We start from the raw sequence: 53,166 nt of genomic DNA on the forward strand, positions 1-53,166 counted from the left end.
TATTTTGAGATGATTTTTGGGGTTGCGCAGGTAAAATTTAGCGTAGGCTGGACAGATAGTCCGCCGAGCTAAATTTTAGCAAGCTCCGCAAAAAGCACTCAAAAGACGAGCCGCCAAATTTGTAAATTTATCCCTTTAAAAATTCTATGATTTTTTCTTCACACTCCCCGACGCTGCCGCTAAATTTACTCTTAAACTGCGATCTATTAAACGTCCGCTGACGCTTGGCCAGCTGCGCCGTATGCGTACAGATGAGCTCCTCTAGCTCGGTCTGGGTTTTGATCTCGCCTCTCAAAAACTCGCCGCACTCTTTTAGACCGACCGAGTTTAGCGGCTTTGGTCGCTGCGGATACCGCGCAAAAAGCTCCAGCGCTTCGTCCAGTAACCCCTGCTCAAACATCGCCCTAGTGCGCTCTTTGATACGCCCCCTCAGCTCGTCCCTATCCCAGCTAAGCTCGAAAATCGCCAAATTTGACGCAACGGGAGCTAGGGTATTTTCGCGCAGATACGCGCTCGCGGCATCATCCCGCCCGCTAGAGCGCAAAAACGAGTAGATATCAAACCACTTTTGCAAGCGGTAGGTGTCGTTTGCGCTAAATTTGACGGCAAACTCTGGATCAAGGCTTGAAACAAGCTCGTAAATTTGAGCGTTTGATAAGCCGCTTTCTACGCGCTCAAATTTAGGCGTGAGACCCGACAGCAAGGCCTTTAGATAAAATCCGCTACCGCCGGTTATGAATAAATTTTTACAGTTTTTTTGCGCAAATTCGCGAGCCGTTTTATAAACCTCAAAAAACATCCCGACGTCAAAATGCTCGTCCGGCATCAGCAAATTTACCCCAAAATGCGGCACTGAGGCTAGCTCGGCTGCGCTGGGCTTGGCGCTTGCGATATCTATAAATTTATAAACGCAAAGCGAATCAAGACTCAGAATCACTCCGTTAAATTCGCTTGCAAGCTTTAGCGCGAGCGCTGTTTTTCCGCTAGCGGTGGTGCCGATGATGGCGAGTTCTTTCATAAAAATGCCTTAAAATTCGTGAATCTGCTCAAATTTTATCACAATTTACGCTTTTATAAGATAAAATAAAGCAAAAATTTCAGGAAGATTATGCAAAAATTTATAAATATTTTAAAAGATATTAACGAACTAATCGTCTTTAAGCACTCGATTTTCGCGCTGCCTTTTATATTTACCGCGATGATAACGGCGAGCGCGCAGGTAAACGGCACGGCTTGGTTTGGCTGGAAGTTGCTTATTTTGGGCGTTCTTTGCGCAGTTTCGGCGCGAAATTTCGCGATGACTTTTAACCGCTACAAGGACGAGGATATCGACAAACTAAACCCGCGCACGGCAAATCGCCCGAGCGTGGACGGGCGTATCGGCAGGACGAATTTGCAAATTTTTATCGCGGCAAACGCCGCCATCTTCGTGCTAGTTGCTTATCTCGTAAACGAGCTCGCGTTTTGGCTGAGCTTTCCGATCTTAGCCGTGCTTGGCGGATATTCGCTTTTTAAGCGTTTTAGCGAGCTAGCGCACCTAGTCCTTGGCCTCTCGCTAGGCCTTGCGCCCATCGCCGGAGCCGTCGCGGTCACGGGCGAGATACCGCTTTTTAGCGTGCTGCTCTGCCTTGGCGTGATGTTTTGGGTGGCGGGATTTGACCTGCTTTATTCGCTTCAGGATATCGAATTTGACCGCGAGCACGGGCTTTTTAGCATACCTAGCGTTTACGGCGAAAAGGCTACGATGTTTATCTCCGCGATCTTTCACGCCACGGCCGTGATCTTTTGGCTACTTTTTGCATGGGCGGGAGGGCTTGGCGCGGCGGCATATGCGGGCATTTTGCTTTGTGGAGGCATCTTAGTTGCCGAGCACCGCATCGTTAGGCGAGATTTTAGCAAGATCGATCGCGCGTTTTTTACGCTAAACGGCTATCTGGGCATACTTTTTTTCGTTTTCGTTTGGGCTAGCTTATGAGACTGGTTCCGGCAAATTTAGACATAGTTTTTGAGGAAGCGGGCGAGCGCGAGAGCGAGTTTTTGCGCGAATTCGACAAGCTAAGCGGCAACGAGGACGATCCGCTGGGAGCGTGGATAAAGCGCGCCAAAGCAAAGGGCGACACGAAGGAAAGCGATCAGGTGATACTGACGCTACTAGTCGAGCTTCACCGTAAATTTGACGAGCTAAACGCCTATATAAAAAACGAGAAATTCATAAAGCTCGAGCTTGCGCAATCTAGCGTACTGGACGGGATAAATTTTGAAAACTTTAGGATAAAAGAGGCTAAATTTAAAGAAGGCGTCGGCTACTACGGACGCATTTTTATGCCTATTTTTCCGAAGCGAGACGTGGCGATATTTTTTGAAGCGCTAGATGAAAAAACCGCCAAAATCACGCGCATAAACGAGAGCGACGAGAGCGACTACAACGGCTACGTGACGGCCAGAGAGCGCGCTATGATAAGAGAACTAAAGGAGATGAACGATGAATAACGACTTGATAATATTTGTCATTTTCGGGCTGATTTTGACGGTGCTTTTCGTGCTGGTTTTTATAAAAGATTTAGAGGCTTCGAGAAAATTTTCAAGATACGAAAAAGCGATCGAAGGCCTGATACAAGAGCTTCACGCGGTAAAAAAGCAGGTCGCGAGTTTAGACCGAAGCGAGCCGGCCGAATTTGACGTAGTGCAGCTAGAAAGCAATCTTGAGCAGCGTCTAAATGAAAAAATAAATCAAAAAATAACTCCGATAATAAACACCCTCCAAGGCATCGAAAGCTCGATAGATAGCTTCCAAAGCCAGCAACAAGATAGGCTTTTTACGCTTGAGGAGCGCACAAAAAGTATCAGCAAAATCTCCGCTCCAAACGGCGAGGACGACGAAAAACGCATCGTGCAGATGTATAGCGAAGGCAAAAGCGTCGAAAGCATCGCAAAAGAGCTGTGCGTGGGCGTCGGCAAGGTTGAGCTGACGCTAAAACTGCGAGAGCTGATATAGCGTTAAAACCTAGGCGCGAAATATAAAAAAATAACATTATTTTCATACGCGAATTTTAAAAAAATTTAAAGCTTAACTTCCTATAATGCCTTTTAACCAAATCAAAATTAAATGGTTTTGATAAAATTTAAGGGCGGAAAAATGTTAATAGACGGGCACGGACGGACGGTTGATTATCTGCGTATTTCAGTCACGCAAAGATGCAACTTTAGATGCAAATACTGCATGCCTAAAACTCCGTTTAGCTGGGAACCTAGAGAAAATTTACTGAGCTTTGAGGAGCTGTTTTTATTTGTCAAAGTCTGCCTGGACGAAGGCGTAAAAAAGATCCGCATAACCGGCGGCGAGCCGCTACTGCGCAAAGACTTGGACAAATTTATCGCGATGATAAACGAGCATAGTCCGGACGTCGATCTAGCCATCACGACAAACGGCTTTATGCTCAAACACTACGCAAAAGCCCTAAAAAACGCGGGCTTAAAGCGCATAAATATGTCGCTTGATAGCTTAAAAACCGAAAAAGCTAAATTTCTAGCACAAAAAAGCGTTCTGCACGAGGTTTTAGCGGGCCTTGACGCTGCTCTTGAAGCCGGGCTAAAAGTCAAGCTAAACACCGTCGCGCTAAGAGGCGTAAATGACGACGAGATCGTCTCTTTGCTGGAGTTTGCGCGCTCTATGGGCTGTCAAATTCGCTTTATCGAATACATGGAAAACATCCACGCGACGGGCGAGCTAAAAGGCATGAAATCGGCTGAAATTTTAGACGTTATCGCAAAAAAATATCGCTTCGAAGTAGCCGAAAAGATCCCGACGGGACCGGCTAGCATCTACAAGCTAGAGGACGGCTATACCTTCGGCGTCATCGACCCGCACAAACACGACTTTTGCGAGAGCTGCAACCGCATACGCCTCACGGCCGAGGGGCATCTCATCCCGTGCCTATACTTCGAGGATGCGATGAGCATAAAAGACGCCGTAAGAAAGGGCGATATCGCGGGAGCTAGCGAGATATTGCGCCAAGTACTGCAAAATAAGCCCAAAGAAAACAAATGGGCGATCGGCGCTCAAAACGAGACCTCAAGCCGCGCCTTTTACCAAACGGGTGGCTGAAATCAGGGCTAAATTTACGTCAAATTTGGCGTGGATTTGGCCTGCTTTTTATCAAATTTAACCGCGCTTGATTTATACATTTTTATCCGTAAATTTGCCGCCGTTTTCTAACAAAACCCGCTCAAATTTGACATAAAATCCGCCTAACTCCGTAAAACCACCCTTCAAATTTTGCTATAATCGACCAAAATTTAAAAGGCGAAATTTGAGTTTAAACCTAGTCGAGAGTTTTCTAAGCATCCAAGGCGAAGGCGCAAGCAGCGGCCGTTTGGCGATTTTCTTGCGGTTTGCTGGCTGCAATCTAAACTGCGCGGGCTTTGGAGTGCGCGCCGTCTCGCCCAAAACCGGCGAAACGCTAGTTGGCTGCGACACGATCCGCGCGGTTTTTACGGGACATTTTTCATATCAAAAAATCTCGCGCGCGGACGAACTCATAAAAATCACGCAAAATTTGAGCACAAATTTACGCCAAAAACCCATCATCGTCATCACCGGCGGCGAGCCGCTACTACATCACAAAAATCAAATTTTGTTAGATTTTTTAAATTTTGCGACCGGCGATGGCTACGAGCCGTATTTTGAAACAAACGGCACGATAGAGGTGGATTTTGCCAAATTTGAGATTTATAAAAGATGCCGTTTCGCCGTTAGCGTCAAGCTCGAAAACAGCGGCGAAAGCGAGGCTAGGCGCATAAATCAGGCCGCGCTAAAAGCCATAAAACAAAACTCCTCAGGTAGTTTTTATAAATTCGTCCTAGATAAAAAAAGCGTAGAAAATGGCTCGGCGATAGCGCAAATTTCGCGTATTTTAGGCCTTTGCGACGCGGAAGTCTTTTGTATGCCGCAAGGTTATGATAAAATAAGCCTCGAGCAAAACGCCTTATCCGCCGCGCAGTTTGCGATCAAGCACGGCTTTAACTACTCCGATCGCCTGCACATCAGGCTTTGGGGCGCAAAAGAAGGGGTTTAAAGCCTAAATTTAGGCGGCGTTACCCGCATCTTTACGGCGCGATACGGTAAAATTTAATAAACGGAGCTAAGATGATAATAAGAAAAATGTTTAAATTTGAAAACGCTCACATCGTTAGATTTTGTAGCTCAAAACGCTGCAAAACCAGCATTCACGGGCACTCTTACAGGGCTGAAATTTTACTTGAGTCGAATTTTCTCGATAACGCGGGGATGGTGTATGATTTTGGTCTGATGAAGCAGGGCATCGGCTGCATCATCGATAGCTTTGATCACTGCACGACGATATTTAGCGGCGACGGAGCCGAGTACAAAAACGACCTCAAAAAGCACTCCGCGCGCTGGATCGAGATCCCGCTAAACCCCTCCGCAGAGCAGTTTTGTAGGATATTTTTCGTGATGATCGATAGGCTTTTAAAAACCACGCAGATGCAAAACGGCGAGCGCGAAGTGAAGCTTCACAGCGTCATCGTCCACGAGACCGACACGGGCTATGCGCAGTGCTTCAGAGAGGATGCGTATAACGCCAAAATGGGCGAGGTAAATTTAAACGAGATCGTCTTTTCCGAGGGCGTGAGAGCCGAGTGGGAGGACGCGGAGCTGTTTGAGAAGATCAAGCTAGGCAAAAAAATAGTAAATCCAAAGGAGGTCTAGCGCAAATGAGGAAAATTTTTGCGATTTTGACGCTGGCGGCGCTGTTTTTTAGCGGTTGCGAGGAGAAAAAGGAGCCCGCGTCGCTGGATCTTGGCGGCACGGTGCCTAGCGACGTACCTATCGCGCAAAGCGACGCAAACGTAAGTATCGACGAAAATATGCCGCCAGAGCCGGTGCCTGAAAAATGAAATTTAACGAGCATCTATCAGAACTCTACGAGCTAGCGCGCTCCATCCACATCGGGCTTGCCTTTACGCTTTTGGCCTTAGTCACGGCGCACTTTTGCCTGATAAATTTCGGTATAAACTCGCCAGCCTACGCTAAACGCATCAGACTGTTTTTGCCTACCTACTACGCGTTTTTAGCTGCGATGATGCTTACGGGGCTACTTTTGATGAGCGTTTTTTACTTTTATCCGAGCCTCAAAGCTCTCGTTATGATCGCGGTTTGGGCGCTACTTATCGGACTTGGGGCGATGGAGTTTAAGCGGCTAAAAACTGCGATGAAAACTAAAAATTTCGCCGCTTTTAGAGCCAAAATGCGCCTAAAAATCGCGGCCGATTTTGTTTTGATACTAGTTGCAAGCGGGGTGAGATGAAATTTTTATATTCAAAAGAGGCCAAAAACGAGCAAATTAGGCTTGAGGGCGAGGCGTTTTTGCACCTAAAGGCACGGCGCGCTAAGGTAGGCGAGCGCATCGACGTGCGAAATTTGACCGACGGACAAAACCACATCTATGAAATCGTAAATTTAGACAAAAGAGGCGCGGAGCTAAATTTGATATTTTCGCACGACGTGGAAGCGCGAAATAGCGATCTAGCGCTAGCTTGGGCCGTCGTCGATCCAAAAACGATCGAAAAAACGCTGCCCGGCCTAAATGAAATGAGTGTAGCTAAAATCGTCTTTTTTTACGGCGAGTTTTCGCAAAAAAACTTTAAGCTCGATTTTTCGCGCCTAGAGCGCATTTTGATAAGCTCGTGCGAGCAGTGCGGACGAAACGATTTGATGAAATTTGAAATTTATAAAAGCCTGGACGAAATGGTTAAATTTTACCCAAACGTCGCTCTTATCGACTTTGAAGGCGAAAATCTAGACGGCTATGCGGGCAAGGAAATTTTAGCGGTCGGGCCCGAGGGTGGATTTAGCGGAAGCGAGCGAGAGGCGGTCGCGAAAAAATACGGACTGAGAGCAAAAAATATTTTGCGCTCGCAAACGGCGATTTTAGGCATAGCGGCTAAAATTTTGATTTAAATTTGATTTTTTACGAAGTTTTTTGTATAATCTCACCTTACTTTAAATGAAAATTAAAAAATCAGACGATAAAAGGATAAAAAATGAAAAAAGAAATTCATCCGGAATTTGTTGAGTGCAAAGTAACTTGCGCTTGCGGCAACACCTTCACTACGAAGTCAAACAAAAACGAGATCAGAGTGGACATCTGCTCAGAGTGCCATCCGTTTTTCACGGGCAGCGAAAAGATCGTAGATAGCGCAGGCCGCGTCGATAAATTTAAGAAAAAATATAACTTAAAATAATCCTTTGCTATATTTCGTTCCTACGCCGATAGGAAATTTAAGCGATATCTCGCTTCGCGCTTTGAGCGTTTTGCGCGAATGCGAGGTACTCTTTTGCGAAGATACCAGAGTCGCAAAATCCCTCATAAATCTGCTAAATACGCGTTTTGACGCAAATATAAATATCCAAAAATTTATCCCTCTACATACGCATAACGAAGATGAAATTTTATCCAAAATCGAGCTTGAAATTTTTGATAAAAACGTCGCATTTTTAAGCGATGCGGGCATGCCGGGCATCAGCGATCCTGGAGCCGCGCTCGTAAATTTCGCTATAAAAAACGACATCGCATACGAAGTGCTAAGCGGATCAAACGCCGCACTCTTAGCCGTCGTCGCAAGCGGTCTTTGCGAAAAAGAATTTTGTTTTCTAGGATTTTTGCCAAATAACGGCAAAGAGCGAGCCGCAGCTATACAAAATGCGCTAAATTCGCCGTTTCCCGCGGTAATCTACGAAAGCCCCAAACGCATACTTTCGCTTGTTTTAGACTTTGCCAAGCTTGAGCCGGATAGAGAAATTTTTGCCATAAAAGAAGCTACGAAGAAATTTGAAACCAAATTTAGAGCCACGGCAAGCGAGTTGGCAAAAAAACTGCAAAATACGAATTTAAGCGGCGAGTGGTGCGTCGTCGTACAAAAAAATCCAAATTTTACCTCAGAAAAAATCACTCAAAACGATATTTTAGAGCTTGAAATTTCGCCCAAAGCCAAGGCCAAACTCCTAGCCAAAATCACCGGCAGAAACGCCAAAGAAATTTACTCCGAACTCACTCGCTAAAACCCAAATGCGCGCTTAAACAAGCGACGAATTTATCCGAAATTTAGCTAAATTTTACCGATTTTTAGCTATTATCAGACGATGATAATATACGGAAAACAGCTATTTTTGCACATCATAAAAAACTATAAAAAAACCGTCAAAACGGTCTATCTCGCTAAGGAGTGCGACAAGGCGCTATTTTTGCAGATCGTAGGCGTCGGCGCGCCGATAAAACGCGTGGATAATCAAAAAGCTCAAGCTCTCGCGCACGGCGGCAATCACCAAGGTTTTTTAGCCGAGGTCGAAGAGTTTGAGTTTAAGAGTATCGACGAGATAAAAAAACAAAATTTTATAGCGATTTTATACGGACTTAGCGACGTCGGAAACATCGGCGCTATCGTTCGAACGGCGCATGCACTCGGCTGCGGAGGCATCGTAGTCGTTGCTAAAAATTTGGCGATGGAAGGCGTGTTGCGGGCTAGTAGCGGAGCAGCCTATGAGGCAAATATCGCTCTCATAGAGGACGGGCTTGGCTTGCTAAACGAGCTAAAACAAGTCGGATTTAAAATTTACGCCACGGCAAGCGGCGGCAAAAACGCTCACGAGGTCAAATTTAACCAAAAAGTCGCGCTCGTGATGGGCAGCGAAGGCGAAGGTTTGCACAAAAAAGTCCTTGCCAAAAGCGACGAAATAGTAGGAATAAAAATGAAAAACGACTGGGACAGCCTAAACGTCTCGGCTGCGTTTGCCATACTTTGCGATAGGATTATAAATGAATGATATAAGTTTGATAAAAGAGCTGGGACTAAACGAAGTCGCGAGAAGAACTCATATAGAGGCCGAACACCTAGGCTACATCGCTGATAAAAATTTTGAAAAATTGGTACGTTTAAACGTTAAAGGCTTCATTAAAATTTTAGAGCGCGAACTGGATATCGATTTTGCGCAGTGGATGAGCGAATATGAGGCGTTTATGTCCGAGCACAATCAAAACAATGAGCACAAAAGTATAACCGTATCGCCTAAGATCTCCGCATACACCGCGGACGGCGGGCACTCTAATACAGGCGTGAAACTTTTTATATTAGCGCTCATTATAGCCGTTGCCGGCGTAATTTATGTGCTTAACGAAGGTGATTACTTTAGCAATGTTTTAAATATTTTTGAAGACAAGAACAAAAGCGTCACCTATACCGGAGCCGTCGCCGTCCAACAAGCGGCCAAAAGCCTAAACGAAGCAAAACAAGAGAGTAAAAACGCTACAAACGACGAAAATCTATACGCTATAAAAAATCTCGAGCCGATTTTACCAACCGAAGAAAATGCATCCGTAGCCGTTATCGTACCTGAAGTAAATTTGAGCGCAAGTAGCGACAAAAACGAAACCACGCAAACAAATAAAGAAGAAAATATCACGCAAAATCAAGAGCAAAATACCTCAAGCGATGCCCCCAAAGAGATAAAACAAGCAAGCGACGATAAAATTTGGCATCTAACGGCAAGCACAAAAGAGATAAAAATCGTACCGCGCAAAAAAACGTGGCTGGGCGTTATAAATTTGGACGAAAATAAAAAGCGCTCTTTAGATACCGCAAATAGCTTCACTATCGAAATAGGTAAAAAGCAGCTCGCGGTAACCGGACACGGCGACATAAACCTTGAAATAGACGGACAAACGATCAAATTTGGCGACGATAGGCCAAAAAGATTTTTAATAGAAAAAGACAAGGTTTCACTGCTCACATACGACGAATTCGTGGCTCTAAATAAAGGCAAATCGTGGTAAAAAAGCTCGTAATTTTAGCCGTTAGCGCGGCCCTTTGCCTTGCAGGCAGCGTAGTAGATATAGCAGGCGGTCTGCTCGGTCAAAATAGCGCAAAAGCGACTCAGCTCTTTGGCGACGGTTCGGCATATCTAAACGCAAGCGGCAAACCCGATATCGCTAAAATTTCAAACGTTTTAAAGTCAAATTCGCTCCTGCGTCTATCCTACAAACAAAACGTCAAGGTAAATATCAAATTTATCTCGCGTCAAAACAACCCGCTACTTATCATGAAAATCACAAAAGACGCCCTAAACGGACTAGGCTACAACAATATCCTAACGAGCGAATTTTCTAACGCCGGAGGTGCTCTTTGGGGCGTGACGATCGACACTAAATTTATCCCAGATCCCGGCTCCCTCTACGCTGCGCTTAAAGAAAACGGCACCGAGATAACGGACATAAATAGACCCGGCGAGCTATCCTACGAGTACGTTATCGACGCGTCAAATTCCTCTATAAATCAAACTCCGGTGCAATTTTCGCAAGAAGTTCAGCTCTCAAAGCCACTCGAACCCTATCTCATCGACGTTAGCGGAGCAAAAAGCGCAGTCATAAGCGCTAGCGCAGAGGATCGTTGGTCTGCCGTCGTGAGAATTTTGGATAAAAATTTAAATTTGCTTGACGAAAAGCAAACTAGCAAGCCCGTAAATAGCCTAAAAGTCTCACTCCCTCAAAATGCAAAATACATAATGATCGACGACGCGGTCAGCCTAGAAAATATCAAACGGGGACTCAAAATCTACCTAGAATAAGGAGAAATTCATGTTTGACGAGATTAGATTTAATACGATAGAACGACTTCCAAACTACGTATTTGCCGAGGTAAACGCCATAAAAATGGCCGCGCGCCGAGCGGGCGAAGATATCATCGACTTTTCGATGGGAAACCCGGAAGGCCGCACGCCTCAGCACATCGTCGATAAACTCTGCGAAAGCGCGCAAAAAGACAAAACTCACGGCTACTCGGCGAGCGCTGGCATCTACAAACTACGCCTAGCCATCTGCAACTGGTACAAGCGCAAATACGGCGTAAATTTAGACCCCGACACCGAGGCCGTCGCCGTTATGGGTAGCAAAGAGGGCTTCGTGCACCTAGCTCAGGCCGTGATAAACCCGGGCGACGTCGCCGTAGTGCCCGATCCCGCATACCCGATCCACACGCAGGCGTTTTTATTCGCCGGCGGTAGCGTGGCAAAAATGCCGCTAAAGTACAACGATAAATTCGAGCTTGACGAAAATAAATTTTTCGAAGACCTGCTTCACACTATCCGCTCAAGCTCGCCGAAACCAAAATACGTCGTCGTAAATTTCCCGCACAATCCTACGACCGTAACCGTGCAAAAGAGCTTCTACGAGCGGCTAGTGGCTATGAGTAAACAAGAGCGTTTTTACGTGATCTCCGACATCGCCTACGCAGACCTTACTTTTGACGGCTACAAGACGCCGAGCATCTTTGAAGTAGAAGGCGCAAAAGACGTCGCCGTCGAGTGCTACACCCTATCAAAAAGCTACAATATGGCCGGCTGGCGCGTAGGATTTTTATGCGGAAATAAGCGCCTTTGCGCCGCTCTTAAAAAGATAAAATCATGGGTTGATTACGGCATGTTTACCCCGATCCAAGTCTCCGCAACCGTCGCGCTAGACGGCGATCAAAGCTGCGTCGAGGATATCCGTCAAATTTACGAAAAACGCCGCGACGTGATGCTAGAAGCCTTTGCAAGCGCAGGCTGGGAGATGCATAAGCCAAGCTCAAGTATGTTCATCTGGGCAAAAATCCCGCCGCAAGTCGGAAACATTGGCAGTCTCGAGTTTTCCAAACAGCTACTTACTAAAGCAAGCGTCGCGGTGAGTCCGGGTATCGGTTTTGGCGAGGGAGGCAACGACTACGTGCGCCTCGCTCTCATCGAGAACGAAAATCGCATCCGCCAAGCGGCGCGAAACGTCAAAAAATATCTGAAAGAATTTGCATGAATATAGCCATTTTAGGCGTCGGTACGGTCGGAGAAGCCGTAGCTAAAATTTTACTCCAAAACAAAAAACTGATCGCGGCAAGATGTGGCGAGGAGATAGTTCCGGTCATCGGCGTCGTTAGAAATTTAAGCAAAAAAAGAGACGTCGCCATCCCTCTCACAGACGATATAGATAGCGTTCTGGAGCGCGACGATATCGACGTTTTCGTCGAGCTCATGGGCGGCGTAGAGGAGCCTTTTAGAGTCGTTAGCAAAATTTTAGAGCGTAAAAAGGCCGTCGTAACCGCAAACAAAGCGCTACTAGCCTATCACCGCTACGCCTTGCAAAATTTGGCGCAAAACACACCGTTTGGCTTTGAGGCTAGCGTCGCGGGCGGCATACCTATCATCAGAGCTCTTCGCGAGGGTCTTAGCGCCAACCACATCCTAAGCATCAACGGGATCTTAAACGGCACGAGCAACTACATCTTAACCTCGATGATGAGCAAGGGTTCAAATTTCGCGGACGCGCTAAAAAAAGCGCAAGAGCTAGGATACGCCGAGGCCGATCCAACCTTTGACGTCGGAGGCTTTGACGCGGCGCATAAGCTACTGATCCTAGCTAGCATCGCATACGGCGTGCACGGCAACCCCGAAGACATCCTGATAGAAGGCATCGAAGGCATAACGCCCGAGGATATATTTTTCGCCAACGACTTCGAGTACGTTATCAAACTGCTCGCCATCGCCAAAAAAACCGGCGACAAGGTCGAGCTGCGCGTACATCCGGCGCTAGTGCCCAAAGATAAAATGATAGCTAAAACAGACGGCGTGACAAATGCCGTGAGCGTAGTGGGCGACGCGGTCGGCGAGACGATATTTTACGGTCCGGGCGCGGGCGGTCCGGCGACGGCAAGCTCAGTCATCAGCGATCTGATCGACATCGCCAGAGACGGCAAATCTCCGATGCTAGGCTACAAAGCGCCGTTTGAGCTAAACGCGCTTGAGCTTTTAGACCCGAGCGAAATTTGCACGAAGTATTATTTTAGGCTTAGAGTCGAGGACAAGGTCGGCGTACTGGCTAAAATCACAAATTTAATGAGCGAAAACAACCTCTCTATCGATAGCCTGCTACAAAAACCAAAGGACGAAAGTCCGTATGCGACGCTATTTTTCACGACGCACACGAGCGTGGAAAAGGACGTGAGGCGCACTATGGAAATTTTGCAAGAGCAAGAGTTCGTAAAAGAAAAACCTTTTATGATGAGGATAGAAGAGTAAAATTTGGGGCTTAGGGCGTATCTTTTCGGCAAAAGCTCGGAAGATCTGGCTTGCGAGTTTTTGCTAAAAAACGGCTACGAGATCCTCGCTAGAAATTTTAGCTCCAAATTCGGCGAAATCGACGTCGTCGCTAAAAAAGACGGCGTTTTACGCTTTATTGAAATCAAAGCTACGCAGGGCGACTATGAGGCCGAGTATCGCCTCACGCCCGCTAAATTTAATAAAATTTTAAAAACTATCGATTTTTATCTGCTGCAAAACGGCGCAAATGCCGATTTTCAGGTCGATTTGATCGCGATAAAAAAGAGCGAGATAAAGTGGATAGAAAATATTAGTTTGTAAAAATTCTTATTTAGCTAAAATTTAAATACTTTTGTGTATAATTACAACTATCTTTAAAAAGGAGAATAAAATGGGAAAATACGTAGAACTAACGACTGCGAATTTCGACGTCGCCAAAGAGGGCGTCGCGCTAGTAGATTTTTGGGCGCCATGGTGCGGACCTTGCCGTATGCTTGCTCCGGTCATCGACGAGCTAGCCGAGGAGTTTGAGGGCAAAGCTAAAATTTGCAAAGTAAACACCGACGAGGTACAAGACCTAGCCGTAGAATTCGGCATCCGCTCGATCCCTACGCTTCTATTTTTCAAAAACGGCGAAGTCGTAGAGCAAATGGTCGGCGCACAATCAAAACAAGCCATAGCCGATAAGATAAATTCGCTTCTTTAATGGTTTTTAGACGAGGAGGAAGCCTGCTTCCTCTTACCTCCGTTTTTGCGTCCTTTATCGGTGCAGCGCTGGTAGCAGGCGTATTTGCTTACAATAATTACAGATTTTCGCAGTATAAATTCGTAAATTTTAACGAGCTGGTTTTTTACGAGCAGGCTCAAATTTTCGCACCGCAAGACGATAAATTTTTACTCGTGGTTTTTAGCTCCAACCAATCAAACTGGAGAGAAATTTTAAAAACTTCGACTAAGGATTTAAAAATCGTAGCCGTGGACTTGCTCCAAAAACGCGCGCCAAGCGAGGGAAATATAAATTTCGTCGCTTCGGATATAAATACGATTTTAAAGCTGATGCACGTCCTAAATATCACGGCTTTGCCCGCAAGCGTGGAGCTAAAGGCGCAAAAGGGTGGCATTTATAAACAAGATTCGAAAATAAATAAAATTTAAAGGAAAAAATATGTTAGATTTAGCGATCATCGGAGGCGGTCCTGCCGGACTTAGCGCGGGACTTTACGCCACTCGCGGCGGATTAAAAAACGTCGTAATGTTTGAAAAAGGAATGCCCGGCGGTCAGATCACGGGCAGCTCCGAGATAGAAAACTATCCGGGTCAAAAAGCGCCCGGCGAGAGCGGCATCGACTTCATGAGCACGTGGGTCGCTCAGTGCACGCATTTTGGCCTAAAGCACGAGATGGCGGGCGTCGAGCGCGTAGTAAAAAACGCCAACGGCAGCTTTACCATTAGGCTTGAAGGCGGCAAAGAAGAGCTTGCCAAAGCAGTTATCGTAGCCACCGGCTCTACTCCGCGCCGCGCGGGCTTTGCGGGCGAGGACGAGTTTTTCGGCAGAGGCGTGAGCACCTGCGCGACCTGCGACGGATTTTTCTATAAAAACAAAGAAGTCGCGGTTCTAGGCGGCGGCGATACGGCGATCGAGGAGGCCTTATATCTAGCCAACATCTGCTCGCGCGTCTACATCATCCACCGCAGAGACGAGTTTCGCGCCGCTCCCGTCACGCTAGAAAAGGCTCGCGCTAACGCCAAGATCGAATTTATCACGAGCGCCACTATCAAGCAGGCTTATGGCGACAAAGCAGGCCTAGCAGGTCTAATCATAAACACGAAAGATGGCGAGCGCGACCTAAAAGTGCCGGGCGTTTTCGTATTCGTCGGGCTTAACGTAAACAACGACGTCCTCCGTCAAGAAAACGGCGAATTCGTATGCCAGACCGAGGATGGCGGCCAAGTGAGCGTCGATCTAAAGATGCAAACTAGCGTGCCGGGGTTATTTGCCGCGGGCGACATCAGAAAAGACGCGCCAAAACAAGTCATAGTAGCCGCAGGAGACGGCGCCGTGGCAGCCCTTAGCGCGCTTAGCTACATCGAGAGCTTGCACTAAGACTTATCAAATTTAGCCGAGCTTTTCGGCTAAATTTCTCTTTTTACTTCAAATTTTCTCAAATTTACCGAGTTTTGCTTTGTCCTTTTAAATTTAGTCAAATTTGCCTTTATTTAAATTTCCCCGCTTTTTCAGAGATTTTACCCCCAAATTTCACTCAAATTTAACCGCCCTTTGGCTAAGATTTCGCAAATTTGACTTAAGGGATAAATTTGAACAAACTCGCACTTAGCCTCGCCGCTCTTTGCCTCATCGTTTTCGTAAATTTTATTTACGAAAAACTATCCGGCCCCACTCGGTTCGTCGTTACCGCCGATACTAAGATAATCCCGGGTTCGGAGCTAAGCAAATACGTAACGCAAGAAGAAGTGGACGATTTTGCTTTTAGATACTGGGATATAGATAAGCAGATAAAGGACGACGCATTTGCTGAAAATTTCCGCAAGCTTTTAAAATCAAAGCAAACGGATCAAATTTTAAAATTTATGCAAGATAATAACATTAGCATAGACTCTCCACTAATAGACAGCGTTACTCCTTTGATGTACGCTAGCTTTTACGACGACGAAGTCACGGCAAAAAGGCTGATAGATATGGGCGCAAACGCTCATGCGCAAGATAACTACAAACTCTCGCCCCTGGCATAGAAAACAACTCTACAAAGACCGCTAAGCTCTTGCTTGATAGCGGGGTTAAATTTGATGAAGTAAAGACGGTGCAGTACTACATAGATCCTCCGTTTTATAACAATATCGAAAAGCTTATCATAGATGGAGACGACGTAAAGATAGTATATCGAGATAATTACCAAGTCAATAAAGAATCCAAAGACGTAAACGATCCGATAGGATATATAGTAACCCATAACTACGTAGAGATGACCGAACTTGCTCTTGCTAGCGGGTATAGACCAAAACTAGACGATCATCCTAATACGTTTTTTCACGGGCTAAGAGACGATTCCGAATTTATGCGATCTTTATATATCTTGCTAGATACTATCCCAAACTACGAACCCATGCTAGAGCTTCTTTTAAAATACGACGTCGTAGGGCAGCCCACTAAAGAGGAGCTAAAGAAGGCGTATGAGGAGTGCTATAAAAGCTATAGATGGCACATTGATAATTGGAAAGAGGAAATAGATAAAAATCAGACCATACCCATACTAATACGTATGTCCATAAAAAATGGAGAGAGGTATTGCCCAGATAAAGATGGGGCATTTAGTGATACCTATATGTTTATACGATGGGCAAACGAAAAAAAGAAACTAAAAAGTATGATAAGTTTTTGGGATACATTAAAAGGCGACCCAACCAAGGTAATTTACGTAGATAGCAACCGAAGTAAATCAAACTCAAATTTACAAAGTAAATAAACAAAAGGAGATAAGGCGTCAGCGAAAATTTGAGTTAAATTTGAGCGAATTTAAATCAAATTTCGTTTGACGAGGGAAAAATTTAGCTTCAAATTTAACAGTCCTTAGTCAAATCTAAAGCCAAATTTTACCCGTCGCCCGGGCGGCAAATCAAATTTACCGCCGAGGCTTAAATTTACTTCGCCAAGGCGGGATCGTTTACGCTTATCACGACGTTTTTCTCGTCCAGATAGAGCTTTGCCGCATCTTTCACGTCCTGCTCGGTGAGCGCATTTACCGCGTTTTCGTACTCGTCAAGGCTTAAAATCTCATCGCCAAAAACCAGCTCGCGCATGAGCGCCCGCGTCCAAAACTCGCCCTGAACGTAGGATTGGCGCATTTTTACGAGCGCCGATTTTTTGAAATTTTGCAGATAGCGTTTGACGTCCGCGCCGCCTTTTAGCTCGGCGACGTTTGATTTTATCTCGCCCAGCACGGCGTTTACGTTATCAGGCGCAGCCGTAAAACCAAAATGCGCGGTGAAGCTTTCGTACGGATATTTTGCGAGATTCATATGCACGCCCAGGCCGTAGACCTGCCCGCGGTCCTCGCGCACGTCCTCGCGTAGCATCATCGAAAGCACCGCAGATAGGGCGTTTACGCGCAGTAACTCCGGGCGCGAATACTTCACGTTTTCGTTTTTCATTATCATCGCGGCATCGCTTCGCTGCGTGGTTTGGTAGCTTCGCTTAAACTCCCGCTCGCCCGCGATCGTCCTTACGCCGTCATCTACGAAGTTTTCACGCTGTGTGCGTGCGGGTAAATTTGCCAGATATTTTTGCAAAAGAGGCTCGACCGCAGTCAAATTTAGATCGCCGACCACGATAAAATCATACGACGCCGCATTGGTGAATTTCTCTTTCACTATCTTTTTTACGTCGTTCATCTGCAGCTCGTTTATGTCCGCGGCCTCGAGAGGGTTTGTTCGCGGGTTGTTTTCGTAGAAAAATCTCGCAAATTCGTCGCTAAATTTACGCTCGGGCAGATTTTTGGTTTTTTCTAGCTGCTCAAGCTTGTTGATTTTTGTCTTTTTTAGCACGTTTTCGTCAAATCTAGGCTCGCTAAACTCCAAAAATAGCGCGCGCAAAAGCCACTCGAAGTCCGCGCTAGCCGAGCTTGCGCTGTATCCTTGCGAAAGCTGATCGATAAATTTGCTATAGCTTAGCTGCTTGCCGCTTAGGATTTTGGCCAGATCGTAGTTGCTAAACTCCCCCGCCCCGCTCTCGTTTGAGGCCTCTACGGCTAGCGCGCCCTGCTTTGGTTTTGGCAAATTTGACGTACCGCCGCGACTAACCGCGCTTAGCCAGACGACGTCTTTTTTGGTTTTTACCTCCTTAAATGCCACGCGCGCGCCGTTTGGCAGCTCGTAAAGGTAAAAATCAAGCTTTTCGTTATGCTTTTTCGAGACGAAATTTTTAGGCTTTAGCGCGCCGTAGTCGAAAAGCTCGCTCTTTGCTTGATTTGAGGCTAGCGTATCGTATGGCTTTGCCTCTGCCCAAATTTGATCAAATTTAGCCTCGTTTGGCTTCGCTCCTTTGGCGCTAATCACGTTTAAAGTTTTTGCGTCGATGCCCAGTATCCGCCTAAATTCTGCGTTTACGTCATCTAGGCTGATCTCATCAAGCAGCGCCAAAGTAACGTCACGCAGGTCCTTTTCGCCTAGCAACACACCGCCGATCCTGGTCGTCTCCTCGATATTTGCCGCGACTGCGCTTGAGCGCTTGTTGCCCGCTTGCAAATAGGCATTTTTAGCCGAGTTTATAAAATCTTTTTTTGCGCTTTCAAAGTCCGCCCGGCTAAAGCCAAATTTCTGCACGCCCTTTAAAACGCCCGCCAGGTCGCTAAGCGCGCCGATAAAATCATCCTCGACGGCGTTTATCTCAAAGGCGTAAAGCACGTTTTGATCCTCGATGATCGGCGAGTAAAATCGCCCGCGCAGGGCCAAATTTCGCTGCTCGTATATCATCGCGACGAGGTCTGAAATGTAGTTTGCGAGCAAATTTTGCCTGAGCCTTTGGATCTCGCCGTCAAATTTATACTTTTGCGCGAAGATCAAATTTATAGAGTTTAGCCCGATCTCTGCGGAGTCGTAGTTGTTTACGCTAAAGCCGCTTTTTATAGGGATAGTTTTATCGGGGCTCGCGTAGTCGTTCGTGTTTTTAGCGGAGCTAAAGCTTTGCTTTATCATCTCCTCGATGCGCTTTTTATCAAAGTCGCCGACTGCGATAAATTTCATAAATCTAGGCTGATACGTCCTGCCGTAAAAGCCCTTTATGGTTGCTACGTCGACGTTTTTTACGATATTCATATCGCCGATGGGCGACCTTTTGGCGTAGATGCTGTCGCCGTATAGCTCTGGCACGCGGTTTTTGATGTAAAATCTATACGCGGGCGTGTTTCTAGCGCGCTCCTCCTCGATGATGATACCACGCTCTTTATCCAGCTCGGCCGCGTCAAAGCTCACGCCGTCGATCCAGTCGCGAAAAACGCGAAAAACGTCCTTTAAATTTTGCTCGTTTACGTGGATTTCCAGCAGATAGCTCGTTTGATCGTAGCTAGTCTGCGCGTTTAGATCAGCGCCAAATGCCACTCCGAGGCTCTCTAGCTTTTTAACTAGCTCGTTTTTGTTAAACTTGCGGCTGCCGTTAAACGCCATGTGCTCGGTAAAGTGCGCAAGTCCCAGCTCGTTTTCGCGCTCGTCGGTCGAGCCGATGTTTACGACTAGGTAAAAATAGGCCGAATTTGCGGGCTGTTTGTTCTCTTTGACGTAGTATTTTAGGCCGTTGGCTAGCTCGCCGCTAATAATGGCGGGGTCTTGGGTCAAATTTAGCTTTTGCGCATTTTTATCGTTTGCCGTCAAATTTAACGCGCTCAAATTCGCATCCGCCTGCCGCGTTTTGGCAGCCTGCGCTATCGGCGCTTGTTTAGCAAAAACGCTCGCCGCAAAAACGGCTAGAAATAAAAATAAAATTTTCCTCATCGTCGTCCTTTAAATTTAAAAAGCCGATTATATAGCGCGATTTTTAATATTTTTGCCCGCGCGCGGCGAAGACGGCGGCCGTGCTAAATTTATTTTTTATAAAATTTATGCTAAATTTAGCCCAAATTTTAAAGGATAAATTTTGGTAAAAATAGGAATCCACGGCGCAAGCGGCAAAATGGGACGCATGATAATCGAGTGCCTAAAAAACGAGCCAAACGCGAAACTCGGCGCGGCTTATACGATAGAGCCGCTTGACTTTGCGTTGCCCCAGGGCGCTATCCTCACGGATAAATTTGACGAGCTTTTCACAAACTGCGACGTCGTTATCGATTTTACGATCAAAGAGGGCGCAATAAATCTGCTAAACTACGCTCGCACCGACCCAAAACCGCTAGTCGTCGGCACGACGGGTCTTGGCGAGGACGGCGCGAACCTGCTAAAGCTCGCAAGCGCGGCGATGCCGATACTTTACGCCACCAACATGAGCCTTGGCGTCGCGGTTTTAAACCGCTTAGCGGCGCTAGCTTCAAAGGCTTTGCGCGAATTTGACGCCGAGATCGTCGAGCAGCACCACAGGCACAAAAAAGACGCTCCAAGTGGCACTGCGCTAACGCTTGGCGAGCGCGTAGCGGAGGCTAGAGGGCTAAATCTAAAAGACGTTTTGGTGACCGGTAGAGACGGGCTAGTCGGAGCTCGCAGCAAGGACGAGATCGCGATCCTAGCGGTGCGAGGCGGCGATGTCGTGGGCAGGCATACGGTCGGATTTTACAACGACGGCGAGTTTATCGAGCTAAATCACACCGCAACTAGCCGAGCGACCTTTGCTAAAGGCGCGATAAAGGCGGCCGTGTGGGTTGCCGGGCAGCAAAGCGGGCTATACGGGATAGATGATTGCCTTGGGCTGTGATAATAAGCGGCTTGGCTTTTTCTACTTACTTTGCGTTGAAATTTAATTTTTAAGCTCGGCAACCCGCGCGGTTAGCCTACGCTTAAAAATTAAATTTCGCCTTAATTAAGCGAAAAATCCTTCGCCTTATCGTTTTACGTTCAAATTTTGATAATTAAATTTTAGCATGAGAGGCAAAGTATCGCGAGATGATTTTTGAGGTTGCGCAGAAATTTTCGTCCAAGACTAGACATGTAGTCTGTCGCAGGGCGAAAATTTCAAGCTCCGCAAAAAGCACTCGCGAGACGAGCCTAAAAAAGGAAAAATTAAAATGTGTGCGATAGTTGGAGTAATAAATTCTAAAGACGCTGCGCGAACGGCATACTACGCGCTATTTGCGATGCAACACCGAGGCCAGGAAGCAAGCGGCATCAGCGCATGCGACGAGGGACACATCGAGACCGTCAAGGGTCGCGGGCTCGTGACGGAGGTCTTTAACAAAAAGAGCTTTGACGCACTAAAAGGCGACATGGCGATCGGACATAACCGCTATGCCACCGCGGGCAAAAGCTCTGCCGCCGACGCCCAGCCTATCGCGGCAAACTACGCGCTAGGCTCGATCTCGGTCGTGCACAACGGCAACCTCGTAAACAAAGACGAAGTCCGCAACGCGCTGATCGCCGAGGGCGCGATATTTCAGACCAACATGGACACCGAAAACATCGTCCACCTCATCGCTAGAAGCCACAGCGAACACCTACAAGACCGCATCGTCGCGGCACTAAAGCAGGTCAAAGGCGCCTACTGCCTACTCATCCAGTCGCGCCACAAAATTTTCGCCATCCGCGACCGCTGGGGCGTGAGACCGCTCTCGCTAGGACGCCTAAAAGACGGCGGCTATATCGTAGCTAGCGAGACGTGCGCGTTTGATTTGGTTGGAGCAACCTTTATCCGAGACGTGGAGCCTGGCGAGATGCTGGTTTTCGAGCAGGGCAAAAGCGAGTTTGAGAGCGTGCGCCTTTTTGAAGCGGAGCCTAGGGTTTGCGCGTTTGAGTATATTTATTTCGCGCGCCCCGATAGCGTCATCGAGGGCAAAAGCGTCTACGAAGTGCGCAAGAAAATGGGCGAAACGCTAGCTAAAAAAAGCAAGATCGACGCGGACTTCGTCGTGCCGGTACCAGATAGTGGCACGCCGGCGGCGCTAGGCTACGCAAACGCTAGCGGGATACCGTTTGAGCTAGCTATCGTGCGTAATCACTACGTCGGTCGCACATTTATCGAACCGACGCAAGAGATGCGCAACCTCAAGGTCAAACTCAAACTAAACCCGATGGGGAGCTTACTCAAGGGCAAAAGCGTGGTCGTCGTGGATGACAGCATCGTGCGCGGCACGACCTCCAAAAAGATCGTCGAGCTACTTCGTCACGCGGGCGCGAGAGAAATACACTTTAAGGTCGCTTGCCCCGAGCTAAAATACCCTGAACGCTACGGCATCGATACCCCGAGCTTCGAGGAGCTAATCAGTGCAAACAAAACGCCCGAAGAGGTGTGCGAATATATCGGCGCGGACAGCCTCGAGTTTTTGGGCGTGGACGAGCTGGTTAGCAGCATCGGCAGCGAGCGCAAGTACTCGCTGGTTAGCTTTGACGGGGATTATTTTATCAAGTAAATTTGGCCTTTGCTGCTTCAAATTTGACCTATTTGGACAAATTTGAACTCGTCAAATTTGAGTGGCAAAACCCGCATCTTGAAAACACGAATTTTTGTTTTTGACGTTTTTGCTTCAAATTTGGATTTTTATAGATTTAAATTTGATGAAATTTATGCCCGAAATTCGGCGAATCAAATTTTAAAATTTGATTTCGAGCGCCATACTGCGTAAAAATGAAAATATTTTATCAATATATAAGCAAACGTTGAATATAATTGCGAACTTTAACGTCACGGTAGCTCAGCTGGTTAGAGCGCTGGTCTCATAAGCCGGAGGTCGGGAGTTCAAGTCTCCCCCGTGACACCAGCTCAAAACCTCTCAAAAACCCTAAAAATACGATATTTCATCAAATATAATCATCACAAAACAGTTAAGCATAAAAGCTTTAAATTTGTCAAATCGTCAAAATTTTGACAAAAGATAGGGCACAGTTTGGGGCACACTAAAACCGCCTATTTTCAAGACCAATCAACAATATCTTTTTGCCGTTAGGGCACACTCAAATTGTTTTTACAAGTCTGTTTTTAACGGATTTATAAAAGTAATTAGCCACGCTATACCGCCAAAGCTCTATTTATCCACCCGTTGTTATCCCCCTAATAAACTCCCATCATTACTCATTAACGTCCCGCTTTCGAACCCAAGATCGTATTCTATATCCCTATCATAAAACCTTCTGACGTTATACCCTGCATTTTCAAATTCATCAAGTGCTGAGCTTACGCTTACCAGCCCGCCTTCATTATTATTTTGCGGCATATCGTCGTCTTTAAATTCATTTGGCGCTCTAAAAGCGCTTATTAGATTATTTACCGCCTCATAACTTTTAAACCCAAATTTAGCAACCTCTAACCCTTTCGTAAGATATAAAAGCGAGCTGTTGGCAGACGTTATCCCGCTGGCGGTTGCCCCTGTATTGTAGCCCCTAAGCGCCGAGCTAAAGCTATTTGCTTCGCTTGAAAACATCACGCTATTCGTGTTTTGATAAAGGCTATTTGCCGCGCCGCCCGTCCCGTTTGCCCAACTTGCGGGGCTTATGCCGTGATACAAAGATGATGTTTGAGATAGATTTTGAGAGTTTGCTAGACTATAATTAGGCAAGGTCGATGCGCCGGCTTTAGCGGCGCTAGGGCTAAAAAAGTTAGATATACTCCCCCCTATGCTCAATAAAGCGCCGACCGCCCCCAACCTCGCGCCTATCTTAGATAGTGTCTTACTACCACCTATCATGCCGAAGGTAGTAATTACCCCGCCAACGCCCGCAATAAGACCACCGACAGCCCCCACCCCTGCAAGAGAAAATAGGCCTGCCCCGGAGCCTATAGTGGACGCTAGTGTACCTGCGGCCGCCCCCAACACATAAATACTTGCCACAGCTATCACACTTGGCAAAACTGCTTTCCAGGATTTTAATTTAAATGGGTTAAATATTTTTTTCCCCCCTCTCTCTGTGCGAGTGGATGTTAAGGAATTGAAATTTTTTAGAAACCATCTTAGATTATATGGCATCATGGTATCTGCGAAAAAAAAGGGGATTACTTCTCTAGTATATTCCCCATAGATTACAGCTACTCCTGCTTGGTATAATTCAACATCCCCGTAAGGGGTAACTATTCTTGCTATAATCGTACCAAACCTTTTTAATATATCACTGTTAAAATACGGTTCTGTATGTGTATAATAAGTCAAATATGTGGAATGATACACAAGCATTTCACGATTATCTTTCTTATAGCTCTCAATATGCTTACTCCTAGCAAGAAGGTAAAAGCGCATACCGGAGTTATGGTCAGTTATATAGCGCGCGTCATGTATACGCGTATCACTATACCCACTCGAGTCCTTCATAAATTTTTTAAATGCTTTAACTTCGGCTACCCTCTGCCATATGGCCGCGTTTGTAATATCGGCTATATAGTCTCCACTAGGTTGAGCAAACCACCCAGCTTTTTCTGCTCTTGCCATTATTTACCCACCTCTTACGGGGTAATTTTGTCTATAGCGTCGTACATTTTTGTTGTCATCTCCGCGGGGACATTTACGCCGCCAACAGCATAGCCAAATACGCCATCTTTTAGTAGCGTCGCTTCTTGTATGCGTAATTTATCATCGAATGATTGGGTTTCTCGCTCGATAGCCGCCTTTCTAGCTACTTCGCTTTGAGCTTGTTTTTCTATTAGTTCCGCTCTCTTGGCGTTAAAATCCGCTTCCTTTTCAGCCAGCAAAAGCCTCTTGTTTGCAAGATCGAGCTCTTTTTGTTTTAGAGGCAATTCTGCTTCAGCTAGTGTTTTTTGAGCCTGTATTAGCTCTGTTTGCGCTCTAATTTGAGCTGCCCTTAGTGGGAGCTCCTCGCTCTCGCTAAGTAGCCTGAGCGCTATCTCTTGAGAAGTGGTTGTTACGCTCTGCGACATATTCATTAATGCAGAGACTACGGCCTCAAATTTCTTAATATCCGTTATGGCAGACTTATCGTAGTACTCATCTAGCTTTTTAACCAGTCTGTCATAAGGTGTGTCGTTCGCCATGCTGTCAGCTAAAACCTGTTTGTATAATTCGCTGTAAGTGCTCATTACACCGCCTCCGCTCTATTACGCCAACCGTTAGCATAAATTCTAAACTTTGGATTTTTTTCGATCAGGCCGTTGTAGTATTGAAGCTCCGCTCGGTCGAATTCTTTATCAAATCTTGCCTCGTCAAAGCGGTTTATCGCCGCGAGTGTCTGCTTGCCGACGATGCCGTCATTTACCACGCCCACCAGCTGTTGCGTAACTCTTACGGCAGGCCTCACATCCACATTCACACCAAAGATGAATATTTCGTTTGCTTTGAGTTGGCTCTCGACTTCGCTCAGCCTCATACGATCCCAATACGCTTCCTTGTAAAATCTACGCACCTCGGCACGTAAATTCTGGTTGTTATAAAGCGCGCGGGATATTTTCTCGATATTGCCGCCGTATGCGACCGCACCTAATATCTCGTCCCAGCCTTTCCAGTGCGGGTGGGCGTTTTGGTATATTCCCATGAACGTCCACCCCTTTTCTGTTGGGTTTCTATCAAGCGCATCCTCGGGCTTAGAAAACTCCAGCCCCATTAAAATTTGAAAAGCCTCGTTAAAATTTGCCATTTGCTATCCTTTTTAGTTTATTTTCCTCGAAAAACGCGCGTTCTTTATGCTCGCCTTTTTTGCCGACGTTAAAGCCCTCGACGGGGCGATGATAGCCCATTACGCGGCTCCACACGGTGCATCTCGTGCGCTTTTCTTGCAGGCTCTCTAGCATCTCGCTATTTGTCATCTTTCCACTCCTCGTGCCTAAAATTTCCGCCGTAGTCGTCATACCCTCTACCGTAGCCGCCGTCGCCCATCCCCTCTATCTTTTTATCCGCGGCTTTGTTTATTTTCCGCCTTGCCCATTCAGCGCCCATAAAGGCGATAATACCGCCAAGAGCCAGCGACCCCTCAACCTCGTGTATAAGGAGTTTTGAGATAGCAAACGTAGTCCAGCATAGAAACATCGCCGTCAGAGTGGCGATGGCAAAAGACAGTCTCGTGCGATGTTTTCTCGGTTTTCCGTCGTCGTCGAGCAATCCCAAGACGCCGCCGATAGCGCCTACTACAAATACCCAAAGCAGGTATAGGTATTCTTGAAAATTCATCTTATCGCCGCCCCGAAAATCAAGGCCAGGAGGATGGATAGAGCTATCTCTAGCGCTCTTTTTTTGCTGATTTTAAAGCCCATGATTTTTTTGATTACCATTTCGCTCATCGTGCGCTCCTTACGCATTGTTTTAGCAAGTCCTCGCAGGTTTTGAAATACTCCATTAGCTCTCGCGCGCTTTGCGGATCGCTTGCCTTGAATTTAGGCTTGGCGGGCATTTCCTCGATACAAACCACGGGGATTTTGACCTCTTGATAAACCGTGCGAGTGATTACGGTCGGCTCTTTAGCTGCACAGCCTGCCAATATTAGCCCGCACGTTGCCGCTGCAATAGTTTTATTTAGCAGCTTCATTGATTAGCTCCTCGTAAAATTTGAGCTTCTTTTCGCACTCGGCATCTTTGACGGGTATTTTTATTTTTTCAAATTTCGTTACTACCCGCTCTTTGACTTCGGTCGTATCGGGGGCTTGCGCTTTGATTTGCTCTAGCTTGGCGTTTTGTAGTGCAATTTTTGCGTTGCACTCAAAGAGGTTGGCCGTCGCAATTTGAAAATTAGCTTCTTTTATCGCTAGCTCCTTTTGCGTTTCCATTAGCCCAGCTTTTGCATCCTTGATGTCGCCTTTTAGTTTCCAAATTTCAACCCCAAGCCCTAGTATTACGCCGGCTAGTCCGCCAATCACGATCAGCCAAAGTTTGTTCGCGATTAGAAAATTCATCACGCCCCCTTTAATAGTTTCACGACAATTACAATAGCTATGATAGCCGCCGCTGTGATCACGAATTTCTTTGTGGACGGCTTCATTGTTTGACCCTTTTAAAAGGGTTGATAGCCCAAACGGTTTTTAACACCTTTTTATCGCCCGCGTCCATATACTCGGCCTTGTTGTCTTGCCTCATCCCTACGACGTCCATCAGCTTCCAGCCTAGATATATACGGCAATACCATTTTGATTTGCCATAGCGTATTTCGCGGTAGTAGCCGAAACGCTCGCGCCCATCTTTCATCTTGCAGGTCACCAGACACAAGGTCGATTTTTGACCTTTGTTGTAGGTCGCTAGCGTATCGCCGATCGTGCGCACAGTATTTGCGTCTATATCCTCGACTTTGACGCCCAGATACTTCGCGCTGAATACGCCTATACGGTTTCTATATAGCCAGCAAAGCCTCGCCCAATAGGTGCGGTTCTTGCCGTTTGGGAAATGCTCGTTTTTCCATCCGTCGTCGCCGTTGATACCGTAGTCGTTCTCATCGAACCACGCCGCCCATTTAGGCAGGTGCTCAGCCTCTTTCTTGCAGAACGCAAGAGCAATAGGTACAACTAGAAAATGAGCTATCTCTACAGGTAGCTCAACGGTAAAGTTCTTAAGAACCTGAAGTTTCTGTTTTAGAGTTAGTTTCATCTTTTACATCCTTATTTTTATATTTTGGACTAGCCGGACATTCTTCCCAATTGCATTCACCTTTTTTATCTAGTTTGCTTGAACAAACTGAACATCTTTTTATTTTCTTTTTCATCTTACTCCTCCTTGTCTAAGGTTTGTTTTTGAATTAATAGGGTTTTATACTCTTCCCTTAGCTCTGGCAGAACTCGATCGTTGCCGATCAGTAAAGCATTTCTGATTAGCTCTTCTTGCTCCTTTATTTCCCCCTCAAGCTCATGCAGAGCCTCAAGACGCTTGTCCGCTTCTTTGGGGGCAAACAAAGCCTCTTCTTCCTCTTTTGTGAGTTTTATAAGACCAAACTGAGCTATTTCTTTTGCCAAAAACTCTGCATCTGTGTCTTTCTCATAAGCATATATCTGCCCATTTAAATCTTTATATCTGTGCATATCTCCTCCTTATCTTATTTCGTACCACTGAGACAACTGTGCACTTCCACCAAGAGTTAATTTATATTTTGCATTGGGAAACACAAAGCCTGTAAGCGTTGATGTTGTTCCAAACCCTACGGTAGCAAACGCAGTTTTTGCAATGCTCACTCCATCCACATCTAAAGAGGCTGTGAATGTAGAACCACTTGAAGCACCCAGTGTGGCTTGAATAATCACAAAGATTGGCTTACTTGAAGTGTTTGTATAAAGTTCTCCTGCACGTTTACTCCCAGTCATAGTTTGAATAGTTTGATTTACCCCAAATCCTTTCTCAGCTCCTCCCCCAAACTCTAAAAGTTTAGAAAGACTAGCGGCTCTGATTTGATTAGAGTCATCCTGATTGTTTTGCCTAAAAAGGATTTCGCTTGTCGAAGTTAATAGAGTGTCCTCTTTTGGGGCAGACATTTTAAATTGCGTTGCTGTGATGTTTCTTCCGTTAAAGTCTCCGCTACTATCTCTTAGAACTGCTGTGTCAGGGTAACTCCCCACAGTTAAAGAAGTTGCAACAATGTTCCACCCGATTGTGCTGTTTCCTGCTTGAGAACCTCCAAATCCTGCACGATATATTTCTGCAGTACCTTTTCTGTACCAAAGGATATTAAAGTCATTCCCGTCTTTTAAAACGTGGATAACTCCGTATGCTGAAGGGTTATTTGAGCCTTGAATAGAGTCATGGTTATAGCTATACCAGCCAGCTTCTACAGTTCTCCAGAAGCCTACACTTCGATAATCGCCTTTTGGTAGCCCGCGCTTTATAAGAACTTGCTCGGCTTTAGCAAATGCTGAGCTATCAAGTCCGTCTAGTTTGTCGCTATCGGCGGCTTTTTCGGTTTTGCCAAGCTTACCATTCGTTTTTTTTGAGATAGTGGTGGCGAAATCCGCATCATTATTGAGTGCTGCAGCAAGTTTCTCAAGGGTATTTAACTCAACCGGAGCAGAGCCAATTAGGTTGTCTATCTTGCCGTCTATTTGAGCTTTATCATAGCTATCGTCTATTTTTCTATACTGTGACCCATCGAGCTCGCCACTTTTATCTGCCAATAGCTTCGTTATCTTCTTGGACGAAAATGTTTGGGTAGTACTTTCTATTGTATCGTTTATCAGCCCGCTAGAAAGCAGCCCCTTGATGTCCTTTTCAAGGTTTTTAAGACTAGCTTGTAGTTCAGCAAGTTCGGCATATTTAGCTTCAAGTCTTGAAGCCATGTTATTAAATTCGGCTATCTTATCTCTTGTTGTGTCTGCTTTGGTTTCGATGTCTCTTTTTATCCCCTCGATAGAGCTTTTATCGTTTTGTATTTCGGCAACAAGCTTCTCGATACGTTCTTTGAATTGCCCCCCGTCATGGCTTAGTTTTTTTAGCTCTGTTAAATCAACGGAGCTTATCGCCTTCTCAAGATCAACTGTGTTTTGTAAAAGAAAATTTAGTGCCTCTAATGTTTCGCTCGCTAGTTTTAAATCATGAATACTAGTCATTTTTTTAGTTCGCTTTTGTATATAGTCTCTTTGGTTTTTTTAAAAATACCCGCAACATTTTTAAAAAAATCTAGTAAATTTATTCTGCTCAGTTTTGTGCCATTCAGCAAAATTATTTCAAGTTCTTTCATATGTCAAATTCCCTCCCGTAATTAGCGTTATAGTCGGCAATAGCCTCTAGCGTAAGCGTGCGGAAAAATGCATCTTGCCCTATTAAAAAAGCAACATAGTTAATTGCTGCATAGGTCAAGACTTCATCTATCATTATATGTTTCTTATTATCAACATCGGCGAAGTCTGGCTTGTCTGGGTAGCAAAGAAAACTGTCCTCGTCGATATTGCGGTATACTCTTTCGCCTGTTTTTCTGCGTATTAATTCAACTGGGACGCACTTGTTACAGATAAACAACATAGCTTCCAAAAATAGCTCGCTAAGCTCTTCGTCCGAGGGGAGCTTGCGTCCCCCCGCGATTTTTAAAGCCAAAATCTCTTTAGCTCTCCTCACTAGCATTTTATGCCTTTAGACCGACCCCGATCACAAACGCATCGGCATTTCTGACTTCCAAGCAGCTCTCAGTGTAATACCTCTTTTGTATCGCTGTTTTTGATGTAGTAACGTCTTTTAGCTCAGTAGGTACAAGTAGCCCGTTTTTCATATACTCAAAATCGCCCGCAATCAATGCATCACCTAGCCCATATTGAGGAGACAAAAAGCGGTGAAGCCTGAAATTTACTTTGCCAAAGTCGGTGTCCAGGCTAACTACGCTTGAGTTGATGCTCTTTTCGTTGCCAAACTGACGAGTAGCAAATTTATTGATCGCAGGCTTTAGCCCTGCACCTACAAATACGTCTCTTGGCGTACCGCCCGCATCATAAATATTTTGCAGAAGACTATGCAAAATATCCTCAGTTAATGGCGTGGCAGCACCGGTCCAATTTTGAGTAGCATCATGTGCTACAACATTTCCTCTTTTGCCTGCAGTCCAGCTGGCTGCGCCTTTGGAGACGTAGTAAAATAGCCCCGCCATTTCGCCAGCAGTTGCATCCGTTCTTACCGAAGGAGCTTTGAACACCGATTTTTTAACATCGGTATCTCTGCCTAGACCAAATAACGCATATTCCATATCTAGCTTATGTTCCTTTGCCCTTTTGGCTATCTCGCGCGGAAGTTCTTTGCCGCCGTATGTAGCTACAGCTTGCATACTTCTTGATACACTGACGTTCGATGTAAAAATCTGTACGGCGTTTGATGTTTTTTGCACTGTACTTTTTCTCACATCATCAAAGTCGCTAATCTCAAGCTGCGCGTTCTTTTTAGGCGCAGCAAGCGTGTCGGTTAGCCAGCTGTGCTCGATGCCTTTTACTTCAGACGTGCCAATAAGGCTAAGTATAGGCGTTTCGTCAGCCCCTATTAGGATAATTTTGTCATAGACAGAGGGCTTTAAACCTTGTCTTGAGGTAGCTGGGGCTTGATAGCCCGTAGTAGTAATTGCCATAGTTTCTCCTTTTTGTGGTTTTAGGGAAATTATGGCTTAAGACGTAGTCCTAAATCTACCTAGTTTTTGGGCAAATACGGTGTTGATTGTGGGGCAAGCAAGAAAGGGGAAGCCCCCTCTTTAGATTTTATTTTTTTCTTGTGTGTTGTTTGCGGACATTGCGATCAATCGCCTTTTTGCTGCATTGATTGCGGCAAGTTTTGTTTTTGTAGAAATGCCTTCACTAGCGATGGTTTTTTGTAGCACATTGCCAATCTCTCCGGTGTCGTCTAGCTTGATTATCTTTTCTACTAGACGATCGGCGGGATTTTGTGGTATAATACGTCCAGTGGCAGACGAATACGCCTCGCCAGCGGAATTTGCGTCCTGCTTTAGCGCAGTTTTATCGGCGGCGCTTAAAGGTGTTGGGAGCGTGGATGTCCCAGCCGTCTGCCGGCTTACTCTATCCATACGAGATAAATCCCTTTGCCTTACTTTTGTTGCGTGCATAACTTTCCCGCTTTGTTTATCTATCGCAAGCTTGCCTATTTTATTATCTTTAAGCCTCTTAACAATCAAAGCGTAATCAAGCCTATAATTCGTAAAGAAGTGCGTAGGGTTTTCCTTTATTTCTCTAATTAGCCTAAAAACGTCGGATGGCCTCTCGAATATTTCAGGATGCTTGCCGGCTAAATACTCAAGGTCGGCCGTTATTTCATCAACGGTTATCTTTGATAAATCCCTGACGTTAGGGGCTAAATCGGTTTTTACGGCATAGTCAGTTTTTGCCGCGCCGCCCTCCCTCATCGTCCAACCCTCGCCCTTTACCGCCTCTTGCTTTACCCCTGCGCTTTCGATTTTACTCCCTTGCTCGACGGCTTCTTTTACGAAGTCGGTAAAAGCCTTAGCCTGTTCTTTGCTTGTGCCGTTTTTCTCCATAATCTTTGCGTAGTCATTAAGAGTACCGCCCGATTTTATCGCTTTAGCGGCTTCCCTTAGATGATATTCCAAGGCCGCGTCATTGCCGATTATCGGCACATATTTTAGAGCCGTTTGACGCACCGCGTTTATGAATGCGGTTTTACTCGCGCCGCTAAAGGTCGTGGCTATGCCTTTGTTAAATCTAGTTGGCATGATAAATTTATTATCAAGCGCTGCAAAAATCTCAGCTAAATTCCCTCTTGCTTTTGCGAGCTTGTCTATTTCTCTTGCGATCTCTTTTGCCTGCTCGCTTTTAAAACCTGTCTTTTGTAAGGCCTCGTTTAACTCTTTGCCGTTTAGAATTTCCCTTACATTAAAAGTTCCTGTTTTGCCGAGCGCACTCTCAAAATCGTCTTTTATGGCCGCCAGCTCAAACTTCTGTGCCTGTTCCGGACTAAGCTTTGAGATAAATTTATCATAAAGCCCGCCTTGTGTGTCTCGTAGCCTCCTAAAAGCACTCATAATATCTTGCGCCGAGCTTTCGATATTCGTCATCGTTTTAAAAAGCGGGCTTTTTTCAAAACCTTTGTAGTCTTTGTATTTTTCTAGGCTTTCTTTTAGATATGCCCTAGCCGCGTCGTCGCCTAGTAGATCGTCCATCGCACGCTCTAGTATCTCTTTGCCTTTAGCAAAATTTACTTTAGTAGCGTACGAGTTTTTGTCGGAGTTTAGAATTTCATTTAGTTCTTTGTTGTAGTTAGCTCTTAGCTCGTTTAAATCTTTTACACCTAGCTCGCGCCCTTTAAGGCTATCAAAGCCGCTCATCACCCCGCGCGTTTTATCGCTCGACTTATCGAAAATGTTTAAATTCGCCGCAAACTCCTCTTTCATCTGCTCTATTGCGTCGTCGCTTAGTTTTACTTTTTTGCCATTTTTAAACACATCCAGATTGTCTATGGCTTGCCCGAAGCCATCTTTTGTTGCCTTATAGTATTGTTCTATTACTTCTTTTAAGCCCGTTATATCGCTTTGCCCTATCATCTCGCGCAGACGATTGACGTCGCTTTGCGCCAAATCGGCTAAGTTCCTAGCGCCTTGCCCGCTCTTGTCGCCCCTTAGAGCATTCAAAAGGCGCTCGGCTGATTTTGGGTCACTAAGGGCTAAGTTTAAAATTTTTTCACGTTCGGCATCAAGCCCTTTTGTGTTACTGATTGCAGTTGCCACATCGTCGAGATGAAGTTTTTGAGCAGCTTTCGCGCTAAGCTCTTTTGTTTTGTTAATTATTGGGTTTAATAGTTGCAAATCTGTTATATTGCCACCGTCCACCTTGTAGCCGCCCACCTCTGCGGCGTTTTTTAGCATTGCTTCGGCTTCGTCCCCCGCAATCGCCTCGGCCGACTTCATCGCCCCTTTTACGTTTGCCGTAGGTATGCTAGTCAACGCCTGCTTCCCTAGATTTACAAGAGGCATTTTGTCTGTTACTTTGTCTGCCAAATTTATCGCTGGCTTGCCGTATTTCATTGCGCCGCCTACTATGGTATCGCCTGCGATGGAAAATAGAGCCTCCTCGCCCATCTTTTTTGCCGCATTAGCCAAATTTGCCTCTTGCCCAGCGTAGTTTGAGTTGTTTAGGTAGTCTATGCCACTACCTCCCGCCGCACCCAAAGCCCCGCCCGTCATATTTTGTAAAAAACCGCTGCCTTTTTTTACCCCCAACGCTGTGCCTAGCATAGAACCGGCGTTGTCTCTCATCACTCGCCCAATTTGGTTTATTAGCCCGTCGTCAAGGTCAAAAAGTTCGTCGCCCTTTCGCAGATACAAATTCCCGTTATATTCGCTTAGCCCATCAGCCAGCTTACTTTGCCTAATAGAGCTTGAAACGGTTTTTAAGAACTCGTTCTTTTGCCTTTTTACGTCATCGCCGCCAAAAAGCAATGGATTTGCGTTGTCAAATTTTGAAATAGCATTATTAACTGCGCTTTTTATCTCCTCCGTACTTTTTGCATTTGAAATGTCGGCACGGTAGTCTTTGCTAGCTCCCGCCATGTCAGCGGCCGCATTAGTAGCCACGCCGCCAAAAAGCTTTAAGGGGTTTAACGAAAAGGGCAAAATCTCTGTTTGCAGACCCTTTTCCATCGGCATAGGCTGTATATTTTTGCTTGCCTGCTCAGCGGCTATTTGTTTTCTTTGTTCATCGGTTAAATTTACGAATTGCATTTATATTCCTTAGTAATCGTTTCTACCTTGCTTCACTATCATTCCGCCGTTCGCACCTCGTTGCTGCACCGGCTCAAGCGTCTTAGGACTTATCCCCGTTAGCCGTTCTATGTTGGCGGAGAGGGCGTCTAGATTTTTTAGTTCAGCCTCGATGTTGTCGCTATACACTCCGTTTGGGAGAGTGGCAATAGCCGCGTCTATGTCGGTATATGCCAGGTGTGCCGCAGCTGTTAAGGTAGATAGAAAATTTTGCGTCGAAGGATCGCCGTATTTTGGCATAATCTCTTGGAGCGCCTGCAATACCGCGTTACTTCGCGCAGTTTTTGCCATTTTTGCCCTAAGTGTGTTTATTGCCACCCTTGCGTTAGTAGCCTCTTGGCTATCGCTATTAAGAAATTGAGCCACCGAGTTAGCAGGCTTAGTTAACCCGAACCAACCCGTCTCTTTTTGTGCCCCGTCGGATACTATGTTTGATATTGTAGATGCAAGTTTTATCGTTGAAATATTGTCAGCAAGAGGTTTTAAATTTTTCGTGCTGGCGCTTATGATTTTCGGGTTTAAACTGCCGCCCGACTTCATTTCGTTGCGCAAAATGGCGTCCAAATTTGCATCATCCAGCGCGCCAACGTCTACTCCGTATTTTTTACCTATTTTTTCTCTTAGCCCGCTATTTTCCTTTAGCAAGGATTTTGCGCTCAAAATACTATCCTCAACCTCTTGGTTTTTTGCTTTTCTCGTTTCTATGATTTCCTGTTGGGATAGCGGGTTATTCCAATACGTGCCGCCAAGCGAGGCGATTTGCGTTCTTATATGCTGATTTATCCCTCGCTCGATTTGTTCGTCATTAAAGCCTTGTTGTTTTAAATTATTTTTTATGAGTTCTAAATTTTGTGGAGTTACGCCGATTAGCGCCGCAGTCTCAGCATCCATTTCGTTTAATAAATTCGCCCTGGATTTCGCCAATATCGCGTCCTGTAAATCTTGATCGTTTTGTCTGTTCTTATCAAAATCCAATCTTCCCGCACTTGTATTCGCATTCATTCTCGACGTGTCGGCATTATATGCCATCGTATTTGCGTTCATCGCTCCGATCCTGTCCTGATTGGCATAGTGTGTGGCAAGATTGTTCCAGTTTTTTACTTTTTCGGCAAGTTCGTTTTGCTTGAATTTTTGCGTAAAAGCGTTATTGCTCGCCGCTTCCGCTTCCGTTGCCAGGTTGTGTCTTGCCGTTTCATCGTTTTTAGCCCCGGTTAGTGCCTCGCTCGCTAAATTTGATCGCATAGCCTCGTTAATTTTCATCTGATTTTGGTTTTTTGCTACATTTTCTTTGTATATATCCCAAAGGGAGCGGCCAACCGCCCCAACTGCATCTATCATATTAGTGTTATAATTAAAATCCACTCTGTTTGGATTGAAAAACGCCATTTGCTGCCCCCTTATGCTTACTTTATTTTTTTGTGCTATACGTTGACATATCCCACGCATTCGCTAGGTTCTGCTCAGCTTGATTTTCTCTTGCAATTTGGCGTTCAGAAAGCATTTTATTAAAATCAAATGCCGCCTTTTGTTGCTTCATTAGATTTTTTGCCGCCTGTTGTTGCGCTATGCCCGAGTAAATATTGCCAGCTGTTCCTAACGCGTTCATCCAGTTTGCCGTACCGGCGGCGTCACTACCTCCCAACCAATTGCCTGCGCCTTTTAAAAGATCCATAAAGTTAAACGCCATGTTTTGCCTCCTTACAGCATGCCTGCTGTTTTTAATATTTCAGCGCCTAATTCTACGTCGCTAACATTCTCGCCTTTTTTTATTCTGTCAAATGCGCCCGCCTCGTTTGTGCCCCTATTGCTGCCGATTATTGGGTCAGGCTCGCCGCTTACTTTAGCTAGGCTAATCATAGCCTTTGCGACAGCTTTCCACCCGTCGTAATTTTCGCCAAGTAATGGCATAAACCCATTTTCATCCGCGAATTTGCCAAGCTCCTCTAGTTTGATTGTCGGGAAGTCTTTTTTAAATTCGGCGGAGTTTTTATTAAAAATTCCCTGCTGCCTTGCTTGCTCTGCCGCTGCCGCTTGCGCCGCCTGAAACTGAGCCAATTGTTCTCTGATTTGCCCAATGTCACCCAGCCCTATACTATCAAGCATTGCTTGCTGTTCGGGCGTTACGGCGGACGCGCTTTCCTTTTGCGTGGCTTCACTTTTAGGCGCTTCCTTTGGCGCTTCTATCGCCTGCTCAGTGGCACTTGTTTCTTGTGTCGCTGCTTGTTCTCGCGGCTCGCTCACTGCCTCGCTTGTCGGCTCTGTTGCTTGTTCATCGTTGCCAAATGCGCCCATCAGCGCGTCAATTGCTTCGTTTTCAGTCATTGTCGTTCTCCTTGTATTCGTTAAAAAAATCTAAAAGGCCATCAAATATTTTTAATGTTTCGATAGCTCTTAACCTAGCCTGCTCGCTCAACATTTTGTCTTCCGCGACGCATAAATTTTCGTTATACAGCACGGTCAAAAACTCTACAAAATCCTTAAAGGGCTTTTTCTCACATAGGCCCGATAGCTCCCGCTTGAGGCACAGCTCCTCCCATAGCTGCTGGAATATCCGCACCCGCATATTGCCGATCAACTAGCTTGTCCTCCTTCCCTATAAATTTGTCTGGGTTTTTAATGCCGTAAAGCGGTAGAAGCTCTAAGAGTATTTTTTCATTAGCCTCTTTCATTCTGGCCGCACCCTCTCCGTCGCCCACCTGCAGGCACATTCCAAACTGCGCCCCTATAACCCCGCTAGCATCCATAAGAGATTGTTTTTGTACCTCTTTGTTTAGCGCCCCAATACCTGTGTTCAAATTTATGTTAAAACTCGGCACTTCGCCGCGGTTAAATCCAGCAAAAAATATTGGGTCGCCGTATTTCCATACAAGAAACGCTAGTCTCTCAAAAATCGGCTCGAAAAATGTTTCATTGTATGTTCTTATATAGCCTTGCAGCCTTACGCTGCCCTCATTTGCCATAATGGACGCCATGGTCGCAGTTTCTCGCCTAGTTGTGGCTGCGCCGTTTTGCTGAGGCGACACCCCGCTAACCTCGCTCATTTCGTTTTCAATAGTTTGCAAGGCCATCATTGCGCCGTTAACATCCCCAGGTGGGATTACGGTAATGCTTGCAGGAGCGTCAGTGAATACAGGCACCCCAATCTTGTATATCTCATCTCTAGCTACGTTCGCCGATTTCGGCATTACAGTTTTTGGCATTACTTGGTTTCTTACTACGTCGGTTACGGAGTTTCTAGTTACATTTAGCTCCTCTTGTAGTGGCAACATGGATGCTAGCACTGGATCGCCGTAAGCGCAGACATAATTCTCGTCGTTTTTGCCCTTTACTTGTGGTAGCATATACCCAAATACGAAAGGTTGCCCGTCTTTTAACTTTACAGCGTCTCTTAAAACATTACCATCGTAGATTGTGCTGACCTGCCAAATTTTGTTTTTTAGCTCGTAAATTTCAAAAAGCTCAAATCTTTCATAGGGCTTCTTGTCATCGAACGCATCAGGGGCGTCTATCTTAAAAACTCCGTTTTTTATAAGCTCTTTTATGTCCTCGCCCGTTAAATAAATCCTGTGCACGATAAAACGTATATCGTTTAAATCTTTTGCGTTTGGGTCAAAAAATATTTCGCCAATGTCTATCTCATCTATCCTTGCGCTACCGTCTTGCCAATATACTTTAACAATGGATGACGCTGTAAACGGTGCTTTTAGAAATATCGGAGCAAATATTTTATATAAGTTTATTTGCTCGCAATAATGGTCTATTGCCTCTTGCCACCTGTCTATTACATCGTTTGTAGAGTTGATATAGGGCTCAAGTTTGGCGAACGCGTCGTTATTAAAATATGTTTCTGTTAGCCCGTCATAAATCCTCTTGGCTTTTGAATTTAGTTTCGGTATATAATTTTTGCTTTTGTCTCTACTTTCTAAAAATTGATACAATTTTGGCTCTAACACTAGCAGATAAGCGTCATTGAGCTTGTCAAACGTATTTTTGTAGTGGTTATAGCCGTTCATCGCGATTTGCCGCAATTCATCTAAATACCCAGCCCTATCGTCCATTTTTACCCCCTAAGTTGTAATAAGTGTTTTTGCATATGCCCGTCAGCTCGCATACTCTGCGCATTTTTACCCCTTTGGCCTTGAGGGCACTTGCAAATTTCACTCTATGTTGTTTTGATGGGATAAACCTAACCCCTCTCATCCATTCGCAAATCATCGCGGCGACAGAAAGCTTAACCGCTTCGTCATCAAGCGGGGCAATCTGCCTTATAACGCTAGGGTCTATCCTTTCGTAAATATACTCGATTTGTAGTCCTAAATCTACCTTGTTTTTGGGAAATTGTGCCATTTGTTTGTCCTTTTTTGGTGTTTCCAACTACCACCCAAAATTCTCATCTTGTGAATACTCGCTCTTAAATTTAGGCACTACTTTGTCAAAAAACGTAAGTGCTAGAGCATCCGCATAATCAGGGCTTACCCCGTATTCTTTTTTTATCGCGTCTTTTGGGAGAATTAAGTATCTCTCCTTGCTGTCGTATTCGTATTCAATCATTTGCAATTGCCTTTTTACTTTTTCGTTCGCGTCCATAGATAGTAGACTAAAGGCGTCGCGCAAAGAAAAATACATCTCTGCGCGCTTGTTTGCATATCTGCGCTCGTCGGTAGCTTTAAAGCTAGCTTTTGCTTCTCTTACGATGTCTCGAAGTCCTAAGTCACACAGTGTGTCATATACCCCCGCCCCAACGCCGATCGTATCTATAAAGATCACTTCCGGCTTATACTCTGCGCGTTCGTATCGCCCGTATATTTCTCTTGCTAGCCCCGTGACGCTTGCTACCCTAAAGCCCTCAAAGCTTTTCACGCGGTAACCCTCTCTTTGGCAAAGTACGCTTTCGTCGTCTCCGTCGCGAGCCACGTCAAGCCCCCAAACGCCCAGAGCTTTTCCGTTAAAATCCCACGCCGCGCTGAAAGAATTTTCTATCATCGAAAGTGTAAAGAGCGCGTTTGTCGTCGTGTCTAAAAACTCGCCGTAAATCTCTTGCCTTACTACGTCGCTACCCGCTCCGCCCAGTTCCGCGATTAGCTCGTCTATCTCGCCGTGACGCAGCATGGGATTTTTGTAGCTTGATATTTGAAAATTTACCCAGTCTTTATCGTTTCTCATCCCGCGCGAGGCTAAGTCGAAAAACTTATTTTTCCCCTTTGGTACTCCACCGATAAAAGCCCGCGACGTCGGGTAGTCAAGCAACATCGGGCGTATAGCGTTATCCCACAAATAGGCGTTTTTTAGGATGATACCCGCCTCGTTTAAAACCACGACGTCATAGCCAAAGCCCTCGATATTTTCGGGACGCTCCGCCGATCGCATATCCATATACGCGCCGTTTATCGTGAGCTTTTTATCCTGCGCGTGAAATTTCCATAAATCTTTTGGCAGCTGCTTAAGCTCGGGCAAGAAGTATCTTTCGTAGTATCTTTGCAAGTTGCCCGCCACCGTATCGACCCAAAGTATCTTTTTACCCTCTAGTAGCCACTCGATACAAGCGTTAGCCATACCTTTCGTAAAGCCGCAACGTCTACCTTTTTCTATCGTGGTAAATTTCGCGCCATTCTCAAAAAATACCTCTCGCTGCCAAGGAGCGTATTTTAGATTGAGTTTAATCTCGCTCACAAAGACCTCAAAAAGTCGAATATGCTACCGCCAAAAAACATCTTATCGGCCATCCAAAACTTCGCGCCCTTTATGGCTACATCAAGCCACATCCCAAAAATAAGCAATATTGAGAACATGAGTATCGCGTCCACCACCCATAAGTATTCTCCTATGTTGTTCTTTCGCCACCATTGTTTAGCCCTTGTCCACATCTACTAAATCTCTCCTCTCTATCACGATTTTGGTTTCCTCGCTTTGTTGTACGTTTGCATTGTTTATCGTAGTGCTCGCGGCTCTTTGATTTACGCCGAGCGTTAGGCTGGCTTTATCTATCGCGTCTTGTAGTGCCTTATAGTCGTTTGCGTTTAATTCCACCGGCTCGAAATTTTGCACCCCGTCGCCGACGCCCACCTTTTCGTATTTGGTGTTTTTATCTAGCATTTCCGTGATTTTGGCTAGGTTTTTTTGAGTAGCATTAAAAATCAGCCCGCGATTATACGCCTCGTCTTTAGCAGCGCTCAAAATACTGCTCATTTCTATTTCTGATTTTTGAGCTTGTGCCGATAATAACGTTATTTGAGCTTCTACTAAATGCTCATTTTTGGGTGTTACCCCTTTGAGCAAATTTGCTACCGTTCCATTTGATACGGCGTATTTTTTAGCCAGCTCCCTTTGTGAAAACTTGCCCGTATGAAAATCAGCCAAGATTTTTTCTTTTATCTCGCTTGTTATCTTCGCCACCTATTTTCTCCCTAGCTCACTCTTGATAAAATCTATCGCCTCGTCCGAGCCGTAGCAAACTTTCGCCTTTGCATATCCGTAGCAGTTGATAGTATCTACCCAATCCTCTTGCTCGTCCGATACCCTGCTTAGGCTCTTTTTTGCGCGCTTCATCTCGACAAATACGATCTTGCTCGGCAAAAATACGAGCATATCGGGAAAACCCGCGCTAGTTCCCATAGCTTTGAGTTTCTTTTTGTATTGCACGCTAGCTACTCTTTCGTTTGCTACGTGGGTAAATTTTAGATTATTTCTTTTTAGCCAGCCGGCAAAGAATTTCATCTCCCAATCCTCTAGCGGCACTTGACCGGTCGCTTCTGCATACGCTAGAGTGTTTTCGTATTTTGGTATCATCAATACCCTACCTCTACGTATTCGCCCTCGCCGATAGTGGCCGTGGCCTCTGCGCGTAAGCAAAAATAAAAATAATCCGAATTCGCATTAAGCTCTGCCCCCGCGCAAAACTCTACCGCGTCTTGTTCCCCTGCGAATAGTGCTATTAGCCAGCCGTCTTTTATTCGTCCGGCTTCTTTAAGGCTTTCAAATAAAAACCGCTCTTTGTATTTGAGTCTGCCATCGGCATCAAACCAATCGTCACTATTTTCTATCTCATCAAGATCCAGCTTATACACAGCATAACTTAAAATTTCAGTCATAGTAGTCCTTTTATCGTATTTTTTAATCTTTTCTCGGCTATCTCGCAATATTTACTCTCTATCTCGCAGCCGATGAAGTTTCTATTTAGCTCTTTACACGCCGCCGCGGTCGTGCCGCTCCCCATAAACGGGTCAAATATCAAATCGCCCTCGCTTGATGCCGTCAAAACTAGCTTTTTGATTATCTCTAGCGGTTTTTCGCTTGGGTGTCCGTATTTCCTTTTTGACGCGTTGTGAGTGAAAAGCTTTGATCTGCCATTGATTTTTACGCCCTTTTCTCTGATGTAGATTATGTTTTCGACGTCGCTTTTAAAGGTGTTATTCGTAAAAGGCGCGGCGTTTGGCTTGTGCCAAAAAAGTTCGGCCACGTTATAACCCCTGTCGTAGCCCCAATTCATTATGCGCGGCTTTTGTTTTGTAGAGCAGAATATAAAAATATTGATTTTCTTGCAGACGCGCGCGATTTGTTCTAGCGTAGCATCTACGTCAAAGCCTTGCGAGATCTTGTCTAGCGCGCCGTTTTCGTATACGGGGCGTTTGCCTAGTCCTCCGCCTTTGGTCGCTATTTCATAAGGTGGGTCGGTCACTACCAAATCCACGCAGTTACCCGGCATTGAGCGCATAAATTCTAAGCAGTCGGCGTTATGGATTTTGTTTAGCTCCATCAAAATAGCCTCCCTTGCTCGCCTTTTACTCTTAGCTCGCCGTCCGTTAGCTTTACGCTTTTCCTGCCGCCTGCGACGAGTATTTCAACCTCTCCGCTTTCAAAATCTACTAAAAGCACGTCGTAAAAGTTCTTTTGGTCGTTCGGTCTAAATTCTAGTTTCATACCGCTAGCTCCTCATTGAAATAAACCTCTTGCGGCTCTTTTTTGTAAAAATCAGGGATATTCACTTTAAAAAGCCGCTCGCCTATTCTGTCTTTTGCCATTTCAAATTCTCTTTTTACCACCTCTTTGCGGTCGTTTGTAGTGGCTTTTAAGTAAATTATCATATCGCTATCGTAGACTTGATCGCCGCTTCCTTTTAGACTATTTCTGCCCGCTTTCAAGTCCGCCTCGCTGATTTGATTGATTAGTATCACAATCACGCCTAGCGTCCTTGTTAGCTCGCTTAATTTGCTTGAAATTTCGTTGTTTTTCTCGTATTCACTAGCTTTTTCGTTGCTCACGCGGATTTTCATACGGCTATCGATAGCAAATATCTTGTAGCCTTTTCTTGATAGCTTACGTATTCTTGCAGCGATTTTGTCTATTTGTGCGCCGTCTTGATAGATTTGGATATTTTGCAGCACGTCCCAGCTAGCAAATTTAAATTTTCTAATTAGGATTTTTTCGTACATCTCATAACTAAAAAAACATACTTTTTCGCTTTGTGCCATTGATTTTAGAAGCTCTAGCGTAAAAGTGGTCTTGCCCGCAAAGCTTCCGCCTGCTATGTTGATAAAGCTACCCTCGGCTAGCCCCGCGCCCTCTAGCTCAATATCTAGCCACTGTAAGCCCGTAGGGTAAAATTTTAAGTCCCTATTTTTTTCTACGCGCTTAACGAATTCACCCATATTTTCGCCCTCGTCGTTGCCGTCGTCTAGGTCGTTTATCTTGCCTAGTGCTTTGCCCAGCATTTCGTAGGCATTCTCCATTTCCTCTTGGGTTAGCTCGGCTTTGTTTGAAAGGTCGGTTTTGCTTAGCTTTTTTTGCGTTTCTTGCAGGATTGAGATACCTTTTAGCTCTTTTACGAGCCACAAATACCCTTTTTCGCCGAATAAGGAGTTGTGCGATAAAATCTCGTCGCACTCTCTTGATAAAACAGCGTCTTTCTCGCACTGCATAACTACCGCTCTACTTATGCTCTCAAAGTCTAGCCCCTCTTTGATCTTGGCGTTTATCATCCTTGCGATTTTAATTCTTACGCCGCTAAACAGGCTTTCGTCTAATCCGTGTTTTAAAAGCGAGGCTAGCTCGCTATCCGGACTGCTGTATAGCGCGGTAGCTAGTAGCGTTTGCTCTAAGTCGAGCCTATCGTTAAATTTCATAATTATCTCCTAACTCCCAGCACATATCGGGGTAATCTTTGCGTAGTTTGTCCGTGCCGAAAGGTTTTATTTCTCTGAAGCCGCCTTTTATGCAACGCCTTACAATTTCTAGTTGAGAAACGCCGACGTATTTGGCTAACTCGGCGCTTATGCGCTTGATTTCAAAATCTTGTAGCGGTCGTCCTCGTTTGTCCTCTAGGTACGGGATTAGGTGCGTATATAATATGCCCTCGATATTCCATCCCATAAGGTCGGTCATCTTTAACGCCGCATACCACTCTTTTTCGGTCGCGTAGTTTTTAGGACTTGTATAACTTACATAATCGTTATTTGATTTTCTAGCATCTAGGCTAGGTTTAGCTTCTAGCTTAGGTTTGCTTATCGGGTTAGGCTTCTCTACCCCATAGCCGACTTGATTTTCGTTTAGAGGTCGATCGAAATTTTTATTCTCACTTTTAGTCGTTAGCGAAGTTTGATTTTTCTCGCGTGCGCTAAAAGAATTTGGTTTATCTATTGGTTTGTAATTGTTACCTATTATGATTTCCGTATTTGTTTCATCCATTTCCGTATTTGTAAAATGGATTTCCGTATTTGTTTCATCCATTTCCGCGCCGATGAGATACATAAATTTATCCGATAGGGCATACCAAGATGACCTATCAAATTTATTCTTATTATAATTGCCTTTTATTATTGCGCCCATTTTTTCAAGTTTTTCAAGCAGGCCTGAAATTTGGCGTCTCGTCCAATACGGGAACTGCTCCGTGAGGGCTTGAGCTGAATTATAAGTCCAATACCTACCGTCATAAAAGTTTCTATTATTATCGCGGTTATTTTTAACCCAATAGGCGACAAAGCCAAGTATATTAGCTTCATCAAACCCTACTTTTTTTGCCAGCTCAACATCCACGCTGTGGGTTTTTATCATCACATTCCCCCTATCTTGTGTCTAGCCATATTGTCAGGCAGATACTCGACCTTTATTACTCCGCTTATCATTAGCTCGCCTCTAGCTCTCACCAGATCAATCGTGCTAAATTTGAGATCGCTTAAAATGTCGCAGTCGGCTATTATCAAGCCCCAGCCTTTGTTTTGCAAATACGCATAAAGCAAAGCGCGCTTGTAGTCGCCCAAAAGATTTATCAGAGTTAAAATCTCGTTCATTCCTTGTCCCCCTTAAATTTCTCTACTGCCAGCCAAGCAAATACGGCCGAGACAAAAAAACAAACTGCCAAAAAGCTCAAAATAACCCCAATTATCAGCGCTAAAAGTTTCATCACGCCACCCTCTCGACTACTTTTAAAATTTCAGCGCTATGCCCCGTAACGGCGTCTTTTTTGGTGCCGATGACTGCTAGATAGCCTTGCGCTACTAGCTCATTTACGCGACCGCATACGCCGCACTCTTTAAACTTATACCAGCGCGCTATTTCTTGACGCGTCGCGCCGTTTGGATGCAATTTAAAGCATTCGTACACCTGCGCCCGTTTGCCGTTTAGAAACGGTTTTATGGCACGATATGCCTTTGCGCTTGTTTCTGCTATCATTTTTTAGCCTTTTTGTCTTCATGCTCGGATAGTTTTTTGTCAGCTAAAAAAGGCTTAATCGCTAACCCCCACTTACTTTCAGGGTGCTTTGTCCTCCCGTATAGGCTTATGCTTAGCCTTGTATATTTACTCGGTTTTTTGTCGTTTGTGCCTGCCAAATATACGCCCGCCGAGGAGGGGCAAAGCCCATGATCCATTAAATCTAATGCTAGTTTGTCTCGATAATATAACTTTTTCATAACCAAATCTTACCTTTAGTTATATTAAATCTTACTTAAAGTAATTTGATTTTTCAATAAAAAAGTTATAAAATCTTACCTGAAGTAATTTTTTGGAGGTAAAAAATGAAAACGTTTGCGCAAAAAATAGACGAGTTGCTAAAAGAAAAAGGCATCAACACTATACAGCTAGCCGATATTTTAGGCGTTTCGCAGTCGTTAGTTAGTCAATGGCAATTAGGGCAAAAACAAGCTAAGAGATCATTAAGCCAATTGGCTAAATTTTCAGGCTATCCTATCGAATACTTCTTAAACAACGAAATAGAGACCCCAAGCCAAATAATTAATAGCATAAAAGACGATAAAAATGATGAAGCCACAATATATGTCCCATTTTTTAAAGACGGCGTAGTTTCAGCAGGCTTTGGTGCAGAAAACGGAGATTTGGGCGACCCTGATATGCTGCCGTTTAAGCCCGAGGATTTGCGCATAATGTTTAACGTCAGCCCAAAAGCTCGAATAGGGATTATCCCTTGCTTTGGCAACTCAATGGAGCCGACCATAATGGAAAGCGACTTGGTGGTATTTTGCCACGACGGGCAAGAGGCAATAGAGGGTGCGATATACGTTTGCAGATACGACAATGAATTATTAGTTAAAAGATTTAAAAAACGCCCATATCTCGCGCTAATAAGCGACAATAAAGACTACGAGCCAATAGAGATTGCGGAGGACTTGAATATCGAAATTTTAGGGCGCGTAGTCGGTAGCTACTCCATAAATTCAAAGAGGTTTTAGAAATTTATAGTATATTTTGCTAAATTCTAGTAAAATTTGATAACAATTAAAAACTTTAAGAGGGGATGATGCGTACGAACGAAGCCTTTATAACGCCGAGCGTACTAGAGTGGGCTATAAAGCGCGCGGGCGTTAGCGCCGAAAGTATCCATAAAAAAGCGGAGCAATGGGTAAGCGGTAAGGCAAGACCGACGTTTAAACAAGCCGTCGATCTTGCTAAAACGCTACAAATTCCGTTTGGGTATTTATGGCTCAAAGAACCCCCTAAAGAGCAAAAAATCATCCCCGACTTAAGAACTATCGGAAACGGCGGCTTAGCGCAAATGCCGCTAGAGCTAAAAACCGCGGTAAACGACGTTAAGCAAAAGCAAGAGTGGTTTAAAGAATACGCCAAGACAAACGGCATTCTGAAGTGCGAAGCGATAGGTAGATTTAAAGTCTCCGACGACACGCAAGAGATCGCCGACGACGTAACGGCGCGACTTGAAATCCAAGACCTAGTCGGCAGCGGATGCGACAAAGATCGAATGCTTAAAAATTTGATAGAAAAGATAGAAAAATTAGGCATTTTGGTTATGCGAAATAGCATTCTTAGGGGCAACACCAAAAAAAAATTAAACCTTGATACTTTTAGAGGGTTTGCGATATTAGACGAATTCGCCCCGTTAATTTTCATAAATACCAACGACAGCAAAGCGGGTCAAATTTTCACGCTTATGCACGAAGTAGCTCATCTTTGGATAGGGCAAAGCGGTATATCCGATTTGGATATACGAGAGAACAACAAAATAGAGCTTGCTTGCAACGAAATAGCTGCCAAAATCCTAATGCCCAAAACAAAAATTCAAAAAGCGTTTAGAGAATTTGACGACGATAGGCGGTTTGAGCGTATAGCCGATCGGTTTAGCGTTAGCACTCTAGCGGTGTTAAATAGGCTAAGAAGCCTAAGCCTACTCGCCCCGCGCAGGTATCAAGAGCTATACAACGCCGAACTGGAGAGACTTAGCCGCATACCCAAAACGAGACCGAGCGGGGCTCCGCCGCCCGAGGTTATGGTTAGGGTAAGAAACGGCTATTTATTTACTTTTGCCGTTACCAGCTCCGTTTTAAGCGGCGACGAGACGTACACAAACGGCGCAAGTTTATTAGGTTTTAAAAATACCGACCTGATAAACAAAGTGGCAAAAGAGATTAGGTCTTGATATGTATTTGATAGATACGAATATTTTAATAACCGCCAAAAACTCGTATTACCCGTTTGATTTTTGCTCTGGCTTTTGGGCTTTCGTTCAAGATAAATTAGTAGGCAACGATATAAACCTGATAAGTAGCGTCCAGCGCGAAATTTTAGCCCACGACGACGAGATCGCAAACTGGGTGTTGAATCTTAACCCGACCGTTTTAGACGATACTGCCGCAGAGGTACAAGCGATATTTAGCGGCATAGCCAACAATGTAATGCAAGGTAGAATTTCCCCGAGCTTTTCCCAATCCGAAAAAGATAGATTTTTAAGTGGCGCCGATCCGCTGCTTATCGCAACGGCAAAACATCTAAACTATACGATAGTAACGAACGAAAAGGCCGTCCCGCACAACTCTTCGAAAATAAAAATACCCAACGTTTGCGACTATTACGACGTACGTTATATAACACCTTTTGAGATGTTAAGGCAACTAGGCATAAACCTTTGCCATAATCGCGCCCCGTAAGAAAGCAAAATTTGGGCTTTGGCAAGCATAAACGATACTTTTTTTTAAAAAAATGATAAGACTGTATGATTATTTAAAATATGGAGGTAGATCGTAGCCTCACCCCTTGCCTATTAGCCCATTATCATCTAGGATAGTCCACCCAGGTAGTCAGCGAGGCATTGCACTCTCTAGTCATAATTCTACCCAAAAAAGAGTAAACTGGAGCATAAAATTAAATTAAAAGAATTGAAAAGAAATGAAAAGCATTTTATTGTTAGCAATGCTGTATGCGTCACTCTTTGCCTTTAACGGCAAAGCTGTCTCTATCCACGACGGTGACACGATCACGGTACTTCAAAACAAACAGCAAATCAAGGTAAGGCTATTCGGCATCGACGCGCCCGAGCTTAAGCAGCTCTACGGCAGAAAGTCAAAGCAGTTTTTGGCAAATTTGATAGCTGGCGAGGTCGTAGAAGTCGAGGAGAGCGGCAAGGATAGATACAAGCGCACGATTGGCACGATCTATTTAAACGGCACCGACATCAACGCCCAAATGGTAGCAAACGGCTACGCGTGGGCGTATCGCAAGTTTTCAAAGAAATACACCGCGCAAGAGAGCCAAGCGAAAAGCCAAAGGCTGGGCTTATGGCGAGACAAAGAGCCTGTCCCGCCGTGGGAATGGAGGCGTGAGAATCTACGCATATCACATACTTACTGGCAATTATCCCATACTTTTTGACATATTTGTTTTAACTCTATAAGCTCCTCTGTTGATATTTTGCTATTTTTTTGAACATATTCGAACATGTCGGAATATAGTTTTCTGTCAAAAATAATCCCGTAATAGTTTTGGCAGCGAATAAGTTCTATAACGGCGTCTTCGTCTTTTAAAAAATCACTTATGTATGGACGCTCGCCATATTTGCCAATATTGTCTTTATTATAGTTTTTTGCATAATAATCCATGGTGCGAGTCGTCCATTCTATGGTGCTGTATTGTTGACTTCCTCTTTTTGCAAGACTAAACATTTCTCTTATCTCGGCTATTATAGTATTTAAAAGACGCCTTTTGTCTCTTTTCTTTTTATTATATGCTTTGTAAGACACAAATATGGGTCGATTTTCTCGGTAGATAGTTTTAAAATATTCATCTTGTATAATGTTTGAGAAACGCAAGCACTCCACTACAAATTCCGTTAAGACCAACATATCATCATTCCACCGGTTATGATGATTTTGATAAGCAAAGAGAACCGATAAAACAAAATTTACCGGCAATAAATTACCGCTACTATCTATTATCGACGATACTCCAAAAAATAAACAGAAATATAAGCCCAAACATAAAAAATAACGGGCTACATAGGGTTTTAGGTTGTGCTTCTTTCCGTTAGCATTGTTTATAAACTCTTTTAATTTTTCGGTTGCTTTTTTGAAACAATGGTAATCCTTCTCGCTTTTATCCCACTCATTATAAACAGCGTATATTTCTGGTAGTTGCTCTATTTGTTTTTCTCTAAAAGCCATTTTAAAATTATACCACAAGCCCATATCTTTATCAAATAACCAAAATATAACTTTTTATAACCAAATATCTTACTTTAAGTAAGAATTAATCTTACTTTTGGTAATATTCACTTATCCAAACAAGGAGAGGCGACCCACGCCGAGGTTACGTAACCTAAAGCTACGGGTTAGCGCACTAGGGAAGCGATATTGCCCTAGCCAGATCAGCCCTGATCGCGCGTGTATATCAGAGCTTGAAAAATCCACGCAATTTTATATGGCGGACGTATTGGAGACTGAAAGAACGCAGAGCTAACAACCTCTTGCTATCAGCCGCAGGTTCAACTCCTGCCGTCCGCCGCCGTATCTTAAATCAAGCCCCGCTTTTCAACTCGCATTAGTCTCCTTTGAGCGGGGTTTGCTTTAGGATACACAAACCAAAAGGAGAAAAAATGACGATTGAGGCATTAGAACAGGCGCTAACAAGCCTAAAGGCCTTAATAAAGGCAAAGAAAGACTATGAAAGGCTGAGCGACAAATATGCAAATACGAACTACCGAGAGCAGACGCGATCGCAGCGTGCGAGAATAAACGAAAGACTAGGTGACGCGGCTTTTGACGTGAAAGTCAAAACGGACGATTTGCACGCCGACCTAGTCGATGCGGGGCTGTGCGAGATGAAAGAACGCTACGAGCAAAGAGAGCTAGGGCAAAGCGCGGGGTTGGGACACGTTTACCGCGCGGCGTATTTGCCGAAAATACCGAAACGGTACAAAGAGGCAAAAGATGTTTAGATTTATTTTTAGGATATTCAGTCGTTTACAAAACGGAAACAACTCAAAAAGACTAATAGCAAATATTAGGTTTTTAAATCTGAAAGGATAGAAAATGACGCAAGAAGCCGAAGCAAAGATCAAAGAGTATATGCAAGAGATTTGCGAGCGAACCGACAAAGACGACATTTACGGCGGGCTTGATAGCCTTTTTGAATATGAGGACGATACGGACGTTGTTTTGTGTATCCGCGAGTATTTGGGCGAACATCCGAACGAGAAAGTAGATGAAATGCTTGATGAACTTCTAGCGGATAGGCGCAAAATCAAAGAGGAGCGCAGAGCAAAGATAGAGGCTACGACGGCCGAGATTTTAGAGCCGTTTAAGATAATTACCGATGATTACAAGGAAGCAATATGAGAGAGATTAAATTTAGAGTATGGAGCTTGCTAGACACAAGGATGATTAATTGGGTCGATATTTTTCACTTGCCTGCTTGGGAGATTTTCCCGGGCACTCCAGAGCAAAGACCGTTTAATGTTATGCAGTATACGGGGCTAAAAGATAAAAGCGGTGTAGAGATTTATGAAGGCGACATCGTCAAATACAACGACGCGGGCGGAGAAACGCATACGCAAGTTATTGAATATGACGATGAAATGGGCGCGTTTTGTTGCGATAGAGGCGCTTACGTAGATTATTTCACTTGTATGTGGGAAATCGAAGTGCTGGGGAATATCTACGAAAGCCCCGAAATTTTAAAGGATAACAAATGAATATCAACTACAGAAAATACCTAGCAAAAAGAAGCGAGCTAGGGGTAAAGCATATTAAAACAATGCGCGAATTTGAAGCGCGGGTAAAATCATTTAAAAAGGATAACCAATGAACGAAAATATGGAGCTAATCGTAACCTACGAAGCAAAGACGGCAGATAGCCAATTTCTAAAAACAAACTTTGAGGAAATCAAAACAGAAGCCCAAAGGCAGGTAGAGAAATACTCAATCAACGTAACCGAGGAAAATATCCCCGAAGCTAAAAAAGTGATGGCAAATTTCAATAAGGTAAAAGCCGAGATCGGCGAGAGGTATAAATTTTTCATAGATAAAATTTCAGCCCCCGTAAATCAGCTAAAGGCTGAAAAAAAAGAGATCGAAGCTATCATCACGGACGGTCGCCAAAAGATAGCCGATGGAGTGGCAAATTTTGAAAACGCCAAGCTTGAAGTAATCGCCGCAAGGATAGCCGAATATACAAAAAGCCTTTGCGACGAAAAACAGCTAAATTTTGAGAGGATAAATACATCTGATCTAATCAAGCTAAGCGCGGTAACGCCTGCGGGCACTCTAGCAAAAGCTACCAAAGACGCAATAGAGGCAAAAATACAAACCCTTGAAAACGAAATCTTGCAAGCAAAACTCGCCGAGCAAGAAAAAGCGGCCAGAGATGCCGAGATAGCAGCGCAAGCTAGACGCGAAGCAGAGGAGCGAGCGGCTAGAGAAAAAGCGGAGATGGAAGCAAGAGCTGCGCAAAGAGAGGCTGAACTGCTAGCGCGAGCCGAAAGGGAAAAACAAGAAGCTATCGAGCGCGCAAGAGCAGAACAAGCAAACCCGAACCAGCAAGCTTTTTACGAAGCTCAGCGCGAAGTTTTGCAAAAGCCGCGAGAGGCTGAAAACGGTAAAGCCATTTATACTATCCGCGCCGAGTTTGAGGTTAAAGCTCCGGCAAACGCTCCGCACGACAAGCTAACGGATAAAATCAAAGAGATGCTAGCCGCGGCGGGCATAACAAATTTAAGCAAAATCGAGGTGTTAAATGCTTGAAATAGATTTAGGCGATGGCAAATTCGCCTATCCTTTTAACAAGCTTATCCCCCCGCGAGAGCTAAGCAACGAAAAATACCATAGCTTAGCGGGTATTAGCTCTAGCGGGCTAAAAGACGCTCGCACCGATCCGAAGCTTTATTTTATGCGGGATAAGTTGATGAGTATGCCAAGCCCTGCTTTAGAGTTAGGCTCAGCCGTGCATAAAGGCCTACTCGAACCCGAAACCTACAACGAGGACAAATTCGATTTAACCCCGTTAGGCGCGCAAAAAGCCCGCATAATGATAAACAACGGTAAGGTTATGTTTGATAAGTATTTGAGGGATACGCTAAACGAGTATAGCCTTTTTGTGCGAGACGACGGGCTTATTAGGCGAGTTAGAATGGATGCCTACGACAAAGCTAACGGCATTATCTACGACGTAAAAACTTCTAAATGCACCGATAAATTTAGTTTTAAAGATGAGGCCTACCGCCTAAACTATCACTTGCAGGCCGCTTTTTATACGGACACGCTAAAGTTAGCGGGCTTTAAGGCGGATTTTTTCGTATTTTTCGTGATACCTAACGAAAGCCCGTGTAAGCCCTTTGCGTTTTATGCTACGCAGCGATTTATCGAGGACGGCAGAGCGGCGTATACGGAAGTTTTAGAGAATATCAAAGCTTACAAAGGCGGCGAGGACGTGCTGTTTAACGAGCTGGATCTGCCGCGCTGGAGAATTGAACAACTAGACGAGACAGCCTAAATTTGAAAAGGATAAAAAAATGAAAGTAAAAGCAAGTTTTAGAGGCATTGAGATAGAAACAGACGTTGAGCCCGTGAATGATGGCTACTTTAGTTTAGATTTTGATGGCGAATATATAATGGAGATTTTTTACGACGGTAAAGAATTTGTGCCTACGGGGAAAATAATGGACGGATGGGGGAATAGTGGCGCGCCTTTTATAGATAGCGAAGTAAAAATTGAAAGGACAGATAAATGAACCAAGTAACAACACAAAACACTCCACAAGAGTGGCTAAGCGATGAGAATAAAAGGATTATAAGAAAACAATTCTTTCCGCCGAATGCGACGGATAGCGATATGCAATACTGCATAGCTGTAGCCAAAAGTTTTAATTTAAACCCGATCTTAAAACAGATATTTTTCGTCGAACGAAAAGCCAAAATAAATGGGGAGTGGCATTCTAAAATCGAACCGCTCGCGGGGCGCGACAGCTTTTTAACCCTAGCGCATAGAAGCGGCAAATTTGCCGGCATTAAGAGCGACTGCTTTTTAAAAGACAAGCCCGTTTTCATAAATGGGGGGTGGCAGAATAAAAAAGAGCTGGTAGCTATCGCGCAGGTCTATAAGAAAGGGCACGAGACGCCTTTTGAAGCGGAGGTTAGATATGACGAATATGTCCAGAAAACAAGCGACGGGAGAACAAATAAATTTTGGGCAGAAAAACCCGAAACGATGTTAAAAAAAGTCGCCGAAAGCCAAGCCTTACGAAAGGCTTTTGACATTTCGGGGCTTTACTCCGTCGATGAAGTCGGCGAAAACGAGGATAAAGACGATAAGCTGCCGCAAAAATTGCAAACGCCTAAAACTCAAAATTTAAACGAGCTTTTGAGCTGTTCGGAAAAACCGAACAGCTCAGTTAGTGCAAAAAATTCACAAACTGACGAAGCCGAATACATCGAAGCCGCGCCCGTTGAAGTAGAGATAGACGTAAACGAGGATGTGCTACCGCTTGACGCATTGCAAAGCGAGCTAATGAATAGAGGCGCTAGCGAGGACGAGGCAGAAAA

At 44.8% G+C, this 53,166-nt stretch carries 68 protein-coding genes and 2 tRNA genes (1 of these 70 only partly in view); 37 read left to right on the forward strand and 33 right to left on the reverse strand.

Annotation, left to right across the window (positions count from 1 at the left end):
- Positions 1-127: 127 nt before the first annotated feature.
- Entirely contained in the window at positions 128-1,018 is an 891-nt protein-coding gene (gene miaA, locus RWM02_RS05505; RefSeq protein WP_314069850.1) for a tRNA (adenosine(37)-N6)-dimethylallyltransferase MiaA, read from the reverse strand.
- A gap of 90 nt (positions 1,019-1,108) precedes the next feature.
- On the opposite strand from miaA, the gene mqnP reads away from it, so the two are divergent.
- The 22 genes from mqnP (at position 1,109) to RWM02_RS05615 (ending at position 16,620) form a co-directional block, all read left to right on the forward strand.
- A complete protein-coding gene (gene mqnP, locus RWM02_RS05510; RefSeq protein WP_314069853.1) occupies positions 1,109-1,975 on the forward strand; it encodes a menaquinone biosynthesis prenyltransferase MqnP in 867 nt (288 codons plus the stop codon).
- Complete coding sequence (locus RWM02_RS05515) at positions 1,972-2,490, forward strand: hypothetical protein (RefSeq protein ID WP_314069855.1); 519 nt, start codon at positions 1,972-1,974, stop codon at positions 2,488-2,490. Before mqnP ends, RWM02_RS05515 begins: the two co-directional genes overlap by 4 nt.
- Positions 2,483-2,995 (forward strand): DUF6115 domain-containing protein, encoded by a 513-nt coding sequence (locus RWM02_RS05520; RefSeq protein WP_314069858.1) that lies wholly within the window; start codon positions 2,483-2,485, stop codon positions 2,993-2,995. Before RWM02_RS05515 ends, RWM02_RS05520 begins: the two co-directional genes overlap by 8 nt.
- A 141-nt stretch (positions 2,996-3,136) precedes the next feature.
- Positions 3,137-4,105, forward strand: a complete 969-nt coding sequence (moaA, locus tag RWM02_RS05525) for a GTP 3',8-cyclase MoaA (protein ID WP_314069860.1) — start codon at positions 3,137-3,139, stop codon at positions 4,103-4,105.
- Between the two features lie 205 nt (positions 4,106-4,310).
- On the forward strand, positions 4,311-5,075 hold the full coding sequence (locus tag RWM02_RS05530; RefSeq protein ID WP_314069863.1) for a 7-carboxy-7-deazaguanine synthase QueE: 765 nt from the start codon (positions 4,311-4,313) through the stop codon (positions 5,073-5,075).
- Between the two features lie 71 nt (positions 5,076-5,146).
- Positions 5,147-5,728, forward strand: coding sequence for a 6-pyruvoyl trahydropterin synthase family protein (locus RWM02_RS05535; protein WP_314069865.1), 582 nt, complete (start codon positions 5,147-5,149; stop codon positions 5,726-5,728).
- 5 nt (positions 5,729-5,733) lie between these two features.
- Positions 5,734-5,916: a hypothetical protein gene (locus tag RWM02_RS05540; protein WP_122872841.1), complete on the forward strand. Its 183-nt coding sequence runs from the start codon at positions 5,734-5,736 to the stop codon at positions 5,914-5,916.
- Complete coding sequence (locus RWM02_RS05545; protein ID WP_314069869.1) at positions 5,913-6,326, forward strand: hypothetical protein; 414 nt, start codon at positions 5,913-5,915, stop codon at positions 6,324-6,326. The genes RWM02_RS05540 and RWM02_RS05545 overlap by 4 nt, the downstream gene beginning before the upstream one ends.
- Complete coding sequence (locus RWM02_RS05550) at positions 6,323-6,979, forward strand: 16S rRNA (uracil(1498)-N(3))-methyltransferase (RefSeq protein ID WP_122863238.1); 657 nt, start codon at positions 6,323-6,325, stop codon at positions 6,977-6,979. Before RWM02_RS05545 ends, RWM02_RS05550 begins: the two co-directional genes overlap by 4 nt.
- Positions 6,980-7,062: 83 nt before the next feature.
- The gene (gene rpmE, locus RWM02_RS05555) at positions 7,063-7,263 is read left to right on the forward strand and encodes a 50S ribosomal protein L31 (protein ID WP_002947184.1); all 201 of its coding nucleotides are present in this window, start codon (positions 7,063-7,065) and stop codon (positions 7,261-7,263) included.
- 4 nt (positions 7,264-7,267) lie between these two features.
- Positions 7,268-8,080, forward strand: a complete 813-nt coding sequence (gene rsmI, locus RWM02_RS05560) for a 16S rRNA (cytidine(1402)-2'-O)-methyltransferase (RefSeq protein ID WP_122863239.1) — start codon at positions 7,268-7,270, stop codon at positions 8,078-8,080.
- An 81-nt stretch (positions 8,081-8,161) separates the two neighbouring features.
- On the forward strand, positions 8,162-8,842 hold the full coding sequence (rlmB, locus tag RWM02_RS05565; protein ID WP_314069875.1) for a 23S rRNA (guanosine(2251)-2'-O)-methyltransferase RlmB: 681 nt from the start codon (positions 8,162-8,164) through the stop codon (positions 8,840-8,842).
- Positions 8,835-9,848: a RodZ family helix-turn-helix domain-containing protein gene (locus RWM02_RS05570; RefSeq protein WP_314069876.1), complete on the forward strand. Its 1,014-nt coding sequence runs from the start codon at positions 8,835-8,837 to the stop codon at positions 9,846-9,848. Before rlmB ends, RWM02_RS05570 begins: the two co-directional genes overlap by 8 nt.
- A complete protein-coding gene (locus RWM02_RS05575) occupies positions 9,842-10,639 on the forward strand; it encodes a hypothetical protein (RefSeq protein WP_314069878.1) in 798 nt (265 codons plus the stop codon). The genes RWM02_RS05570 and RWM02_RS05575 overlap by 7 nt, the downstream gene beginning before the upstream one ends.
- Before the next feature lie 10 nt (positions 10,640-10,649).
- Positions 10,650-11,858, forward strand: a complete 1,209-nt coding sequence (locus RWM02_RS05580; RefSeq protein WP_185898044.1) for an LL-diaminopimelate aminotransferase — start codon at positions 10,650-10,652, stop codon at positions 11,856-11,858.
- Entirely contained in the window at positions 11,855-13,117 is a 1,263-nt protein-coding gene (locus RWM02_RS05585; RefSeq protein ID WP_314069881.1) for a homoserine dehydrogenase, read from the forward strand. Before RWM02_RS05580 ends, RWM02_RS05585 begins: the two co-directional genes overlap by 4 nt.
- A 3-nt stretch (positions 13,118-13,120) precedes the next feature.
- The gene (locus RWM02_RS05590) at positions 13,121-13,459 is read left to right on the forward strand and encodes a YraN family protein (RefSeq protein ID WP_314069884.1); all 339 of its coding nucleotides are present in this window, start codon (positions 13,121-13,123) and stop codon (positions 13,457-13,459) included.
- Between the two features lie 70 nt (positions 13,460-13,529).
- On the forward strand, positions 13,530-13,844 hold the full coding sequence (gene trxA / locus RWM02_RS05595; protein ID WP_009495082.1) for a thioredoxin: 315 nt from the start codon (positions 13,530-13,532) through the stop codon (positions 13,842-13,844).
- On the forward strand, positions 13,844-14,293 hold the full coding sequence (locus RWM02_RS05600; RefSeq protein WP_297965146.1) for a hypothetical protein: 450 nt from the start codon (positions 13,844-13,846) through the stop codon (positions 14,291-14,293). The genes trxA and RWM02_RS05600 overlap by 1 nt, the downstream gene beginning before the upstream one ends.
- Positions 14,294-14,303: 10 nt before the next feature.
- Positions 14,304-15,242, forward strand: coding sequence for an NAD(P)/FAD-dependent oxidoreductase (locus tag RWM02_RS05605; protein ID WP_314069889.1), 939 nt, complete (start codon positions 14,304-14,306; stop codon positions 15,240-15,242).
- Between the two features lie 212 nt (positions 15,243-15,454).
- A complete protein-coding gene (locus tag RWM02_RS05610; RefSeq protein ID WP_314069891.1) occupies positions 15,455-15,889 on the forward strand; it encodes a hypothetical protein in 435 nt (144 codons plus the stop codon).
- A gap of 29 nt (positions 15,890-15,918) precedes the next feature.
- Positions 15,919-16,620 (forward strand): ankyrin repeat domain-containing protein, encoded by a 702-nt coding sequence (locus RWM02_RS05615; protein WP_314069894.1) that lies wholly within the window; start codon positions 15,919-15,921, stop codon positions 16,618-16,620.
- A 175-nt stretch (positions 16,621-16,795) separates the two neighbouring features.
- Here RWM02_RS05615 and RWM02_RS05620 read toward each other — a convergent pair whose 3' ends face one another.
- Positions 16,796-19,639: a M16 family metallopeptidase gene (locus RWM02_RS05620; RefSeq protein ID WP_314069897.1), complete on the reverse strand. Its 2,844-nt coding sequence runs from the start codon at positions 19,637-19,639 to the stop codon at positions 16,796-16,798.
- Positions 19,640-19,781: 142 nt separating this feature from the next.
- Here RWM02_RS05620 and dapB point away from each other — a divergent pair, with 142 nt between their 5' ends.
- The 3 genes from dapB to RWM02_RS05635 all read left to right on the forward strand — a co-directional run bounded on the left by dapB (position 19,782) and on the right by RWM02_RS05635 (position 22,545).
- Entirely contained in the window at positions 19,782-20,549 is a 768-nt protein-coding gene (gene dapB, locus RWM02_RS05625) for a 4-hydroxy-tetrahydrodipicolinate reductase (protein WP_314069900.1), read from the forward strand.
- A gap of 310 nt (positions 20,550-20,859) precedes the next feature.
- On the forward strand, positions 20,860-22,197 hold the full coding sequence (gene purF, locus RWM02_RS05630) for an amidophosphoribosyltransferase (RefSeq protein ID WP_314069902.1): 1,338 nt from the start codon (positions 20,860-20,862) through the stop codon (positions 22,195-22,197).
- 271 nt (positions 22,198-22,468) lie between these two features.
- Positions 22,469-22,545: transfer RNA gene (locus RWM02_RS05635), tRNA-Met, on the forward strand.
- A gap of 282 nt (positions 22,546-22,827) precedes the next feature.
- On the opposite strand, the gene RWM02_RS05640 is transcribed toward RWM02_RS05635, so the two are convergent.
- From RWM02_RS05640 to RWM02_RS05785, 30 genes are all read right to left on the reverse strand, one after another.
- A complete protein-coding gene (locus tag RWM02_RS05640) occupies positions 22,828-24,204 on the reverse strand; it encodes a hypothetical protein (RefSeq protein ID WP_314069905.1) in 1,377 nt (458 codons plus the stop codon).
- A 14-nt stretch (positions 24,205-24,218) separates the two neighbouring features.
- Positions 24,219-24,809 carry a hypothetical protein gene (locus RWM02_RS05645; protein WP_314069907.1) on the reverse strand — a complete coding sequence of 197 codons (591 nt, stop codon included), beginning with the start codon at positions 24,807-24,809 and terminating at the stop codon, positions 24,219-24,221.
- Complete coding sequence (locus RWM02_RS05650) at positions 24,809-25,363, reverse strand: putative peptidoglycan-binding domain-containing protein (protein ID WP_314069909.1); 555 nt, start codon at positions 25,361-25,363, stop codon at positions 24,809-24,811. The genes RWM02_RS05645 and RWM02_RS05650 overlap by 1 nt, the downstream gene beginning before the upstream one ends.
- Positions 25,350-25,532: an anaerobic ribonucleoside-triphosphate reductase gene (gene nrdD / locus RWM02_RS05655; RefSeq protein ID WP_314069912.1), complete on the reverse strand. Its 183-nt coding sequence runs from the start codon at positions 25,530-25,532 to the stop codon at positions 25,350-25,352. The genes RWM02_RS05650 and nrdD overlap by 14 nt, the downstream gene beginning before the upstream one ends.
- Positions 25,522-25,893, reverse strand: a complete 372-nt coding sequence (locus RWM02_RS05660) for a hypothetical protein (RefSeq protein ID WP_314069915.1) — start codon at positions 25,891-25,893, stop codon at positions 25,522-25,524. The genes nrdD and RWM02_RS05660 overlap by 11 nt, the downstream gene beginning before the upstream one ends.
- Before the next feature lie 106 nt (positions 25,894-25,999).
- Complete coding sequence (locus RWM02_RS05665; RefSeq protein WP_314069918.1) at positions 26,000-26,248, reverse strand: outer membrane protein assembly factor BamD; 249 nt, start codon at positions 26,246-26,248, stop codon at positions 26,000-26,002.
- Positions 26,232-26,612, reverse strand: a complete 381-nt coding sequence (locus RWM02_RS05670) for a hypothetical protein (RefSeq protein WP_314069922.1) — start codon at positions 26,610-26,612, stop codon at positions 26,232-26,234. Before RWM02_RS05670 ends, RWM02_RS05665 begins: the two co-directional genes overlap by 17 nt.
- 82 nt (positions 26,613-26,694) lie before the next feature.
- On the reverse strand, positions 26,695-27,297 hold the full coding sequence (locus RWM02_RS05675) for a DUF7338 family protein (RefSeq protein WP_314069923.1): 603 nt from the start codon (positions 27,295-27,297) through the stop codon (positions 26,695-26,697).
- Entirely contained in the window at positions 27,260-27,412 is a 153-nt protein-coding gene (locus tag RWM02_RS05680) for a hypothetical protein (RefSeq protein ID WP_314069926.1), read from the reverse strand. Before RWM02_RS05680 ends, RWM02_RS05675 begins: the two co-directional genes overlap by 38 nt.
- Before the next feature lies 1 nt (position 27,413).
- A complete protein-coding gene (locus RWM02_RS05685; protein WP_314069929.1) occupies positions 27,414-27,725 on the reverse strand; it encodes a hypothetical protein in 312 nt (103 codons plus the stop codon).
- 9 nt (positions 27,726-27,734) lie between these two features.
- The gene (locus RWM02_RS05690) at positions 27,735-29,240 is read right to left on the reverse strand and encodes a hypothetical protein (protein ID WP_314069932.1); all 1,506 of its coding nucleotides are present in this window, start codon (positions 29,238-29,240) and stop codon (positions 27,735-27,737) included.
- Positions 29,237-29,371: a hypothetical protein gene (locus tag RWM02_RS05695; protein ID WP_314069934.1), complete on the reverse strand. Its 135-nt coding sequence runs from the start codon at positions 29,369-29,371 to the stop codon at positions 29,237-29,239. Before RWM02_RS05695 ends, RWM02_RS05690 begins: the two co-directional genes overlap by 4 nt.
- Positions 29,368-29,751, reverse strand: coding sequence for a hypothetical protein (locus tag RWM02_RS05700; protein ID WP_314069936.1), 384 nt, complete (start codon positions 29,749-29,751; stop codon positions 29,368-29,370). The genes RWM02_RS05695 and RWM02_RS05700 overlap by 4 nt, the downstream gene beginning before the upstream one ends.
- A 1-nt stretch (position 29,752) precedes the next feature.
- Positions 29,753-30,736, reverse strand: a complete 984-nt coding sequence (locus tag RWM02_RS05705) for an SU10 major capsid protein (protein WP_314069938.1) — start codon at positions 30,734-30,736, stop codon at positions 29,753-29,755.
- Between the two features lie 120 nt (positions 30,737-30,856).
- Entirely contained in the window at positions 30,857-33,853 is a 2,997-nt protein-coding gene (locus RWM02_RS05710; protein WP_314069941.1) for a hypothetical protein, read from the reverse strand.
- A gap of 9 nt (positions 33,854-33,862) precedes the next feature.
- Positions 33,863-35,278 carry a hypothetical protein gene (locus tag RWM02_RS05715; protein ID WP_314069945.1) on the reverse strand — a complete coding sequence of 472 codons (1,416 nt, stop codon included), beginning with the start codon at positions 35,276-35,278 and terminating at the stop codon, positions 33,863-33,865.
- A 22-nt stretch (positions 35,279-35,300) separates the two neighbouring features.
- Positions 35,301-35,579: a hypothetical protein gene (locus RWM02_RS05720; RefSeq protein WP_314069947.1), complete on the reverse strand. Its 279-nt coding sequence runs from the start codon at positions 35,577-35,579 to the stop codon at positions 35,301-35,303.
- 11 nt (positions 35,580-35,590) lie between these two features.
- Entirely contained in the window at positions 35,591-36,214 is a 624-nt protein-coding gene (locus RWM02_RS05725) for an HIT family hydrolase (RefSeq protein WP_314069950.1), read from the reverse strand.
- A gap of 170 nt (positions 36,215-36,384) precedes the next feature.
- Positions 36,385-37,950: a portal protein gene (locus RWM02_RS05730; protein WP_314069951.1), complete on the reverse strand. Its 1,566-nt coding sequence runs from the start codon at positions 37,948-37,950 to the stop codon at positions 36,385-36,387.
- Positions 37,940-38,239 carry a resolvase gene (locus RWM02_RS05735; protein WP_314069953.1) on the reverse strand — a complete coding sequence of 100 codons (300 nt, stop codon included), beginning with the start codon at positions 38,237-38,239 and terminating at the stop codon, positions 37,940-37,942. The genes RWM02_RS05730 and RWM02_RS05735 overlap by 11 nt, the downstream gene beginning before the upstream one ends.
- A gap of 27 nt (positions 38,240-38,266) precedes the next feature.
- Positions 38,267-39,562, reverse strand: coding sequence for a terminase large subunit domain-containing protein (locus RWM02_RS05740; RefSeq protein ID WP_314069955.1), 1,296 nt, complete (start codon positions 39,560-39,562; stop codon positions 38,267-38,269).
- 177 nt (positions 39,563-39,739) lie between these two features.
- Positions 39,740-40,285, reverse strand: a complete 546-nt coding sequence (locus RWM02_RS05745) for a hypothetical protein (protein ID WP_314069958.1) — start codon at positions 40,283-40,285, stop codon at positions 39,740-39,742.
- The gene (locus RWM02_RS05750) at positions 40,286-40,678 is read right to left on the reverse strand and encodes a VRR-NUC domain-containing protein (protein ID WP_314069961.1); all 393 of its coding nucleotides are present in this window, start codon (positions 40,676-40,678) and stop codon (positions 40,286-40,288) included.
- Positions 40,678-40,980 (reverse strand): hypothetical protein, encoded by a 303-nt coding sequence (locus RWM02_RS05755; protein ID WP_314069964.1) that lies wholly within the window; start codon positions 40,978-40,980, stop codon positions 40,678-40,680. Before RWM02_RS05755 ends, RWM02_RS05750 begins: the two co-directional genes overlap by 1 nt.
- Positions 40,977-41,645, reverse strand: a complete 669-nt coding sequence (locus tag RWM02_RS05760; RefSeq protein WP_314069966.1) for a DNA-methyltransferase — start codon at positions 41,643-41,645, stop codon at positions 40,977-40,979. Before RWM02_RS05760 ends, RWM02_RS05755 begins: the two co-directional genes overlap by 4 nt.
- Positions 41,645-41,809 carry a hypothetical protein gene (locus tag RWM02_RS05765; RefSeq protein WP_314069969.1) on the reverse strand — a complete coding sequence of 55 codons (165 nt, stop codon included), beginning with the start codon at positions 41,807-41,809 and terminating at the stop codon, positions 41,645-41,647. Before RWM02_RS05765 ends, RWM02_RS05760 begins: the two co-directional genes overlap by 1 nt.
- A complete protein-coding gene (locus RWM02_RS05770) occupies positions 41,806-43,011 on the reverse strand; it encodes an RAD55 family ATPase (protein ID WP_314069972.1) in 1,206 nt (401 codons plus the stop codon). The genes RWM02_RS05765 and RWM02_RS05770 overlap by 4 nt, the downstream gene beginning before the upstream one ends.
- Positions 43,001-43,939, reverse strand: coding sequence for a hypothetical protein (locus RWM02_RS05775; RefSeq protein ID WP_314069974.1), 939 nt, complete (start codon positions 43,937-43,939; stop codon positions 43,001-43,003). Before RWM02_RS05775 ends, RWM02_RS05770 begins: the two co-directional genes overlap by 11 nt.
- Positions 43,939-44,175, reverse strand: a complete 237-nt coding sequence (locus RWM02_RS05780) for a hypothetical protein (RefSeq protein ID WP_314069977.1) — start codon at positions 44,173-44,175, stop codon at positions 43,939-43,941. The genes RWM02_RS05775 and RWM02_RS05780 overlap by 1 nt, the downstream gene beginning before the upstream one ends.
- 112 nt (positions 44,176-44,287) lie before the next feature.
- On the reverse strand, positions 44,288-44,557 hold the full coding sequence (locus RWM02_RS05785; RefSeq protein WP_314069980.1) for a hypothetical protein: 270 nt from the start codon (positions 44,555-44,557) through the stop codon (positions 44,288-44,290).
- Between the two features lie 344 nt (positions 44,558-44,901).
- Here RWM02_RS05785 and RWM02_RS05790 point away from each other — a divergent pair, with 344 nt between their 5' ends.
- The 4 genes from RWM02_RS05790 to RWM02_RS05805 all read left to right on the forward strand — a co-directional run bounded on the left by RWM02_RS05790 (position 44,902) and on the right by RWM02_RS05805 (position 48,004).
- The gene (locus RWM02_RS05790; RefSeq protein WP_314069983.1) at positions 44,902-45,573 is read left to right on the forward strand and encodes an XRE family transcriptional regulator; all 672 of its coding nucleotides are present in this window, start codon (positions 44,902-44,904) and stop codon (positions 45,571-45,573) included.
- A gap of 68 nt (positions 45,574-45,641) precedes the next feature.
- A complete protein-coding gene (locus RWM02_RS05795; RefSeq protein WP_314069987.1) occupies positions 45,642-46,775 on the forward strand; it encodes an ImmA/IrrE family metallo-endopeptidase in 1,134 nt (377 codons plus the stop codon).
- 1 nt (position 46,776) lies between these two features.
- Complete coding sequence (locus RWM02_RS05800; protein WP_314069991.1) at positions 46,777-47,283, forward strand: DUF4411 family protein; 507 nt, start codon at positions 46,777-46,779, stop codon at positions 47,281-47,283.
- 238 nt (positions 47,284-47,521) lie between these two features.
- Positions 47,522-48,004: a thermonuclease family protein gene (locus RWM02_RS05805; RefSeq protein WP_314069994.1), complete on the forward strand. Its 483-nt coding sequence runs from the start codon at positions 47,522-47,524 to the stop codon at positions 48,002-48,004.
- On the opposite strand, the gene RWM02_RS05810 is transcribed toward RWM02_RS05805, so the two are convergent.
- Positions 47,977-48,810, reverse strand: a complete 834-nt coding sequence (locus RWM02_RS05810) for a hypothetical protein (RefSeq protein ID WP_314069997.1) — start codon at positions 48,808-48,810, stop codon at positions 47,977-47,979. The two genes, RWM02_RS05805 and RWM02_RS05810, sit on opposite strands and share 28 nt — an antisense overlap.
- Before the next feature lie 241 nt (positions 48,811-49,051).
- Here RWM02_RS05810 and RWM02_RS05815 point away from each other — a divergent pair.
- The 8 genes from RWM02_RS05815 to bet all read left to right on the forward strand — a co-directional run.
- Positions 49,052-49,131, forward strand: a tRNA-Cys gene (locus RWM02_RS05815).
- A gap of 92 nt (positions 49,132-49,223) precedes the next feature.
- Entirely contained in the window at positions 49,224-49,565 is a 342-nt protein-coding gene (locus tag RWM02_RS05820; protein ID WP_314069999.1) for a hypothetical protein, read from the forward strand.
- Positions 49,566-49,659: 94 nt separating this feature from the next.
- On the forward strand, positions 49,660-49,965 hold the full coding sequence (locus RWM02_RS05825; RefSeq protein WP_314070001.1) for a hypothetical protein: 306 nt from the start codon (positions 49,660-49,662) through the stop codon (positions 49,963-49,965).
- On the forward strand, positions 49,962-50,321 hold the full coding sequence (locus RWM02_RS05830; protein ID WP_314070002.1) for a YopX family protein: 360 nt from the start codon (positions 49,962-49,964) through the stop codon (positions 50,319-50,321). The genes RWM02_RS05825 and RWM02_RS05830 overlap by 4 nt, the downstream gene beginning before the upstream one ends.
- A 109-nt stretch (positions 50,322-50,430) precedes the next feature.
- Positions 50,431-51,369 carry a DUF1351 domain-containing protein gene (locus tag RWM02_RS05835; RefSeq protein WP_314070003.1) on the forward strand — a complete coding sequence of 313 codons (939 nt, stop codon included), beginning with the start codon at positions 50,431-50,433 and terminating at the stop codon, positions 51,367-51,369.
- Positions 51,362-52,117, forward strand: coding sequence for a PD-(D/E)XK nuclease-like domain-containing protein (locus RWM02_RS05840; protein WP_314070006.1), 756 nt, complete (start codon positions 51,362-51,364; stop codon positions 52,115-52,117). Before RWM02_RS05835 ends, RWM02_RS05840 begins: the two co-directional genes overlap by 8 nt.
- Before the next feature lie 19 nt (positions 52,118-52,136).
- Positions 52,137-52,355, forward strand: coding sequence for a hypothetical protein (locus RWM02_RS05845; RefSeq protein WP_314070008.1), 219 nt, complete (start codon positions 52,137-52,139; stop codon positions 52,353-52,355).
- Positions 52,352-53,166 carry the 5' portion of a phage recombination protein Bet gene (gene bet / locus RWM02_RS05850; RefSeq protein ID WP_314070011.1) on the forward strand. 91 nt of this gene lie beyond the right edge of the window, so the window shows 815 of its 906 coding nt (coding positions 1-815); it begins with the start codon at positions 52,352-52,354; its stop codon lies off the right edge, out of view. The genes RWM02_RS05845 and bet overlap by 4 nt, the downstream gene beginning before the upstream one ends.

This window comes from Campylobacter showae (genome assembly GCF_963515975.1).
GTDB lineage: Bacteria > Campylobacterota > Campylobacteria > Campylobacterales > Campylobacteraceae > Campylobacter_A > Campylobacter_A showae_F.

Bases quoted from the DNA above. Each gene is read 5' to 3' on its own strand.
- RWM02_RS05725 (WP_314069950.1), bottom strand. From the start codon at position 36,214: ATGACTGAAAACGAAGCAATTGACGCGCTGATGGGCGCATTTGGCAAC.
- RWM02_RS05545 (WP_314069869.1), top strand. From the start codon at position 5,913: ATGAAATTTAACGAGCATCTATCAGAACTCTACGAGCTAGCGCGCTCC.
- RWM02_RS05695 (WP_314069934.1), bottom strand. From the start codon at position 29,371: ATGAAAGAACTTGAAATAATTTTGCTGAATGGCACAAAACTGAGCAGA.
- RWM02_RS05705 (WP_314069938.1), bottom strand. From the start codon at position 30,736: ATGGCAATTACTACTACGGGCTATCAAGCCCCAGCTACCTCAAGACAA.
- RWM02_RS05640 (WP_314069905.1), bottom strand. From the start codon at position 24,204: ATGGCAAGAGCAGAAAAAGCTGGGTGGTTTGCTCAACCTAGTGGAGAC.
- RWM02_RS05730 (WP_314069951.1), bottom strand. From the start codon at position 37,950: ATGGACGATAGGGCTGGGTATTTAGATGAATTGCGGCAAATCGCGATG.
- RWM02_RS05825 (WP_314070001.1), top strand. From the start codon at position 49,660: ATGACGCAAGAAGCCGAAGCAAAGATCAAAGAGTATATGCAAGAGATT.
- RWM02_RS05820 (WP_314069999.1), top strand. From the start codon at position 49,224: ATGACGATTGAGGCATTAGAACAGGCGCTAACAAGCCTAAAGGCCTTA.
- RWM02_RS05515 (WP_314069855.1), top strand. From the start codon at position 1,972: ATGAGACTGGTTCCGGCAAATTTAGACATAGTTTTTGAGGAAGCGGGC.
- RWM02_RS05670 (WP_314069922.1), bottom strand. From the start codon at position 26,612: ATGAATTTTCTAATCGCGAACAAACTTTGGCTGATCGTGATTGGCGGA.
- RWM02_RS05675 (WP_314069923.1), bottom strand. From the start codon at position 27,297: ATGAAACTAACTCTAAAACAGAAACTTCAGGTTCTTAAGAACTTTACC.
- RWM02_RS05715 (WP_314069945.1), bottom strand. From the start codon at position 35,278: ATGGCGTTTTTCAATCCAAACAGAGTGGATTTTAATTATAACACTAAT.
- RWM02_RS05535 (WP_314069865.1), top strand. From the start codon at position 5,147: ATGATAATAAGAAAAATGTTTAAATTTGAAAACGCTCACATCGTTAGA.
- RWM02_RS05775 (WP_314069974.1), bottom strand. From the start codon at position 43,939: ATGATAAAAACCCACAGCGTGGATGTTGAGCTGGCAAAAAAAGTAGGG.
- RWM02_RS05700 (WP_314069936.1), bottom strand. From the start codon at position 29,751: ATGCTAGTGAGGAGAGCTAAAGAGATTTTGGCTTTAAAAATCGCGGGG.
- RWM02_RS05680 (WP_314069926.1), bottom strand. From the start codon at position 27,412: ATGAAAAAGAAAATAAAAAGATGTTCAGTTTGTTCAAGCAAACTAGAT.
- rpmE (WP_002947184.1), top strand. From the start codon at position 7,063: ATGAAAAAAGAAATTCATCCGGAATTTGTTGAGTGCAAAGTAACTTGC.
- RWM02_RS05830 (WP_314070002.1), top strand. From the start codon at position 49,962: ATGAGAGAGATTAAATTTAGAGTATGGAGCTTGCTAGACACAAGGATG.
- RWM02_RS05770 (WP_314069972.1), bottom strand. From the start codon at position 43,011: ATGAAATTTAACGATAGGCTCGACTTAGAGCAAACGCTACTAGCTACC.
- RWM02_RS05540 (WP_122872841.1), top strand. From the start codon at position 5,734: ATGAGGAAAATTTTTGCGATTTTGACGCTGGCGGCGCTGTTTTTTAGC.
- RWM02_RS05520 (WP_314069858.1), top strand. From the start codon at position 2,483: ATGAATAACGACTTGATAATATTTGTCATTTTCGGGCTGATTTTGACG.
- RWM02_RS05645 (WP_314069907.1), bottom strand. From the start codon at position 24,809: ATGAGCACTTACAGCGAATTATACAAACAGGTTTTAGCTGACAGCATG.
- RWM02_RS05845 (WP_314070008.1), top strand. From the start codon at position 52,137: ATGAAAGTAAAAGCAAGTTTTAGAGGCATTGAGATAGAAACAGACGTT.
- RWM02_RS05690 (WP_314069932.1), bottom strand. From the start codon at position 29,240: ATGACTAGTATTCATGATTTAAAACTAGCGAGCGAAACATTAGAGGCA.
- RWM02_RS05650 (WP_314069909.1), bottom strand. From the start codon at position 25,363: ATGGCAAATTTTAACGAGGCTTTTCAAATTTTAATGGGGCTGGAGTTT.
- RWM02_RS05755 (WP_314069964.1), bottom strand. From the start codon at position 40,980: ATGACTGAAATTTTAAGTTATGCTGTGTATAAGCTGGATCTTGATGAG.
- RWM02_RS05710 (WP_314069941.1), bottom strand. From the start codon at position 33,853: ATGCAATTCGTAAATTTAACCGATGAACAAAGAAAACAAATAGCCGCT.
- RWM02_RS05780 (WP_314069977.1), bottom strand. From the start codon at position 44,175: ATGAACGAGATTTTAACTCTGATAAATCTTTTGGGCGACTACAAGCGC.
- rlmB (WP_314069875.1), top strand. From the start codon at position 8,162: ATGATAATATACGGAAAACAGCTATTTTTGCACATCATAAAAAACTAT.
- miaA (WP_314069850.1), bottom strand. From the start codon at position 1,018: ATGAAAGAACTCGCCATCATCGGCACCACCGCTAGCGGAAAAACAGCG.
- RWM02_RS05665 (WP_314069918.1), bottom strand. From the start codon at position 26,248: ATGAAGCTGCTAAATAAAACTATTGCAGCGGCAACGTGCGGGCTAATA.
- RWM02_RS05685 (WP_314069929.1), bottom strand. From the start codon at position 27,725: ATGCACAGATATAAAGATTTAAATGGGCAGATATATGCTTATGAGAAA.
- RWM02_RS05660 (WP_314069915.1), bottom strand. From the start codon at position 25,893: ATGAATTTTCAAGAATACCTATACCTGCTTTGGGTATTTGTAGTAGGC.
- RWM02_RS05795 (WP_314069987.1), top strand. From the start codon at position 45,642: ATGCGTACGAACGAAGCCTTTATAACGCCGAGCGTACTAGAGTGGGCT.
- RWM02_RS05840 (WP_314070006.1), top strand. From the start codon at position 51,362: ATGCTTGAAATAGATTTAGGCGATGGCAAATTCGCCTATCCTTTTAAC.
- RWM02_RS05750 (WP_314069961.1), bottom strand. From the start codon at position 40,678: ATGATACCAAAATACGAAAACACTCTAGCGTATGCAGAAGCGACCGGT.
- RWM02_RS05570 (WP_314069876.1), top strand. From the start codon at position 8,835: ATGAATGATATAAGTTTGATAAAAGAGCTGGGACTAAACGAAGTCGCG.
- RWM02_RS05835 (WP_314070003.1), top strand. From the start codon at position 50,431: ATGAACGAAAATATGGAGCTAATCGTAACCTACGAAGCAAAGACGGCA.
- RWM02_RS05580 (WP_185898044.1), top strand. From the start codon at position 10,650: ATGTTTGACGAGATTAGATTTAATACGATAGAACGACTTCCAAACTAC.
- RWM02_RS05790 (WP_314069983.1), top strand. From the start codon at position 44,902: ATGAAAACGTTTGCGCAAAAAATAGACGAGTTGCTAAAAGAAAAAGGC.
- RWM02_RS05805 (WP_314069994.1), top strand. From the start codon at position 47,522: ATGAAAAGCATTTTATTGTTAGCAATGCTGTATGCGTCACTCTTTGCC.
- nrdD (WP_314069912.1), bottom strand. From the start codon at position 25,532: ATGACAAATAGCGAGATGCTAGAGAGCCTGCAAGAAAAGCGCACGAGA.
- RWM02_RS05765 (WP_314069969.1), bottom strand. From the start codon at position 41,809: ATGAAACTAGAATTTAGACCGAACGACCAAAAGAACTTTTACGACGTG.
- purF (WP_314069902.1), top strand. From the start codon at position 20,860: ATGTGTGCGATAGTTGGAGTAATAAATTCTAAAGACGCTGCGCGAACG.
- RWM02_RS05600 (WP_297965146.1), top strand. From the start codon at position 13,844: ATGGTTTTTAGACGAGGAGGAAGCCTGCTTCCTCTTACCTCCGTTTTT.
- moaA (WP_314069860.1), top strand. From the start codon at position 3,137: ATGTTAATAGACGGGCACGGACGGACGGTTGATTATCTGCGTATTTCA.
- RWM02_RS05550 (WP_122863238.1), top strand. From the start codon at position 6,323: ATGAAATTTTTATATTCAAAAGAGGCCAAAAACGAGCAAATTAGGCTT.
- RWM02_RS05605 (WP_314069889.1), top strand. From the start codon at position 14,304: ATGTTAGATTTAGCGATCATCGGAGGCGGTCCTGCCGGACTTAGCGCG.
- trxA (WP_009495082.1), top strand. From the start codon at position 13,530: ATGGGAAAATACGTAGAACTAACGACTGCGAATTTCGACGTCGCCAAA.
- mqnP (WP_314069853.1), top strand. From the start codon at position 1,109: ATGCAAAAATTTATAAATATTTTAAAAGATATTAACGAACTAATCGTC.
- RWM02_RS05760 (WP_314069966.1), bottom strand. From the start codon at position 41,645: ATGGAGCTAAACAAAATCCATAACGCCGACTGCTTAGAATTTATGCGC.
- RWM02_RS05620 (WP_314069897.1), bottom strand. From the start codon at position 19,639: ATGAGGAAAATTTTATTTTTATTTCTAGCCGTTTTTGCGGCGAGCGTT.
- RWM02_RS05735 (WP_314069953.1), bottom strand. From the start codon at position 38,239: ATGGCACAATTTCCCAAAAACAAGGTAGATTTAGGACTACAAATCGAG.
- RWM02_RS05720 (WP_314069947.1), bottom strand. From the start codon at position 35,579: ATGGCGTTTAACTTTATGGATCTTTTAAAAGGCGCAGGCAATTGGTTG.
- RWM02_RS05785 (WP_314069980.1), bottom strand. From the start codon at position 44,557: ATGATAGCAGAAACAAGCGCAAAGGCATATCGTGCCATAAAACCGTTT.
- RWM02_RS05800 (WP_314069991.1), top strand. From the start codon at position 46,777: ATGTATTTGATAGATACGAATATTTTAATAACCGCCAAAAACTCGTAT.
- RWM02_RS05585 (WP_314069881.1), top strand. From the start codon at position 11,855: ATGAATATAGCCATTTTAGGCGTCGGTACGGTCGGAGAAGCCGTAGCT.